Genomic DNA, 42018 nt, shown 5'->3' with positions numbered 1-42018 from the left:
CCAGGCGTAAATCCCTTTCTATATATAGCTTTCAACTAGCTTGTCACCCCGTGAGAGTTCAAACTCTAAAATTATCAAATCATACCTAGAGTTAGCAACGCGCAAAAAGTAAGGCTACTCACCTTACCTCATGACTCCTGACTCCTGACTCCTGGCTATATATCTCTCTTCAATACAAAAAAGAAAGGTTGTGGTACACCTTTAAAATCCATTAAACCCAATACTGTATTATTATCTATTTTTCTAAAGATGTCGTTAATTGGCAAATTATCATAAATCATCGTTGCACTAACCTTTTGACGATACTCCATCATACGAATCCTTGCCTGACTTTTCTCAGTTTTTAACATCAAGTTCATCAGGGTAAAAATAGGTTTCATGGCCTTACTTTTCAGAACTGGCAAACGAAGTCCCAAATTCATTGCAGTTGGATTTGGCTCGACCTTAAATATATTATTATTCCCATCTGAAAACAACAAAGGATGAACTTGGTCAACATCAACAAATTCTTTTCCGTACCAACCACTAGCTTCTAGTAAGCCATCCATGGGGTGATTTGTAGGAAATTCAGATCCTTGCCACCTACCTATCATAAACTCTAAGTTCACAGACTCTAACTCATCAAAAAATTTTAAGGCTTCCTCCGTACTAGCTTCTCCATTTTCCACAGTTGTATTGAACTTTTCTAAAGTGTTCATCTTAGCTTTTTGGTTACTTACTATAGAACATAGTATATTTGTATTTAGACTGATAGATTAATTTTCTTTAGAATTCAAGATTATCTTTATTGGTCAGCAGAAAATTATTTATTTGTGTGGGGCGAATTCTATGCACCGAATATTAAAAATAAAACAAATCCTCACTGGCACTTTAACAACAATGGCCAGTCTTACCCTCTTTTCAATTGGGAATATACAGAGTTCCTTGGCAGCAGAATCTTATACTCAATCTTTGCAAGAACTCTATGAGACGCGGGATAGCATAGTTAATAAATTAGAATCTCTGCCTACTCCTAGAAAAAGATTATTCTTTTCTGAGGAAAATCAAGCAACATTAGAAAAACAAGAAAACCTAGTTCAAAAATTACAAGAAATTGAAGTTCAAATATTAATTGAACAGCGAGCTAATGATAATTGGAGACAAGCATTAACTCTAGGTGCCCAAGCTGCTGAGGTGGGAGTATCTGCAAATCCAACTGTCAAAACTAGAGAAACAGAAAAACATCTCTGGCAACAAGCTATTTATAACTTACAGGAAATTCCTGCCGACTCATTTATTGGAGGAAAAACTAATAAAAAACTTAAAGAATATAAGCGCAGTCTCAATCATTCTTCCGATCAATTAAACCTAACTAAATCTAACTTTTTAGATAAAATTCGTAAAGAAAGTGGTCTATCAAGCAGAGCTACAATTACTATCTGTAACTTACGCAGAGAATGTTTAAACTTAAATGGTAATAAAGCTCCGGCAAGTGCCGCAAGTTTAATCAAAGTTCCTATTGCTGTGGCATTGATGCAAAAAGTATCGAAAGAAAATATTAGTTTAGATACTCCTGTTTATGTTAGTCGAGGTAACTTTACTGAAGATGCTTCAGAAATTCGGGCGAGAAAACGTTATCCCTTAAAAACTTTGGTCGGACAAATGATTGACCATAGTAGTAATATTGCCACAAATCAACTAATTGATTATTTAGGGCAACCTTATATTAATAAAGTTCTCAAAAATGATGGTTACAAAGTTATTCGGGTCAACTATAAATTAATGGGCAACCGTATTAGGCCAAAAAATCCTGGTAAAGGTCGTAATAGTTTGACTAGCAATGAACTGACAGATATGATGGTCTCAATATATAACAATGAGTATCCAAATTCTGATGTATTGATAGAAGCATTAGCTCGTCAGAAGGATAGGTTATTGGGATATGCTGGTTTAGAAAAATTGCCAGAAGTTAAATGGTTAGGTGAAAAGACTGGACAAAATTCTCGCGCTCTAGGTACTACTTTGGGGCTAAGTATTGATGGTGAAGTCTATCTAATGACTGTAATTGATAGTCGTGGTGGACGAGACCCTCAAATTCGTAATTGTATTAATAAGTTGGCAAAATATCTGATTGATAATGATGGTCTGCTTTAATTAATGGATAATTAATAATGGATAACAGATAATTGATAATGATGGTTTGCTGTAGATAATGAGAAACCGGGTTTGTAGGAGGTAGGCATTTAAAATAAACCCGGTTTCTAGGCTTTTTTATACCAATAATAACAGTGAATTTTTAAAGGTAAACTCATAAATTTATAACTTATATCATGTGTGGATAATCAGTGATAAAAAAAGTTTTTGTTTGTAGTTAGGCTTTAGCCCTAAGTTATAGATGGGTCTAAAGCCCAACTACAAACTTTAATAAGAACTATTCAACCGAACATGATATTAAATCCCACATTCCGCACTTCATAATGTAGCATAAAAAGATACATGAATCATCATCAGAATTTCAGCCAACTTATTGTTCCCACATTCCGCACTTCAAAATGTAGCATAAAAAGATACATGAACCATCACCAGAATTTTAGCTAACAAATTAATTGTATGGAACATAAAAAAGTGAGGGTTAGAGTATTGTTGTTGAACCTGGGAGTTCTCTTGGCAGCAAAAAACACAGGAGCAACTATACTCGAGTCAAGAGCATCAATCAATTTTCGTGTAGCAGGTAGTGCGATCGCGTACCATCAAAATCACTAATAATATTTTTGACAAGCAGAGGGTAAAAACTGTAAAATCAAACTCCGTTCCTCTGTGAGATTAACTGGATATTCTCTTGACTATATAAAGCACTATCACAGACCATAATACTATCTAGTTTGATTTGTTTTTTGACACATTGTAAAATTTGGCCAAATACTGATTTATCTGATTCATTTCCGCTACTCTGCCCTGATCAACAATGGTATTCCACTATCACTACTAACAATTAAATCTAATATACATGTAAGCATTCAGCTATTAGCAGTCAGCTTGAGCGCAATAAAAATGAACGATGTAGCTCCATAGACTTTTAAGGTTAACTGATAGACTTTTACAGTAACTTTTAATTAGCATGAAATCTCGCTTATTACTTTTTCCTCTTTTAAAGGTAATGAAGCTGATAGCTGAGAGCTGACCGCTGAATGCTTACTTTCTAACATCATCTAGTTTGTATCTTTAGTAATTAATAGTGCTAAAAACTTGAGAACTACTTTCTTGTGCAAGAATGCCTCAAAACTGAAATTTATCACCCAAATAATATTGACGTACTAAAGGGTTGTTATAAAGTTCTTCTGCTGTTCCAGATGCTAAGATTTGTCCATCTCGCATAATATAGGCTCTGTCAGTAATTTCTAAAGTTTCCCTCACATTATGATCCGTAATTAGGATGCCCATCTTTTGTTCTCCTAATTTGGCTACTATCTTTTGAATCTCAGAAACAGCTATTGGGTCTACTCCCGCAAATGGTTCATCTAAAAATAAAAATTTTAGTCCATCTTGGTTAGATGCTAAAGCTCTAGCTAATTCTGTTCGCCGACGTTCCCCCCCAGAAACTTGAGAACCTAAAGTAGAAGCTATTTTTTCTAAACGAAACTCATGTAATAGAAACTCTAAACGCCTTTTCCACTCACGACGAGGCACTTTTGTTTGTTCTAAGACTAGGAGAATATTATCTTTCACACTAAGGTTACGAAAAATACTGGGTTCCTGAGCTAGATAACCAATACCAAGTTTTGCTCTTTTATGCATTGGTAAAGTTGTTATATCTAACTCATTTAAAATGACAGTGCCAAGTGAAGGTTTTTCTAGACCTGTAGCAATATAAAATGTAGTAGTTTTACCTGCACCATTGGGACCTAGTAAGCCAACAATTTCTCCCTGAGCAATAAATATATTAACTCGACTCACCACAGCACGCTTACCATAATATTTGTGAATATTCTCAAGAACAATTTTCATATTTGAGTTAGAAGCCAGCTTTTAAAAATTGAATTAGACAGTAGAGTTCAATAATTGGATCTAATGTCTAAATTTTTCACCAAGCTATAGAAACAATAAATATCCCATCAATTCCAGGCTAGTTCAAAATACATATAATATCAAATTTGTCAATAAAAATCGTTAATTATAGCAATTCTCATACTGGTAAGGTATAGTGCTACGTGCAAGTCAGAAGTCATAAGGCGCGAAGTCAGAAGTCATCTCCCTCGTGAGTTTGAGCATTGATAAATGTCCGCGCCCTATTTGCGTAGTGCTATACAAAATTCTAATTTTTAGGCAACAGATAATAAGAAATAGAGAATAAGGAATAGCAATAAAAAAGATGAGTAAGGTTGAGAAAGGTTATATTTAGATTATGGACTTATTGGAGTTTTAAAGGCTGGCTTTGGATTAAATGGGGCAGAAACAGCACTTTCTACATCTGTTCCTTGACCTGCGGGAACTACATATATAGATTCTACTTGCCCTTGGGATTGAGGTAGAGCAATAAAGCGTCCTTCATCTATCAGATAGGTGACAGTTTCTCCCCGAATTGTATTACCATCCTGTAGTATAAATACATCTCCACTAAGAACAATTCTACGTTCTCGGCTGAAATATTGAGCTTGAGCTGCTGTTGCTTGAATTTTGCGAGCAGGGTAGTTAATTTGGACATTACCACGAGCTGTAACAACTCCTGTTCTGGCATCAGCTTCTTGAATATCCGAGCGAACAGTAAGACTACGACCTGAAGAATTTTGATTTCTTGGGGGTTGACTAGGGTTAATTTGAGCAGTCGTAGGATATGTAATAGAATTTATTATCGCCAGAGGTAATATCAAGAGCAGTCCTTTGAATATCAGTGATTTTGATATTTTCTTGTTGAGTATCATTTTTAATTAAGTACAAAATTGTCAAGAGGTCCACCATCTCGACCCTTGGGTATAAATTAAGTATTTAGTTATTTTACCCAATCCTGGGATTTAGTCGCCAGTGTTTTTGATTTACCATTTATAAAGATAGGGTTTTGTCAAGTATCTAGTTATTGTATATTCTCATTATCTTGAGGTTTATTCATTAGTTATAAATTTTACATAAGCTTGACTAAGATTATCAATTTCATGTGATTAATTATTGAGAGTTTATATAACAATTTTAGTAGGGTAAAATAGAGACAATCTCTAATATCTAATTCGACTAATTACTTATTTGATAATTTAGCATTCAAGATTCATAAATTAGGATAAATTAAGGCTGTGATACTGTTGATAATCAGAAAAATTATATGGGAGTTATATACTATTTAAGAGGAATTTTTGGAATAACTTACAACTGGATTTAATATAGAGTGTCTCAGGCTAATTATAGCAATCCGCCCATTGGTTGTGAGAATTTTTATAATAGTTAATTTGAACTGAAAACCTTTAAAATTATGACTCCTGACTCCTGACACCTAATTGCCACCAAAATATTACAACTTAAATAGGATTGCTATAGGTACAGCAAGTACACAAAATTAATTACACATTTTGTTAGACTGAACCCTTATATTGTATGCCTCACATCAAATTAGGGTAGGTAAACAATTTTGTTTAGGTGCTTATCTTTTTTTCTCTTCACTGTTGCCTAAAACCTAGAATTTTATACTTCACTACCATGGGAATTGCTATATCATACCAAGCTTGGTTTTTTCAAAATATTTATAATACCAAGCATGAAAAAAGAATATTACGAATAGTAAGTGTGATTAAAAGACTTTACAGGAGATTTCCCTTTGACAGAAAAGATAATTTCCGACCTAAAAAATGGCATTGAAGCAATTCATTCTGACTCCTGACTTCTGACTTCCCCTCCTAGGAGGGGTTAGGGGTGGGTTGACTCCTAATAAACAGCCTAGTTATTTGTAGCAAACATTTATAAAATTGGTATAACTCAATACGATTCAGATAAGACAAAAATTAATCTGAATAAAAACATAAATAAGAAGCTCTCTGGCAAATCACATATTTGCAAAAAAAATCCTTAACTAAATGGTATTGATTTATAATTCCTCCCTGTTCTCTACTTTCATAAGTCACAACATAACCAAACCTGATTTAATATAACAACTCCCAAAAACAAAAAAACTCTGTCTTTAATATCTGTTGAGAAATCAGCTCTTAGATCAATAAGAACTTTGGTGGTGGTGCATAGTAATGGTAGAGTAGAGTGTGGGGAGTGTGGGGAGTGTGGGTAAAAATTAAAAAAATATATATCCTCACCATTACTATGCAGGACTACCAGAACTTTTTAAATATCTCCTAAAAATTCAGATTTTTATGACAAGCTAAAACCTAAAACCTAACACCTAACATCTACTTCAACTTAACTTCTATACTTTGAAGTGATTGTAGCATTAACAGTTATATTCTCTCTCTCAAAATTTTGTTTCAATCTGTAACAAAACTCACGGGCTACATTCCACTGTTTTCTTGGTATTGTTTTCACTCTAATCGTAATTTCTACTTCCGTTTGAGAAACATTATTTACAGCTAAAATACTAGCATGATCGAGGATTTTATCTCCCCAACTTAAATCATTTATCAACTCATTAGTAACTTGCTTAATTAACTTTAATGCTAGACTTAAATTAGTATCTAAATTAACTTTTATTCTTAAATCAATACTTGCCCAATCTTTAGTCAAATTATGTACTGTAGAAATATTGCCATGAGGAATAATACTTAAGCGTCCTCCAGAATCACGCAATTGTGTCACCCGAAAATTCATGTCTTCTACATAGCCAATAGTATAATCTAAATCAATAATATCGCCAATTGCATATTGATCTTCTAGCAATATTAAAATTCCACTGATTATATCTTTAACTAAATTATGACCACCTAAAGAAACTGTCAAACTAATAATACCTAAACCTACTAATATGATAATTAGAGAAATATTTAAGTTTTGAAATACCAAAAGTATACCTAGACAAGCTAATGTAAACATTACAATTCCTTGCAATGTATGGGAAAAAGTAATTGCTCGTGATACTGTTCTTTGAACAGAAGTTTCTGTTTCTAGTCTCTGAAAACTATTAATGGCAAACCAGTTGATTATAACCGGACTGGCTTGAATTATTAAGTAAGTACCGATGATTGTAGTTAACACCATGGCATAAGAAAGTAAGAAAATTTGTAGCCAACGACTATAAGGAAAATTTCCTAAAATCCAGCCAATACCACACAGCCATAAAATTATGTGAATTACTTGCAATAAACTTCTGAAAAAAGAATTTTTATCTTGCTGTTGTTCCCATATTAACTGTTGTTTTTGTCCGAGGTTTAATTCTGGTTTTACTGTGGTTAATTGTTGATTATTTCTCAATTCATCTATTTGGGGATAAGACAATTTTAAACTTTCTATGAGTTTTTGAAGTTTTTGATATTTCTTGAAGCAGTATTTTTGCAAAATTGATATGAGAAAGCTCAACAGTATCAAAGCTAATATTATCCCTGTAGAAATTAAAATTTGTCTGAATAAATAGTCTGGTTGTCGCTCTGTCTGTGCCCTGATTAAGGCATCTCTCATAAAACCAATAATCTGATTAGCTAAATCTTCTCTAGATATGCCATGAATTTGAGCATCTAAATCTGTAATAGCAATCAATTCTTGATTTTTCAGTTCTTCTGCATCGGAAGCAAATACTAAAGTCTGGTTTTCCAGGATTTCAAGAGTTAATTTTAAAGTATCCGTATCAAAGCAATTTTTAATCGTTTGTCTGAGATTATTTTCATACAGTTTGACTCGAATATTGAGAGGAGATGTTTTGCTGTTTCCTTGAATTTCTTGCCCGGCTATTGCTGCGACTTTGAAAATTTCTCTGCCGTCTATTTTGATTGGTTTATAAACTATGTTGCTAATAGGTGTTAATGAGTTAACTTGACTGAGATTTTCAATATTACTATTTTGTGATTTTTCTAAAGTCTGACTTAATGCTAAATCAGCGTTGTTAATTGTAATAATGAAGGTTAACAGACTCAAGAATATTACAGTTATAATTTTTGATATTTTATAACAATTGTAGAACAAATTTTTCTTGATTGGTATGAGTTTTAATGAAAGAAATTTAAAAATTTCCATAAGCCATTACATATACAATTAGTCTACTGATTGCTTTCTCTTCAGAATAAGAAGTATCCGGACATAAATCTTAGTATTTGAATAATTAGTTAATCAGATAAGTAGGCAGGCAAAATTTAAGGTAAAATAGGAAATATTGTAAATTTAAGCATTCAGTTGTCAGCTAGCCTCTTACAGAAGAACTGCGTTAGCCTCCTGGGGAGGAACTGCGTTAACAGCTATCAGCTTCCGAACCACATATACAATTTCCCGCCACATAATTGTATGGTTTGACAATTAAAGTTTGTCGTTCTTGTACTTCAATTCTCTGGTTGAAAATGTAGTAGAAATTAAACTAATTGTTGCTTCATTGATTAAAAAGCTGAATGCTTACTTGTAAATTTTTTCAAACTATTCTGACTTTTTTTAGGATAAATTTATGAATTGCGCCTACCTGTAAATCGCCAAACTTCCGGCTCCAGTATCTGATTAGTATGAATTTGTAGCAAAATTTTTGCCAATTCAAAATAGATAATATTTCTTTGTTATTGCTGCACAAAAAAGAGTTTTTCTTAAAAAAAATTAATCTTAGTTTTGGACGTTAAGTGCAACGATTAATGTTGAAAATATAATTAATAATAATTAGAAAAAAATGATATAATAGGAAAATAATTAGTGAGATTTTGCCTAAAGTAAAATGATTACAGAAGTTTCTTTGATTGAAATAGCAAAAACCACCCGCCAAGCAGCACAAAAATCAGCAGTTTTATCTACAGAAGCCAAAAATCAAGCTATTGAAGCAGTTGCCCAAGCATTAGAAAAAGCAGCACCAAAAATTCTTACAGCAAACCAACTTGACTGCAAGATAGCTGAAACTGATGGAATTGCCAAACCGCTCTATAATAGATTGAAAATGAATGAAGCTAAACTAAAAAGCGCGATCGCTGGTTTACGCAATGTCGCAACTCTTCCCGAACCTGTAGGTATGGTGCAAATACATCGGGAACTAGATACAGGATTAACTCTCAAGCGTATCACTTGTCCCCTGGGAGTTGTTGGTGTCGTCTTTGAAGCTCGTCCAGATGCTGTTATTCAAATTTCAGCTTTAGCAATTAAATCAGGAAATGGCGTCATTCTTAAAGGGGGTAAAGAAGCAATTAATTCATGTCAAGAGTTAGTTACAGCAATTCGCCAAGGTTTATCCACAACTTCTGTTAACCCTGATGCAGTGCAGTTATTAACTACCAGGGAAGAAACTCTGGAGTTACTGAAGTTAGATGAATATGTTGATTTAATTATTCCTAGGGGTTCTAATTCTTTTGTCAGATTTGTTCAAGAAAATACTCAAATTCCGGTTTTAGGTCATGCGGAAGGAATTTGTCATGTCTATGTCGATAAATTTGCAGATATTCAAAAAGCAGTAGCAATTACTGTGGATGCCAAAACTCAGTATCCTGCAGCTTGTAATGCTGCTGAAACTTTGTTAGTTCACACTGATGTTGCTGCTAAGTTTCTCCCAGAAGTTTTCCCCGAACTCAAAAAACGTCAGGTTGAGTTACGCGGTGACGCAGCTACTCAGCAAATTTTGTCATCGGTTAAGGTAGCGACAGATGTAGACTGGGCAACAGAATATAGCGATCTAGTCTTGTCCGTTAAAGTAGTTGATACTTTAGAAGAAGCGATCGCTCACATCAATACTTATGGTTCCGGACACACAGATGCTATTGTCACTGAGGATGGAAAAGCTGCGGAGACATTCCTAGCACAAATAGATGCTGCTGGTGTATTCCATAACTGCTCAACTCGATTTTCTGATGGTTTCCGTTATGGTTTTGGTGCTGAAGTAGGAATTAGTACCCAGAAAATGCCACCAAGAGGTCCCGTAGGTTTAGAAGGATTAGTGACTTATAAATATCAAATTGTTGGGGACGGTCATATTGCTGCCACTTATGCTGGTGATAACGCTAAAGCATTTACCCACCGAAATTTGCAATTTTGATTTTGGCTGCATTGAATTTTTGTCAGATATCGCCCTAATTCTCATCACTGTTGTTCTCTTGACCTGAAACTGGAGGAAAATTTGGTGAACCCTCTGGTGGAAAATCCAGAGTATCACGAAGTCGATCGCGCTGTTCAGTAGATAATTCAGGAAAAGGAAGTAGACCCTTTGACCGCCAAAGCTGAACTTCAGCCTCAGCAGCGCGACTTCTCTCAAGATCGAGTCCGCTATCTTTAGAGATATAATTCGTCTGGGAGGGAAAAGCAAAACCTGTTCCTGATAATTCAACTATATCATTAACTCTTAGCAGCACATCCTCTTGAATTGAATGTCGATTTCTGTATTAGGAATAGTCCATTTAGAAAATTTCTGATGGTCAGTAACAAATTTTAAATCAGGAATCTCATCATAAGTTGGTATCTCAATTCGGTCAAAAATTCCCTTCAGCATCAGAGTTGCTTCCAACCCCTTATCCTGTTTCAGACGAGAAGGTATCTCGCTAAGATTCAGATTTTTGAACTTCTACCATCAACAATTTTACACCAAAACCTTATTGACTTGTGTCTATAGCAACCAAAACTTTTTCACCAGACTCTACTTAATAGAATAAATCTAATTTCTCAGAACAAATCCAACACTTCTAACTGCAATATTTCCTCTCTATTTTTCAAAGCATTAGAGGTTTAAATCCATGCTTAACAGATAACTTTCCAATTAATTCCATTTTTTCCACAGTAATTAAATTCCGTCCCCAAGAAAAATTAGTATATAACTTCTCAAATTCGAGTAGCATTGACTCAGCAAAACAAGCAAATAATTGACGACCTGGTACCTCCATATTGACAATGTTCATAATTTTCCAGTCAATCTCAAGAGAGTGTTCTACAATTCCACCATTGAGAACATAGATTCCTTCTTGCTGAACTTTAGTAGCCATATTTTTGGGATAACCACCATCAATCAATAAACAGGGCTTCTTTAACAGACTTGAATTGATTTCTACACCTTTGGGCATACTAGCAACCCAAACGATAATATCAGCTAGAGGCAAAGCTGCATCTAATTCTAGAATTTTGCCCCTACCTAATTCCCCTTGCAGATTTTTTAGTGGCTCTTGCTTACGAGCTATCAATAATAATTCTTCTACTTCTGTCTTAGTACTCAACCAACGACATACTGCGCTACCAATATCACCAGTTGCCCCACATACAGCTACTGTTGCTTTTGACAAATCAATTCCTAACTTTTGCGCCCCTTGTTCTACTTGCTGACAGATAATATAAGCTGTGTGAGTATTGCCAGTAGTAAAACGTTTAAATTCCAATGTAATATTGCGAATTTGCTTAAACTTCTGCAAATTAAAATTCTCAAAAATAATTGATGAAAACCCACCCAAAGCAGTTATATCGATACCATTCTTTTGAGCATGGGCCATGGCATTGATTATTTTACGGGTAGCTGCTTTGATTCGGCTAGAAGCTAGCATTTCTGGTAGAAAACAAGATTCTACATATTTGCCTTCAATTTTCTGACCTGTGATACTTGTTACTTTGATTGTATCTACTATTTGAGGTGGAGCGCTGCACCAGAATTCAAGACCTTGATCTGCGTATTCTGGATATCCTAAATCTCTTGCTACGGATTGGGCGTGTTCTAAGCTAGTTAGATGACCAATTAGACCAAACATTAAAATTTTAAGTTTTGATTATTATTAGGTTAGTTATTGCTGATGGTATGTGGAAATAAGGGTAGAATTGTAAATTGGCAAGTATCATTTTCACGCTTGAACAATCTTTTGTTAAATGTTATGCCATTACTCATTCCCAATCCTAATTTCCACATTGATTAAAATTAACTATGCGGCAACCAGACCATAAGCTGACATCCGCATAATTTCTCCAGTAGTAAAACCAATATTGTTCAGAGCTTCACCATAAGCAATCATAAAATCCTCAATTAATGCTTCTTTTTCCATTTCTAAAGTCTTAGCGTCTTTTTCTACCTGGTTCAGCATTTTCCATACTAGAGGTAAGTTTTGGCGATTTGCTTGTTGTAGTTCTGCTTTGGAGTCTTCAAAATGCTCTTTTAGCCATACTTCACCAAAGTTGAGGTGACTGTACTCATCTTTGACCACACCTTCAGTAATTTTTCGAGCAAAGGGATCGGCAACAGGAATATAAATATTGTATGCTGCGATCGCGAAACATTCAATAATTAGAGATTGAATTAACAGACAAGTTACGACATTGCCTGTAGATGCTGCGGTTTGAAAGTTCTGATGCAGTGGGTCAAAAAACTTTTTGGCAAACTCCATATCAGGTTTCACTTTCAGATTATTTCCACAAGCTTGAAAGCCTTTTTTGTGACGATTTTCCATTTTTGATAGCTTAATCAGCTCATCCTTTTGATCGGAAAGCATTTCGGCCAGTTTAATATAGTTTTCATAAGCCTCTTGCTCTCCTTCAATTACGATTGCATTGATTCGGCTATAGGCATCTTTGTACGTTTCAGTTTCAAATTTTGTTTGATCGGTTTCAATTTGAGACTTCACTTGATCTAGTTTAGTTTCACTTTGAGAATCCATGGTAGGAATTGCTTCAAGCTTTGGCATATGTTAGTTATCTCCTCATCACAAAATAGTTTTAGAAGTGGAAAGAAAAATATTTTATCAATCTTAACTTAGCTTATAGTTTACTGTACCTACTTTCTGGAATAATTGGTTAGTATAGCTATAATTTATCTTTTAATTAAGGCCCAACTTTTGTACAAACCTCCATTTCTACAAATTTTAGTTTAGATTCTGGTAATTCTACCTAAAAAATTATATATCAATTTATTGACCTTTTTCAGAGCATCAATCAAATAGTTAAGCTTTAGTTTCGTTAGTTATTAGGCTTTTGATTATCGCATTTTTTTGGCCATGTATTGTGGAGATTCACAATGGCCAATAATTATCGATCTTGACTCTAGTTATTATTGATAAATTTTGGTGTAGATACCAAAGGTTTACCTCTCTCATCTGTAAGATTAGTTGAGTTTTCTTCTCTCAACTGCTGAGATTGATCTGAAGGTAGAGTCTGATACTCTACAGGATCTGAAGGTAGAGTATCAGACTCTACAGATGGAGTAGGGATGAGCCAACTTTGCCAAAGACTAATTTGACTCTGGGCTGAATTATAAGCAAGACTATTTCTCGGAATTTTCCTAGCAATTGAGATTGCTCTTGGCACATCTCGGTTAACTACATCCATAGCGATCGACAATATTTGTTGACTCCATTGATTAATCAATTGGGAAGCCTCCAATTGCCTGGAACTAGAAGTTGGTACTTGCTGTGCTAAAGTAATTGCTGTAGCATAAGCATCTGCTGTTGCTGCTACTGCCGCTTGACGAGCATTCTCTAAACTTCTTTTGGCCTCTTGTTGAGATTGCCACTCTTGAATTTTACCTCTAGCTTGATTATAGAGGATTCTACCTGGTTGAATTTTTTTTGCTGTGGCAATTGCCTGTTCTGTATTACCCGACAATGCTAGTAGTTGTGCATTATCAAGAATTGGTTGGTCTTGAGAACGTTGAACTTTTTCTGTCCACCTATTAATTTTCTTTTGAGCTTCCTGATAAAGAGTTCTGTCCTGACCAATTTGACTTGCTTCATCAATTGCTGCTTGTAAGGAAGTTATATCGCCAAAGCTTGCTAATTTTTCGGCTTTCTCCAAAAAAGGCCGATCTTCTTGTTGTTGTAGTTGTCTACTCCAAGCTTCTATCAAAGTAGTTGCTTCTTGTCCCCGAGGGTTATAGGGAGGAATACTCTGCAATTTGGCGATCGCTGCTTTTAAATCACTAATTCCTTTGGGTTGGGCTAGTTTTTTTCCTTCTTCAATAATGGCGACATCTGCGATTTCTTGCTGCCACAGACCAATCAACTGTTGAGCTTTGCTGTAAAAAGGTCGTTCAGCTTTGAGTTTTTGAACTTGAGCTATAGCATCTTCTAGTCCTGCTATTGTACCTAAACTAGCTGGGGAATGGGCACGAGCTAATAATTCTATATCTTCTACCTTTTCCTGTAGGGCATCATTTTTTGGAACTTTATTGACTATATCAAGTGCCTCTTGCCAATTTCCTGCGTTTAATTTTACTGAAGCTATCTCTATTATTTGTTTTCCCAAATTAACCATTAACTTTTGAGCCGTTTGATAAATATAGCTCTTTTGTTCAATTTCTTGAACTTGTTTAATAGCATTTGTCAGATTATCTAGTCCACCTTGTTCCCCAATATCTCGTGCTTCGTTTAATTTGGCGCCTTCTTTCCGAGTTCTTTTAATATCGTTAATTAGTTCCTGGTATTTTTGTGTTCCCCAGTGAACATTTGGCACTGATAGTAAACGAGAGGCTTCTATGGAAGCTTGATTCCATTGTTCTTTACGCAAATATTCTTGAGTCTGCTTGTAATTTGCTTCAGCTTGATTCCAAGTTTTTTGCCAGTCTTGAATCTGTTTTTCTACGAGTGGGTAAGCTGGCACTTTCTGGGGAACTTTTTGGGCAATAGTAATAGCTTCTTCTAATTTTCCATCTTGAAAAGCTAAGTCCCCCAAGGACAATATTTTTTTCGACCACCTTTCAATATAACCATCTATTTGTGGACGCATTGGATGGTCATTTGATAAAACATCTACCAGATTAATTGCTTGAAGTAAACTGTCCACAGTTGAGGAAGTAGCTAACAACTGGGCACAATAAAGGCGTTTACTAGCAGATGCAGTACGCCAGTAAGTTGACTCACAATCTTCCTGAGAGGGTAACTTAAACAAAGCCGACATAGCTGTTATACCTGCTCCAGCGGGAACTATTACCAGTAGTCCTATCCACAACAACCCATAAATAGAACCTAGATTGTTTGGAGGTTTTGGTTTTTTGGGATCAGTTTTTTTTATTGGGGAAACTGAATGTTTTTCCTGATTAGAGTATTTTGCCGGAGATTTGTAGGTCTTGATCTGACTGCCATTTGATCTAAGTTCTTGCAGTCTTTGTTCGCGATTTTTCCGACGTTCAGGTAATTGCCTCTGACGGATTATCCGGCCATGGCCTATTGTTTTGTGCTTTTCATTCATATATGCTTTATCCTGAGCAGCAAGCAACGAAGATATTAAACTCTCATTACTTTCGGATTGATTCAGCCTACAAACAAGCTTTTATCTAAATTAAAGTTAATTTAATTATATGCGGTTTCTAGGTATACACTATTTTTTACATATTTGCAACCAATTATCTCAATGTTAGTTGAAGATTGGCGCTCTCCATCTCCCCTTTGAAAGCTATCCCTGATAAGGAACTCCTAAAATCCTTTTCCGATAGGGAGATGGGGGGGTGGGGTTAGGGGGAGGTGGGGGGAGTTTAGCCTCTAATTAAATACATTTACTCTCCTATCATATCCATTGAATGGTAAGAAACATAACCTTTTTCTAATGTCTAAGTTTTATGTTAAGAAAGATGTTTATAAAGCATAGCTAAAAAAGGGGCGATGGGAAAACAAATCAATATTCAGGTTTTCACGAGCTGCGTGTTAAGCTACATGGTAGTCCTGCATGCTAATAGTGAGGATATATATTTTTTGATTTCTCCCACACTCCTCATCCCCCCATCTCCCCACTCCTGGTGCTTCCTTTACCATTACTAACCACCACCAGCTACATTAGCCTGGTAGGCTAGAAGTGTCTAGGGGAGCCGTAGGATTGGCAAAGTACTGTGGAGCGAGTCTTGAGAGAAAAAAGAGGTTCCCCCGATTAGGCAGGTGATATGTTTCGCTGGGCGACATGAAAAGTGTTTTGGCTGTTGCCGACATGGATGGGTACCATGACAAACGGAAAGCTTCTCTGTAAGAGGCAATAGAAACCGCACGTCGTGATGTGACCAAATCCTTTGTTGTCGCCCTATGGGCAATGTTGGGAAGATTTGATTAATGGATAATGGATAATTACCTCTCCCTAAAACGGATTGGATTGACGCGGAGCGTGAAAATTTTTTCTGATCAAGGGGAGATTGGATCTGACGAGGAGACCTTGCCATCCCATCCTACTCCATGCTCCGCTTTCCGACCGCTCTCTTGGTCGATTGGAGGCTAGCGTTTCGCTGCGCGACATGAAACGCGTTTGCGGAGCATGACCTAGGATAGCGTCCCGGAGGGAACGGAAACCTCGCCATCCCTCGACCGCTTGTTTCTCCTAATTAGGAGAGGCTTTTTACCTTAATTATTCGGTAAAGTAGTTTAGATTGAATTATTAAAATTTATCGATCAAAACGTTGGTCTAAGAGTGGCGCTCTCTCAAAAGAGGAGTATCGCGAAGGCGGGAATAAATCTGCGGAAGTAATTCTGTACGCGGAAGTAATTCTGTACACAGTACCTCATAAAGACCAATCAATGTTGGTTGTACTTTTGACAGTAATCTAAAATCAATATACTACTAGCTAGTCTAGACTAAAGATTGTGGGTAAATACAGGCCGATAATATTGAATTTACTGCCTTCTTAGCAATTGCTTTACCCACATTCTAAAGCTAGACACCTTACTACTATAGGTAGGGCTACTGGGCTACCAGTGACAGCTTGTGGATCTACTGTAAGACTATCAAGAGGGAATAGGGCCGAAGGCCGATGCTATATTTCGCTGCACGACACAAAAAGCGTTTCGTCTGTCGCCGACATGAATGGAGAGCATGACAAATGGAAAGCTACTCTGTTAGGGTATCTCCCACCCAGTAGGCAAGAGGCCGCATCAACGTAAATCCCGTTTCCCTACGCGACATGAAAAGTTCAGGAGTGGGTAATACGGTTTAGGAATCCTGGGTTTTGGCCCAAGGGCAAGGTCTGGAGAATTTCAATGAGATGACCTCCGTAATTGTCCAATAGGCACTTCTGCGAAAGGTTGTTGTAAGTCTTGAATGAGTTGTGTGAGATCTTTTTGACTGGCTTGATATACTTCTGCACAAAATTCGCAGGTTACTTCGGCACCGTTGTCTTTTTCAATCATATCTTTTAGTTCGTCTATACCAAACATTTTTAAAGCTCCTAATACCCTCTCAAAAGAACAGTCACAGTTAAAACGGACTATTTGACGTTCGGGTAATATATTTAAACCCATATCTCCCAAAAGTTGTTGGAAAATTTCTGGTAATGTTTTGCCCGAACGTAGCAATGGAGTAAATCCTGATAGAGAGGCGATACGAGATTCTAGGGTTTGAACTAATTCTTCGTCTATGGCTGCTTTGGGCATGACTTGTAACAAAAGTCCTCCTGCTGCTTGTATGCCTTCTGTATCTACGAATACTCCTAGCACTACAGCTGATGGTGTTTGTTCTGATGTGACTAAATAATGGGTAATGTCATCTCCAATTTCTCCAGAGACTAATTCTACTGTACTGGAGTATGGGTAGCCGTGGCCTACATCTCTTACTATATATAAGTAACCTTGATTGCCTATTGCCTTTCCTACATCTAGTTTGCCGATTTGATTTGGTGATAGCTCAATTGTAGGATTTTCTACATAGCCTCGCACTGTTCCATCTAGGCCAGCATCAACTAGCACTCCTCCTAAAGGACCATTGCCCTGGACACTAATGTTAACTCTTGATTGTGGAGTTTTCATACTAGAAGCTAATAATAGTCCTGCGGCCATTGTTCGGCCTAGAGCAGCAGAGGCTACCCAAGAAAGTTTGTGTCGTTGTCTTGCTTCTTCGGTTAAGCGAGTGGTAATTGCACCAACAGCACGAATGCCTCCTTCTGCTGCCGTAGCTCTAATTAGTTGATCTGCCATTGGAGTCCTTACATTTCTTAATAATTCTGAGTTTCTTTATCATAACTCTCTTGGAATACTACAGGTGAAATTTGTCCAAGATAACCGGACTGTAGTAAAAAATAGATTAAAAATAGCATTATGTATATACTTGCGATGTTCTAATTTTGTTTGACAAAAAAACCAAAATATAAATAAATTTAAAAATTATATCTATTGTTATTAAAATTATATCTATTGTTATTAGTGATTAGATTGTTATGTTAGGTACTTTTCAAAAAAGCCATATAAGGATTGAGATTGAAGCTCCCGAAGCTACGATAAGAGATAGTTTGCTATGTCCATCTCAGTTACAAATATGGTTATGGCCTCAGCGTTTTTCTCCTGGACTACCAGAACAATTATCTGAGGGTGTAAAGTTTGAAACTTGGGTTGGACTGATAGAAATTAAGCATTATGTTGATATAGTGAGACCAAATTGTTTGAGACTTATACTTAGTCAAGGCATTGATGGGTTTCATGAGTGGTATTGGGGAGATGGTTGGGTACAATCTCGTCTGGAAGGAATATCTATGTTTCCTATAAATTTGGGTCAAACTTTTAGTTTGCTTCGCTTACGAGATTTTGTATCTGGTAAAGAATTAAGTGGTTAGGTTTTAGGTTATCTAATATTCAAGATATAGGATTATTAAAAACCTACAAAGAATTGATTACCTACTCTAATTCTCTGTAAATCTTGCAGTAAAATGATTTCAATCAAAGAAAAATATGTAATTATTTTTGTGTACCTGCTTATATCTTGTTGCAATAATCAGCATTGTTTTATGTATTGTACTAATTTTATCTACAATAAATGCTGATAGTGTACCGGTGAACATAGCAAAGATAGTGACATTTATAAACATGACAAATACTGCAATTATTTTTACTCTTAGTGAGGATGGTTGACTTGCAATTGGTTTGTCAGCAATACAGAGAGTAAATACTAAACCAAAATCCTTCTTCTAAGGAAGTGAAATTTGGATTATTATTACTTTCAAATATTGGGATAGCAACACTAGCAAAGATAATAATTAGCAATAGTAGTCCAAAAACAATTGAATATTGAAGAATAGCTCTTTGCAAGATATAGGGAAATGTGCTGGTATAATGGTTGAATCAACCAGATAATCTAAGTATTTGTACTAGGCGTAATAGTCGTAAAGCTCTAGTTATTCTGAACACTCTTAGTCAGGGTAATATGGCGAGTATATCTAACCAGTATTCTTGAAAATAAAGTTTTTTGTCAGGTGTGACTATAAACTTGGGAGTTAATTCTATTGCAAATAATATAGTCAAGCTCTCAGTTATGATCTTGTAAATCACATAGATAGGGTTAATTTTCGGATATATAGCAATCCGTGCATGGGTTGCGGGTAATCAAAAAGTAGATAAAAAACTGAAACTCTCACCATTTAAGTGTTCCCTGTTCCCTGTTCCCTAAAAGTGGCAAGATTTTTATACAGAAATAAAATAGGATTGCTATAGATAATTCTATTAAGGTTAATATAACTGAAAAATCATGAGAATTACAATATTTTTATTAAAAAAAAATTAAGTAGACATGATATTAAGACGCACTTCAACTACAAATTTAAAAATAAACAAACTAACCAAAATATTAGTTCTGTTTCAGATATTAGTAAGTTAGTTAAATATTCAAAATTTTAGAGGAAGCGAGGGCTTATTTATATGAATTAATCCTTAGCATTTCCAAATGTATAGTGAAATCAACTCCGTATTTATCATAAGACAAAAAAATTACCTTTTCTCTTTTCTACTGTTTCCTATTCCCCATTAATATTTTCCTTTTTTCATCAATCCTAGTTTCAGATATCAAATTGAAACACTACAATTTATTCAGTTTTTTTGTAGAAAATTACTGTAAATGAAAAAAGCAAATTTTTGGTTATATTTTAGTCTCCTAATTTTTCTTGGAAATTTGGATAGGTACTACGATCATTTATATTGACTATGCGATTCTCATCACCTGTTGCTGTTACATTTTCATATACTCCTTGATCCCGTTTTACCAATTTACTAAATCCGTGACTTTTTAGATCGCTAACTCCAGTTTCTACTATTATTCTAGGGGCACTAATCATACGTTTAACAGGAGTGTCTTCTGGAGTGTCGCCTGTATCACATTTAGCTAATTTACATAGCTCACCCCAAGTTGTGATATTTTCATTTATACTGTGCCAAACTTCTAGTTTTTGCTTATTAGTTGGACAAAAATAATCGTATATAGGCATAGTTATAGCTTCTACAGTAATAGTTTGTCTTTAATTATAGATGATGCTATATTATACTAGCAAGTCTTTAGACAAGTTGGAAAACTAAAGGAATCTAAATAAATTACTTTTTTTTTACAATTTGCTGGGAAATTTGGTTATAGGATGATAATTATTCTACAAATTATCATACAGCAATAGATTATGAAATTGTATACTTTTGATTTTAGATTATTCGGGTATATTTATTAAATTTAGCTATTATTTTCAGTCTCTGTTTTAGAGTTCTATAAAACTGATAACATTTTCTTCTACTGGAATCTGGAAGTTGATAATTTAAAGCCTTTTTTGAGGGGAATCTAAATATAATATACATTGTCTTAAATTATTTTGAGGAGCATTGATTAATGAGCGATTTCAAAGTAACACCACAAAGCGATCTGGCTACCAGTCAAATGTTAGAAAGATATAACTTAGAGGATGAAACAATTCTAAAACGTTGGGCGCAATTACATGGTATTGATAGTAGTCGAGGTTACTATAATCCAGATGAAGTTGATCTAATAGATCATGTACATCATCATATTTATAATCTTGGCATGAGCATTATTGACTATCAAAGTTTTATAGAACATCGTCAAATTAGGCCACAAAAGTCTGCCCAGGAAGAGGAAAAAAATATAAGGCAAAATATTATATATAACAACTCTATTAATGATGAAGTAAATGATACTTCAGAACAAGTTAATAATGAAGGTTATACAGCTATAGAGATGTTGAAAAACCAGTATTCAGAAGCAATTGATGTAATGGGAGAAAGAATTGCTGACCATTTTATAGATGAACTAGATTTATCTGTAATGCGACATCTAGTTAAGAAGGTAAAAGCACGTCAAAAACTTAATGGTAAAGTTTCATCAAATCGTTTTCTTAAAACAATTAAAGCGGTTTTACAGCCTCAAAATGGTAATTATCTTGTTCCTAAAGATAATCAAGATAATGAGGATGAATCTAGTATTGAACTAGAACAAAATCATCGACTTGGTTAATTAACTGATTTAGGATTAATTTTCTGTGATGGGAGGAAGATAGATTTTACTAAAAAATCAGGTCTAAAGCCTCCTCTTTTAAGGGAATGAAAAAAATATTTGGTTCATTATTTCAAGCCTCTTGCTTCAGCCATAGGTACTGATAACTGATAACTGATAACTGAAATTACCCAAGGTTTTTTTGGGAAGGTATTGAACATTTTTTTCTAATCTAATTCTGCTTACTAATATCTGGTCATAAATCAAGTTAACTTTGACTATTTAGAAGCTGGCTAGGGGTTTGGTTAGCAAACCCCTACAGAATTAACCCGGAGTTTGGGAAAGTTTACTTGGTGGTGCAATTATTTTAGGTTTAGTTTTGCCTACTTACTTAGCTTGATTTTATTAGAAATAAGTGGCATATAGATGTTAAGTGGAAGAGTTAAAGAAGTTAGAAGTCAGAAATGATAAGTCAGAAGTTGTTTTTGTAACGGGAATTTTCAGCAAGTCTCCAAAAATACTTCGCCTTAAAAGACAGGTTTTTCAAACCAATTATTTTGATAAAATTCAATCATCCTTTCCCACGCAAAAAATTCTTGATTAATAGAGGGAATAAGAATTGGAGATTAAGATCAATAATTTGATTTATGTTTGATTTTATAGAATTCCTATATGAATCGTGAAAAAAATATAGCTGGATTAGTTTTTACAGGGTTAAGTTGTTCTGAAAAATGATTTGGTATTTCTATAGAATGGGGTTATTCTAGTAGTCACAAATAAATTTGGTAGCCTTTTATCAGTATTCAAGAATTGATAATGGATAATTACCTCTGGTGGAAACTGAGATTATTTAACCCTGGTAGAAATCTCCTAGCACTTTTCTTGGTCGATTGGATATGGGGTTTAGCGTTCCGCACAACTTCGTTAACGCTGCGCGACATCAAAAGCGGAGCGGCTGCATTCAGAGGGAAACCTCGCCATCCCATCCTTCGGAATGCTCCGGAAACGACCGCTCTCTTGGTCGATTAGATATGGTTAGGTAACCCATCCATCCCATCCTACGGACTGCTCCGCAAACGACCGCTTTTTCTCCTATTAGAAGAGACTTTAAACCTAGATTCGATTAATTATCAATTGTCAATTATCCATTATCCATTGGTAAGATTTATTAGTATATCCCTTTAATTCTCAGGAGATAAACTGCAAAATTAACTACTTGTTTATTACTATTAAAAATTCTAATATTGCTTGTTTAAATGAATTGTAAAAAATCCCAAAATAGATTCAAAAGTATGATAATTTTACCCCATTAATTGCTGTTTCCTGATGCGGGGGATATTTTCTACATAACTCAAATATAACTGCTATAGCAATCCTATTTTATTCGTGTCAAAAATCTTACTGCTTTTTAGGGAACAGGGAACAGGCAACAGGCAACAGGTAGGAGTTTCGGTTTTTTTATTTACTTTTTGATTTGTTACGACCTATTTAGGATTGCTATATAAGTAAGTAGGCAAAATTATTTCTAGATTGACTACTCAGATATATTTCCTTTTCCCTACCTTAACCATAAGTTAAATTGATTTTGCACAGGTACTTAAATTCGAAACTTTTCAATTACGACTAGGTGACTTATAAATTTGATTAGCTACATACTTAATTTTTTTTGAATTTGCTGTAAAACTATAAACTATAGAAAAAATGATTAAATCTTGGATGATAATTGGCAGTGTGACTTTTTTAATACCATTTAGTAGTAACTTCTTAATTAGTTCTAGAGATGCTCAATGGTTTAGACGTTTACAAAGACCTCATTGGTTAACTTTTGAAAGATTAATTCCACTAATTTGGACGACGATTTTTATTTGTGGTGCTTGGTCTGCATATATTATCTGGGAACAAGAACCAGGAACTCAAATAACTTGGTTGTTAATGGCACTATATTTATTGTTAGAAATAGTGACAATAGCTTATACACCTGTCATGTTTCGTACACAAAGTTTGAAAGTGGGAACAATTATTGGCGGAACTGGTTTTGTATTAAGTATAATGCTAATTTTGACTGTCTGGAAAATTAATATTTGGGCTGGAATTTTATTATTACCCTATACATTTTGGAGTCCAATTGGTACTTATACTACTTGGGAAATGAGTCGTATTAATTCGGAAAATTAGTAATATTGACTAATTTGAATAAAAGCCGTAATACTATTTATTTATAATAATGTGCGTAATAATTTATTATCCTTAGTACCTGATTATGCTAAGGATTTTTATCTGTTATTAAGAGTAGCTTCATAGAGAAATAGTCTAATACCAATCACCATAAATTTTGCTATACTTGAATTTTATATTTCTAAATATTATTTGTGGGAGTAAATACTTGATATTTAGTAACTACGGCTATGAAGTAAAGTGATTTTTACCAGCTTCCAAGTATAGCAATAATTCATGAGAATTGGTATAAGTAGAAAATTATAATTAATACTTCAATTTGTTTGGCTAAAATTGAAGTAAAAGAAAAAATTATTCAGCTACAAACAGAGTTTGTGAGAAGTCGATCTTCTAAATTACGATAAAACTTCACAAATAGAGTCTTTAGTAAGGAAAAAAACTTTATTAGGATTCAAAGAAGAAATAGTATTTATAACAACTTATGCCACAAAAATAGTCGTTTTAGCTCTCTTTAATATTGATAATCCAGAAATTTATAGTCTCTTTGTTTATCCAAAATTTAAACGGCAAAGTATTGGTACTAGATTACTGCAAACTCTAGCCAAAATTGCCATTCATAAAAAACATAAGTTTATCTATGTTAATTCTTCATTGACAGCTAAAAATTTTTATAGCAACAGAGGGTCTAATAAAATTAGAGAATCAAGTTTTTATTCAAAAGTCAAAAAAAACGTTCAATAATTAATAATTACCTCTCCTTAAAACGGATAGGATTGAGCAAAATAATTTTCTTTCTTTTTTCTCCTTTAAAGGAGAGGCTTTAGACCTTAATTATTCGGTAAATTCTGTATTGATGAAAAAAAAGTTTATCAATAGCAATAATAGAGTAGTATATAGCAATATTTTTCATGATTGGTATTATTTTAATTGTATATAATCTTATCGGATAATTAGTTAGGATATTTATAAATTATCAAACTCAGTCAGAGATTACTTCTGACTTGTGCATAGCGCTATACTAGCTTATATTAGATTATGAATGATAATTAATTTAGCGATGGTTTGATGGAAATAATTGATTATATAATTGTCACAATTTATCTGTTGTTTATCGTGAGTTTGGGATTTTTTCTACAAAGAAAAGCATCGACAGGAATCGAGTCTTACTTTCTGGGAAATCGCAATCTTCCTTGGTGGGTTTTGGGTGCTTCTGGTATGGCTTCTAATACTGACTTAGCTGGTACTATGATATTAACTGCTTTGGTTTATGCTTTAGGAACTAAAGGATTTTTTATTGAAATTCGAGGTGGAATAGTATTATATTTAGCCTGCCTAATGACATTTATGGGAAAGTGGAATTGTCGCGCTCAAGTAATGACTGTTGCTGAATGGATGAAGTTACGTTTTGGTAATGGTAGAGAAGGAAATATTGCCAGAATTATTAGCGCAGTTGCTAATATTATTTTTGCTATTGGTACAATTAGTTATTTTGCTGTTGGAGGAGGAAAATTTTTAGGAGAATTTCTGGGAATTGATGATGGAATTGCTGGAATTTTACTGATTTTATTAGCTTTGATTTATACTACTATTAGTGGTTTTTATGGGGTGGTTTTAACGGATATTTTTCAAGGTTTTTTTATTTTTCTGGCGATTTTATATATATGCTTTATGACTTTTCAAACAGTAAATTTGCCAGATACTTTTTTGATTTCAATTCCGGGTACAGAACAATTACAAGAATGGAGTTTAGCAGAATGGAGTAGTATTACACCACCGATAAAAATTGACTTACCAGGGCATTATAGTATTTTTAATTTATTTGGTGGAGTGATGTTATTTTATACTTTTAAAGTATTTCTAGAAGGTGCTGCTGGTAGTGGTGGTTATGTTGCTCAACGTTACTTTGCTGCTAAGAGCGATCGGGAAGCTGGTTTACTTTCTTTATTCTGGATTTTTTTATTATCTTTTCGCTGGCCGTTAGTTACATCTTTAGCAATATTAGGAATAGATTACGGCCTAAAAAATCAGGTAATTTCTGACCCGGAATTAGTCTTGCCTACTGTAATTGCTGAATATATTCCAGTCGGAGTTAAGGGTTTATTGGTTGCTTGTTTTATTGCTGCTGCAATGTCAACTTTTGATTCGATTATCAATTCTACTGCTGCCTATTGGGTTAAGGATATTTATCAAGCTTATATTAAACCTGAAGCTTCCAATCAACAATTGGTTTATCAAGGTCGTTTAGCTTCTATTTTTATTGTTGGTTTGGGATTGATTTTTAGTTTTAATATCACGAATATTAATGATATTTGGGGATGGTTGACTTTAGGGTTAGGAACTGGGTTATTTATTCCTTTAGTTTTGAGATGGTATTGGTGGCGATTTAATGGTTATGGATTTGCTATTGGTACTGGTGCGGGTTTAGTTGCAGCTATTTTGACAAAGGCAGTGATTTTACCTTTTTTGAATATGCCTCAACTTCAAGAATATATTCTGTTTTTAGTGCCGAGCATTTGTTCTTTTTTAGGATGTATTCTCGGAACATTCTTAACTCCAGCAACTAACTTGGAAGTGATTGATAATTTTTATCGGGTGACTCGACCTTTTGGTTTTTGGGGAGTGGTTAGTCAGAATTTGCCAACTAATCTTCAGGCAAAAATTGAAAGGGAAAATCGACGAGATATTATGGCAACTTTGATTGCTATTCCTTGGCAGTTGGTTTTATTTTTAATGGGAATGATGTTGATGATGAAGCAGTGGGAGAATTTTGGTGTCTTGTTGTTGATGTTTATTTTATTATCGATTGGATTGTATTTTACTTGGTTTAACCATCTGGATAAAATACAGAAGTAAAAAATTGCTTTTTTAAACTAATTAACTATTCTTTATCTCTTTATTTAATCCTTAGCAGAGAAGATAGTTAGGAAATATTTTTTGAGATTTTAACAATGCTAAAAATAGGCGATCGCTGACGGAAAGTTCCGCTTTTTCCTTTCCTTTCCTTTCTTTCGGAATGCTACGCAAACAGAATGCTACGCAAAGATGTCGCGAAGCGTTTCATGTCGGCGACATTCAAAAACACTTAAATTAGTAAACACTATATATATAGAATTTCTCAAGTTACTGAGGTACAGTTGTTTTTGTTCTTTTCTATCCCCTGCAACCCAAATTACGATTCCCTATTCCCTATTCCTTTTTTTTTAGTAATTTTTACATTTCTTATGAAAAGCAAATTGTAAAAATACTTAACACTACTTAATGCTAATTGAGTCGAATTTTCGTTAAGCTATAGATTAAGTCACTAAATATATATAAAGTAATGGCAATTATTTCTCCAAATCTGGAGTCCAATCAACAACGTTGGCAAACAATAGTTTGTTTAACTTTAGGTTTCTGGTTAAGCGCTTGCATAATTTTAGACCTAGTAATTATGCCAAGTATGTATGCTTCTGGGATGATGAATACATCAGATTTTACAGTAGCAGGTTCAGTAATGTTTTCTGTATTTAACCGAGTAGAGTTACTTTGTGCAAGTTTGGGTTTAACAGGTTTATTAGTTTTGAGTGTTACGCCAAATAATTTCATTAAAAATACTAAAACAGCAATTATTTTTTCTATAGTATTATTGGCGATCGCTCTAATTGATACTTATGGTTTAACTCCTCAAATGACTGCTTTGGGTATTAATCTAAATTTGTTTGAGTCAGTTAAAGAAGTTCCTGTGGCAATGAATCAAATGCACGGCGGTTACTGGTTATTAGAAATAATTAAATTGGTTGTTGGTGCTACTTTATTTAGTTGGTGTTACCGACAACAAAACTGAATTAATAATTATTTCTTACGGTACTACGAAGATAGTCAAAAAAGTAGGGTGGGTAAATTTTACTTGAGATAGAATGGGTCTCAATTAGTAAATATTTGCTCACCCTAAAAAGTGGAGTGTGGGGAGGATGGAGAGTGTGGGAAGTGTGGGGAGAATGAAAATATTTGGGAGTAAGAATCTTGTCTGCTTGGTTGAAATTTTGCGTATTTAACCAATTACTAAAAGCTTTTCCGAGTAAATTTATTCAAGAAGCTTGATAATTATCTGTTGAGTGAAGTACAACAATCTATTTAAGCAAAAATCTAATAGACATAGAAATACTTACCGAAAAATTAAGGTATAAAGCCTGCCCATTCATGGAGAAAAAAGCGGTTGTTTGCGGAGCAGTCCGAAGGATGGGATGGCGAGGTCTCCGTTCCCTCCGGGACGCTACGCGTTTCATGTCGCGCAGCGTTTCATGTCGGCTTTTAGCCGAAAACGCCATATCCAATCAACCAAGAGAAGAAAAGAAATTCCTTTTAGCCAATCCTCTTTTTTATAAGAACGAGGTAATTATTAATTATTGAAAGTTACCTCTAGAAATATTTATGCCTTACAGTAAATTTACTTTAGAGGAAGTTCTGACAAATTTTAATCTCAACGTGGTGGAAAACTTTGGTGAATTTAATCAATTACCAGAAGTTTCTCCCAGTAAATTTATTCAAGAAGCTTTAGAATATTATCTACCATTAGCAGTGGCGATCGCTTCGGAAAAAGCTCGTTCGGAATTTATTATTGCACCGATATTAGCAGAAGTAAAAAAAATATCTAATAACCAGATAAGTTTATTTTCTGGCATTGAGTTTAATGTTAATCCGGAGTTAGGATTAAATGGTTTTTGTGACTTTATTATTAGTTTGTCAACCCAGCAAATAGTTCTCAAAGCACCAGTAATAACTTTGGTAGAAGCTAAAAACGATAATCTGAGAAATGGTTTGGCTCAATGTATGGCAGAAATGGTTGCTGCTCAAATTTTTAATCAAGACAAAGGCAAGGAAATTCCCAAGATTTATGGAGTTGTTACTACTGGTACTGCTTGGCAATTTCTAGAGTTAGAAGCTCAAACAATAATTATAGATTTAGAGGAATATTCTGTCTATAACTTACCGAAGATTTTGGGAATATTAACCAGTTTTGTTAGTTAGGAATGAGAATTAAATAAAGTACAGAACTTTTTTTCATAACTCATACGGTATGGAACTTAGGCAATTTAACTTATGTAGATAATAAAATTCTCATTCCTTAGTATTTAAGCTTTCAGCTTTTGGCATTCAGCTTTTGAAATTACTTGAATAAAAAGTCATGTATATGGGCAAGTAAACTCATCTAAACTTTATGATATCAGAATTTTTGTGAGGATGCAACCGAAAATCCTTCGACGCGCGATTTTTTTCAGGAGCTTCAGAGAATGAAAATGTTTATGGTTTTCCACTTCAAGAGGGATAGATGAAAAGATTTGATGGGGAAAAAGTAAGCATTTGTAAGAGCTTCACAAGATAAAAATATTTCTGGTATTGTTCTTGGAAAAATTCCTGAATATGAGCGATTATCTCTGAGTCAGTAAATTTAGCTTCAGAATTAATTACAGCGCTTTTCATTTGAGTAGACCACAAAGTAGAGATGTTGGATGGAACGTCTCTACAGGGTTATCGTTTTTTTATGTAGTTCATTGATCTGAAAATTGTTGTAATTCAATTAAATATATAGCAATCATAAATGATTTGTGAAAAAGAAATTGTAGGGGGTTTTGTCTCCAAATCCCATTTTTCTTTAGGTTTAGAAATTAAACCTCTACGATAAAATATTAAAACCTATTTAGGATTACTATAGTAGTCACTATTACTGTTAGAAAATTATGGTTCCTCTCAAACTTAGTCACTGCAAGAATTTACAGGCGAATTGCCATTCGCCCCTACTTCATTGGATATAACATATTGCTTCAGCAAAAGTAAAAGAGTAAAGTTATTTTCTTGTTTTTCTATGAGGGAACGTCGCTGCAAGGATTTAAGAATATTCAATAAGTCTGAGGGTGGTATTTGTAAATTATCTAATAAAGTTGAAATAGCTACTGCTTCGGTTTTGGTTGCTAAGTCAGAGATTACTTGTTTTTCTAGTTCTGATAAACGGGAAAATTGCTGATGTAATAATTCTTTGATATCTGCATCTAAAAATAGAGGGTCATATTGAAATAATTCTGAGATACTTCCACTGAATAGATCGTTAATGGTAGTGGCAATTATATTTAACCAAGTCGGGTTGCCGTTATAAAAATCAATCAATTTTTGCCATTGCTCGTCTATTTGTAAATCTTGGTCTCTGAGAATTTTTGTAGCTGCTTCTTTATCTAAACCTTTGAGGTGTAATGAACGAACGGATGTATTTTTAGCTGTACTAATTTCTCTAAGTTTTTCTCGACTAATGATTAGGCAACAACTCTGATGGGAGAGTTCGCTGATAAGTTGTAAAAATTGGCTGTAGTTTTCATGTTCTGGAGTGTAATGACTTGCTAGTTTGCCACTACTAAATATTGTTTGGATGTCATCTAGTATTATGAGGCAGCGGTGCTTTCTCAAATTTTCTAAAAGATGGGAGTTTTTTGAGGTTTCGAGAGTGGAGTTTTGGTTAGAGATAAATTGAATGAGGTGGGTTTGAATTGTTTTGAGTGGTGGGGAGTCTCGCAGACTTTGCCAAATTATATAGTCGAATTTATTTTGAATATTTTTGACGAGTTGGAGAGCTAATGTTGTTTTTCCAATGCCATTTATTCCGTGGAGGATTACTAATTTTTTTTGTTCTTGAAGAATCCATTTTTTGAGAGTTTTGATTTCCTGAGTTCGACCATAGATTTTTTTATAGTCTGGTGCATCTGATACCAATTACCAAAAGTAATGCTATACTTGAGCTATACTTCAATAGTCAAATATTTACCAAGATTCAAAGTCTGTTTTTGACAATTATTAGTCGGTTAGTGTAGATTATTCCTACTTTTACCTCTCTCCTCACCTCCCACACTCCCCACACTTTCCCACCCAATCAGGTATAGCAAGATTTTTGAGAAATGGTATGAGAGGTCGATTTTTGGTTTGGGAATAGTCTGGGGTTTGTTGATATTTGGTTGAGTCAAATTTTCTGGATTTATAGTTTCTGAAGAGGGGGAAGTTTCAGGGCAAAAATTTATATTGTTAATTTCTACAAAATCATTTGGTGATCAAACTATGGAAAACTGCCATCTATCAAATGCAGTGCGTAGATTAGATTTATTTACTTGTTCGCCGAAAGTCTCTGAAAAGGTTTTCCATAATTCTGAAGCGACATCTCTGACATGACCGTTTGTGCATTGACATTCTTGAGCAATTTCTGAATATTTTTTACCTTGAAAAACGCCTCGTAATACGACTTGTTGTAGGTCGTCTAAATGTTTTCCTGTTTGATTAAAAATGAGGCGATCGGCTAAATTTAAAATTTCTTGGATATCCATAAATTTAGGTCAGTAGGGAAGTTTTGTATATTTTAGTCCGACATTACCCTACACCATAATTTTTTTAATCAAATTTAATCACCAAAGGTAGATTTTTCGATTATAAAACTTCCTACTTCTACCGACTATTCCCTACTGACAAGAGAAAAAATTTGTGATGGAATTGAAGAATGGCAAACATTAAGTCAGTAGATTTATGACTCAACAATCAGAGCTAGTTCAATTAATCATAGATAATTTTCAGGAGATTCTGAGATACTGGAGAGTACAAAGTTCTGATGAAAAACGATTTCCTTTCAAGACTGAAAGTATTACTGGAAAAGGCTTAGAGCACCTACAGTTTTAAATGGCGAGTTTCTAACCTTGAGATCCCTGAAAGCCTTAGCTAGCAATAGTTATTCCAAGAACTTTGCACTGTATAGTGAGATATTTACGGCAAAAATATGATGAGTTACCCCCGGAACTGAAAAAGGTCGTTGAAAGTATACCCGATTTTTTAAGTGATATTGAAACAGATACTGAACTTATTAACAAACGGGAAGTTTATGAAATTATTGCCGAATTTATCCAAAAAAACTTAAATGAAGAACTACCTTTATGTCTGGATGCTACCCATATTATTTGTGGAGAAAATGACGAAAGGTTATTAAAAGAAAGAACTGAAGATGCAGAAAAAATTGCTGAGGATGCCAAAGAATTAATTTTGACTATTAAAGTGCATTATGAACTATTAAAGGGTCTCAAATATAATCGGAGGACTGAAATTTTTTATCGGAAAAAAAATCAACCAGCAGTAAGAAAAGTAGAAGAGGAATTGGATTGGGATAGAGCACCTAGTGATGTGCGTTCAGGGGTTCTAAATGAAGAGAAAAAAATATCAACTTTTAAACTTTATCCAATTGAGTAGAAAATTATGCCAGAACCATTTTTAGTAGCTATAACAGTAGTATTAGGACTTACAGCAGCAGCAGTAGTAATATTTTGGAAACAAATTTTAATTTGGGCACAGGATAGTCTTTTTCCCTGGATTAACAAAAATATTCCGTCAATTGAAAGTGAAGTAAGAGAAGCATTTGCTACTGCAGATAGGTTTTTTGGTAATATCCGTAATATTATTCGTCAAGCGTGGAAAAAATTGCGCAAATATTTGCTAAAGCAAGTAGTAAAATTCGCACGACAATCATCAGATAAATGGATAGTTCAAGTCACATCTTGGGTAATTAAAAATCCTGAAAATCTTGAATCAAAGGAATCAAAGAAGGCGACAAAAATAGTTACAGAGGAAGAAGTAGATTGGGATGAACTACCTCCAGATGTCCGTGCCGATTTTTTACGACGTGATAAAAGTGATGTTGAAATTGATGTAACTGAGTATCGCGATCGGCAAATTATGGAAATGTCTGCTTAGTCAAGTAGAATTTTTCAGAGGAAAAACTCAGACTATTTGGAGGTGAAAAATATGGATAATACGAAAATTGCAAAGCGAGTCAAATCTTGGATAATTAAGGTTTTAAAATCAGGAAATAAAGTTCCAAAAAAAGTAGTTGTAGAAGAAGAAGAAGTAGTCTCGTGGGATGAACTACCTCCAGATATTCGTGCAGAGTTTTTACGCCATGAGAAAAGTCAGATTGAAACTAATGTAACTAAATCTCACGATTCAGGAAAGAAAGTTCTAACAGAAGAAGTAGTAGAAGAAGTAGACTGGGATGAAATACCTCCAGATCTCCGTGCAGAGTTTTTACGTCGCGAGAAAAGTCGGATTGAAATTGATGTAACTAAATCTCGCGATGAAGAAAATTGATCCAATGGAAATGTCTACCTAGTCAAGTAGAAATTTTTCGGGGAAAAACTATGACTATTTGGAGGTAAAAAAAATGGATAATATAAAAATTGCTTTGCTTTCTATTTCTGGAATTATCGTTTTAGGTTCTGGAGCATTTTATTTTTTAAGCAAACAGAATGAAACAGAAACTCGCACCAATATTGATAGATGGTTTGAGGAAAGATTGGCAATTTCATTAGCAGAGAAGTTAAATGAATCGACTGAAGAAGTCGTAGCAACACTTCGAGGCGCATCAAATCCAATAATCGCTGATAAAATTCGTGAAATAATTGATTCTGCTAGGTTAACTTTTACGAGAGGAAAATCTATTGATGATATAAAAATTAGCCTAAATGTAGATTACGTTAATGGTAAATCTTTATCGGTAGCTACTAACTGGAACTGGGATGAATTACCACAAACAATTAGGTCTGAATTTCTGAGAAGTGATAGTAAGACTGTGAGTCGTCCGTGGTATTTTCCTTGGGATAATCAATAAATATTATCTCATTAATCCTATTTATCAATTCTCATAAAGAGTCAGGTATTAATTTCTAGGTTTGAGGTAGCAGAAAACGGGGAAGAGAAAAGTTGGCAGGGGAGATTTAAAGTAATGAGGATTGGTTCGTCGTTCCTCCTCGCAATGACATTTTACACTTAATTAAACCCACCTAATTATATTTTTGATAAGCATTCAGCCGCCAGCTTTCAGCTTTCAGCTTCATTAACTTGAATTGTATGGTTTGAAAATTCAAACTCTTCGTTATTGTGCTTCAATTTATGGGTTAAAAATTTTGTATAAGGGAATAGCAGAAAATAAATTATCCCAATTTTTGTACTCTATTTTTGGCGTTGCTGAAATATCATGGTCAGTGGGAGAAGGCAAAATCGAAAAACATACTTATTTTCATTGATACTAAATCTCAAAATTATTACTACTTAGCAACCCCTTATTTTTATAATATATCCTGACTGGTTTCTCCCTACTCCCTTAGTTTTTAAATTTCTTCCCTACTCTTGACAAATAAGTAATTCAAGAATTAATAATTAAATAATTCACGCCTTGAAGCCTCCCCTTGGATAGGGGAAAAGAAAAAAAATCTTCCTTATATTCAATTCCCGTACGGTTAAAACCCGAGGTAATTATCAATTATCCATTAATGAATCCCTACTCTCTTATTTTCATAGCTAATGGGATAATTTTTTATTTGGAAGTCCCTAAGAGCAACGAATTCTTGCTTCATTCATTAAAAAGCTGAGAGCTGACTGCTAATAGCTGAATTCTTACTATTTTTGATTAACTGAGGAGAATTAATTTATGCCTACAGGATGGGAAAAAGTAATAAATACAGAAGAAACAAAAACTACAAATCCAAACAAACCCCCCGAACAAACTCCCACTAATAACTCCTCTGACAAAACAACTGAAATAAACAGAATGGAAATGTTTGTTCCAGAAGAACCTCAGAAAAGTTTAGACAATCTAATCATCCCCTCAACCGTCAAAAATAGAATTGATACAGCACTGAATAGAATTAAATATCACGATATTTTATATGACCAATGGAACTTAAAAAGTATTGACCCCCGTGGTAAACGTACCGCAATTAACTTATTTGGATTACCCGGAACAGGTAAAACCTTTTGTGCAGAAGCGATCGCTCACTTTTTAGACAAAAAAATTATCAAAGTTAACTATGCAGAAATTGAGTCTAAATATGTAGGTGAAACCCCAAAAAATATTACGGCAGCTTTTGCCAAAGCTAAAGAAACTGACTCAGTTTTATTCTTTGATGAAGCTGACTCTATCCTGGGAAAACGATTAACTAATGTCACTCAAAGTTCCGACCATGGAGTTAATATTAGTCGTTCTGTAATGTTACTTCAGTTAGATAAATTTGATGGAGTTGTAATTTTTGCCACGAACCTCGCCAAAAATTATGATGGTGCATTTGTGCGCCGAATTTTGGCACATATTGAATTTGAATTACCAGACAAAGAATGTCGAATTAAACTATGGGAATATCTACTGCCAAAAGAAGTACCAACCACAGAAGATCTAAATCTAGAATGGTTAGCAAATGAATCAGAAGAACTTGCCGGAGGTGATATTTTAAATGTTGTAATTGCAGCAGCAAGTCGAGCAGTTATGAGAGAAGGAGAAGCTCAAAAAGTTTCCCCTTTTGACTTAGCTGAAGAAATCAAATTTGTGCGAGAAGCAAAGACAAAAATTGGTTCTCCTCACTATGACACTAATCGACAAAAAGCCAAAATTAAAGAGACAATAATAGAATCAGATAATTTACCTCAAGAAGTTCGCGGTCGCGACAGCGGAACGGAGTTCTATCCCTACGATAAAGCTATTTCAGAAATAGATAAATTTGAGGAAAATTCATCAGAAGTAAATAATATATAGCAATCCTCAATTAGGTTGTAACATTTTATCGTAGGGGTTTGGTTTCCCAAGCGAAAATAAAAGGGATTTGGATACTAAATCCCTACAGTTTTTTTTCACCAATCATTTAGGATTACTATATTGAAACTTAACTATTTTCAGACCCTTCTGCTTCCTCTTCAGCAGGCAATAAAAAAAGACAAAAATTGGTTTTCCTCACATATAATATAGCAATTATTATATTAATATGATACGTTTTTTCCTTCTTCTCTGTTCCCTGTTCCCTGTTCCCTGTTCTCTGTTCCCTAAAAGTTTTCAATATCTCACAACTCAAATCATATTGCTATATATTGAAACTTAACTATTTTCAGACTCTTCTGCTTCCTCTTCACCAGACAATAAAAGGCGAAAACCCATAAAAGCAAATCCAGTTGCAGCAATAATTTTTACTATATTTGTTGGTAAAATTTCTGCTATTCCTTGCCCTAATAAAACTCCTAGAAAACTTGTTAATAATAGAGCAGATGCAGTACCCAAAAATACCATCTGGGGAAATTTTGAAGATCCACCCAAAGCGATGGCTGCCAATTGACTTTTATCTCCTAATTCAGATAGGAAAACTGCGATAAAACTTAAACCTAAAAGTTGCCAATCCATAGTTAATTAATAAGTAATGAGTAATGAGGAAGAAGAAAATTTTTAATCAAATATTTAGGTAATAGTGCATTGCAATGGTTGGAAGTTGTCTGCTAATTTTTGTTGGGAGACATCCCAGTGGGAGCATCTTGCTCCCATGCCAAGTATTCAAGAAGTAATAAGTAAGAAAAAAAAATTTAATCAAATACAACTCTTTTCTTTTGTTTAAAATGTAGTAGAAGTTAAACAAATTATTGCTTCATTCATTAAAAACCACACCTAGCTGACTGCTAATAGCTGAATACTTAAGCAAAATTTTCATAAAAAACTTCTGCTATTAAAGTCAAAGATATTAGTAATAAAATAATTCCTGCTGACCTTTCTATAGTTTTTGGAGAGAGATGACTAGCTAACCACTGCCCTAACAATACTCCCAATAAACTTGTAGTTACCAATGCACTACCTGCTCCTGCAAATACTATCCAAGGAGATTGAGATTCAGCAGTCATTAATAAAGTAGTTAGTTGAGTTTTATCTCCTATTTCTGCTAAAAGAATTGTCACAAAAGTTGAAGCAAATACTGCCCATGCTCCTGTTTTTTTCGCTTTTGTTTCTTCTTGTTCTGATTGAGAATTAGTAGGGGCTAAAATTTCACCTTTTTCTGAGCTAACTTGCAAAGGTAAGCTCTGAGAAACTTTTTTTTGTTCTAAATCTATTTGGGTTTGAGCTGTATTTTCGCTCGTCGGGAAAGGTTTCACTGGCAACTATAATAAATTACTAAATATAGCACTACGCATTTTTAGGATGCCCATATTGGTAAATCCCATTTGCGGAGCATTTCCATCGGAAATACTCACTTATAGATTATTTTTGACTTGCGCGTAGCATTATATATGTAGATTTTTTAAATCTTATTTATTATTTCAGATAATTGTGCTATGTGTCAACTGACTTTATTACCTCTGGAAGCCTGAGTTAATGCCCACTGCATGATTAAAGCGAAGCATTTCTAGACTATGCTCGCCGTACATATCCTCTATGTGCTCCTGACAACAGTCAATGGCAAATTCATTCACTTCTTCTGGTTCAATACCGTACATTTCTTTAAAAGTATCTGGTTGGACTCGACAAAATCTTGGTCTATCAGAGTAAATACGACATTCTTTACTCAAATGGTTGTAATTAATACACCATCCATCTGCTCCTACTAAACTCATATAATGCTGTATTTCTTCTGGGGATAAATATTCTTCTAGTTCTGGACGTTCTGTTGGTTTTAGGTAACAACAAGCACCACAATTTTTCACACAACACCAAGTAGCCATTCTTTATATTTAAGTCAAAAGTTTTACTAACGGCCTTCTGATTGTAGCAGAGCCAAATATTGAGTTTTGTGAAATTTATTAAATTAGATAGGCGATCGCTTGATAGAATAAAGAACGGTTTTTCAGTTCAGTATCTATTTTATTAATATCTAGAGGAAATATGGGGTTTTTAACTGATTTTTTCAGCAATATTAACTTTGAAACTATTGCCCAGTTAACAATGCTGGCCATGGTTGTGATTGCTGGCCCGGTAGTAATTGTGCTATTAGCACTTCGGGGTGGCGATCTTTAATACTTTCCGTGTAGAGCGTTAGGTAGTAGTTCATTATTGTAGGGTGCGTTAGACGGCTAAAATTTAAGCTGTGAAAGGTATTTAGGAATCCGTCGTAACGCACTACTTAGGACATTCTCATTCGTCTCCAATTTATTCCCTGCTGCGAATTTCACTTCTAAATTCTAAATTCTAAATTCTGAATTCTATAGTTCTCCAAACCGATAACCTTTGCGATAAACAGTATGAATTAATGGAGACTCCCCAGTTGCTTCTATTTTTCTTCGTAATAGACGTACTTGTGCTGCTAAGACGTTACTACTTGGTTGCTCCCCTTCTCCCCACAAATATTCATAAATTTGTTGGTGGGTTAAAAGTTGACCGGGATAATTCATAAAATATGCTAGTAGCTTACATTCTTTTTCTGATAAGTTAATTATTTGCCCACTACGATAAGCAACTTGATTTTCTGTATCTAATTCTAAATCTCCTACCTGTAAATTTTGCTGAGTTGTAGCTGCTTCAATAGTATGAGGGCGACGCAATAAAGCTCGAACTCTTGCTAATAATTCTCGTAACTCAAAAGGTTTAACTAAGTAATCATCTGCACCACCATCTAATCCCGCAACTCGATCATCTACAGTATCTTTAGCAGTAAGAAATAAAACTGGAGTATAGTCATGTCGCGACCGTAACTTTTGACAAATCTCCAATCCTGTTTTTTGGGGTAACATCCAATCTAAAATTAGCAAATCATAGTTACCCTGAATTGCCATCTGACAACCCATTTCTCCATTATCAGCAACATCAACATTGTACCCCTCTCTATTTAAAGCACGACTCAGAGGAGAAGTTAATTCTGGTTCATCATCCACTAAAAGAATCTGCATTCGACGAATTTAATGATTCTGAATAGATGTTTACTATCATTGATTATCCGAATATAATATTCTATTCAGTTTGGACAAGCACCTAATAATACTGTAGGTTGGGTTGAGGAACGAAACCCAACCTACGCTAACTACATCAACCAATTTTTTTATGACTTATGCAAAGAAACCCTGTTTCTAGGATAAATTCTTAATTTGAACAATAAACATCTACATTCATAATTTGATTCACCAACGCCTACTTTTGAAGAAGGTTTTAGATTAATGCTTGCATCTTCCCCCAATTGCACAGCAAGTATATTCTACACCTACAACCTACCACTTACCACCTTTGCAGGGTAGCAACGATTATTTTCTCAACATTCATACGCTTTATCTCTCTAGAAGGTATAACGAACTATCAGGATAATATTCTTTTCTGAAAATTGTATAATATACCACATTAGTTTGATAATAATTAGCATCTTTTTCGTATTTCATTCCTAGTTTTTCCATTACTCGTTGAGAGGCAATATTTTCAGGTTGAACGACCGCTACAATTTCCTTGAATTTCAACTCTTCAAATCCATATCTTAAACTTGCCTTTGCTGCCTCTGTTGCTAATCCTCGAGACCAATATGTAGGATTTAATAAATAACCAAGCTCAATTTCCAGAGTATTATCTAGGAAACAAAGTCCGCAACGACCAATCGTTTTATTATCTATTTTATGAACTACTGCCCACATGCCAAAATTATTTTTCTCCCAACTCTTGATTATCTTCAATATTCTAGTTTATGTTTGTGCTTTTGTTAGAATACCTTTACCCACATATTTCATTAATTTTGGATTACTATACAACCCATATAATTCATCTAAATTTTGCCTATTAAATTGTCTCATTTTCAAACATCATAATTCTATTTTTATTTTCATTTTTAATTGTGAAAAATGTAAGCATTTATATATAAGTATTTAGCTCTTTAGTAAGCATTTGGCTATCATATTTCAGTATTTAGCAATAATATTTAGGCTATAAAAATTAAGGGATAAAAAATACTAAATTCTCATAGGTTTACAGTCAAATTATTTTTGGTCAATCTGTTAATAATAATACTTCTAACAAAGGCAGTTATACCGTTTAACGGAATTCAGAATTAAGAATTAAGAAGTTAGATTGGATTTGAAAATAAAACAATTTAAGGCAATTATTTTACATTTAAAGTTTGAAACTATTTGTGACATCTTTAAAGTGAAATGGTATTAGGTGATAGCTGACACCTGAATGTTTACGCTCCTCACCAATCAGATAGAATTCGAGTAATTAGTTATCTTATAACAAAGGAAAGTCAAAAGTAAGAAAAATAAGATTATATCGAGTCAGGTCTGTAGTCAGCGGTCAGTAGCAAATGCGATAACTGTATAATCGGATTTCATATCATACTCTTCCCTGAAAAGGCTAGGTTTAAATGAATATTTATCGCGGTTAAAGGAGCGTAATTTGGAAGTAACTTTTAATTCTCTCTCTATTTTTCAATACCTATTACCTCCGACCTTCGGCAATAGTTGACAGCTAATATCTAACAGCTGAATGCTTACTGAAAAATTAACTAATATGCTACCTTATAAAACATCCTATTACCCAGAGTGTAACAAAAAAATCTATGAGCAGTGTCTCTCCTAAAACTGATAGTAATAAATACCGAAGTAAGAATCGCGAAACAGACTGGCAATTAATTCAACGGTTACTAAACTACGGTCTCCGTCATAAAACTTTAGTAGTTACCTCACTAATATTATTATTACCATTATCAATTTCAGGGGCAATTCAGCCACTGTTAATCGGACAAGGAATTTCTCTAATTTTAGGAGAAAAAACTTGGTTATTTCTCCAACAAATTTCTCTATCTCAAGGATTGAATATTTTAGCAATTGTATTAATGCTAACTATTATTATAAGACTCATATTTCAATCCCTACAAGGCTTTTTAGTACAAAAACTCGGACAACAAATTACTGCTGATATTAGAAATGATTTATTTAAGCACGTTCTTTCTTTAGGAGTCAGATTTTTTGACAGTACCCCTGTAGGAAAATTAATTACTCGTCTTACCAGGGATGTTGAAGCTTTAGGAGATGTATTTTCTACAGGTGCTATTGGGATAGTAAGCGATTTATTTTCGATTTTAATCATTGCTATTACTATGTTTAGTTTACAATGGCAACTAGCTTTAATGCTAATATTAATGATTGTGCCAGTAACAGCAATTATTATCTATTTCCAACAACAATATCGGCAAGCTAATTACAAAGCTAGAGATGAACTTTCGGGTTTAAATGCTCAACTACAAGAAAACTTAATTGGCATTGGAGTAGTGCAATTATTTCGGCGAGAAAGGTTCAACTCCGAGTTATATAGAGTAAATAATCTAAATTATGTCAAAGCACTAGATAAAACTATTTTGTATGACTCGGCTATTTCTGGTATTTTAGAATGGATTTCTTTAATCGCGATCGCCTCAGTTTTATTTATTGGAGGGCGATTTGTTTTAGCAGGAAATATAGACTTTGGTACTCTATCTTCCTTCATTTTATATGCTCAACGTTTATTCGACCCGTTACGACAATTTGCCGAAAAATTTACGGCTATTCAAGCAGGTTTAACTGCCGTTGAACGTATTACGAATCTCCTCAATGAAGAAATTGAAATTCTTGACCCAGAAGGAGAAATTAAAAAGTTACCAACCCTTCAAGTTAATAATTCCACAATAGGTGAAATTAGATTTGAAAATGTCTGGTTTGGCTATAAACCAAACCAATATGTTCTGAAAAATCTCAACTTCACTATTAAACCAGGAGAAAAAATTGCTTTAATTGGTCCGACTGGAGCCGGAAAAAGTTCTATAATCCGCTTACTTTGTCGTTTATATGATGTGAATCAAGGTAGAATTTTAGTTGATGGAATTAATATTAAAGACTTACCTCAAGCCGAATTACGAAAACATATTGGCGTGATTCTCCAAGATGGATTTTTATTTGCTGGAGATGTAAAAAGTAATATTACTTTGGGAGAAAAATATTCATTTGAGGAAATTAAAGCCTCCGCAAAAAACACAAATATAGATAAATTTATTGCCGAATTACCCCAAGGATATAATACTCAATTGCGAGAACGAGGAGCCAATCTTTCTGGTGGTCAAAAACAATTATTAGCATTTGCCCGTGCTACTATTCGTAACCCTAGAATTTTGGTACTTGACGAAGCAACTGCTAGTTTAGATGTCGGAACAGAAGCGTTAATTCAATCAGCATTAGAAGGACTTTTAGCAGAACGAACGGCTATTATTATTGCTCATCGACTTTCGACCATTAGAAATGTTAATCAGATATTTGTGTTGAAAAGAGGAGAGTTAATTGAGTCAGGTACTCATCAGGAATTATTACAAAAAAATGGTCTTTATGCCAGTTTATATAAATTACAAATGCTAGGAACTTGATGAATATTTAAGCATTCAGCAGTCAGCGGTCAGCGGTTAGCTTATTACCTTTGTCAGAAGAATTAATATTAAGAGATTTCCGATAAAACAAGCGATCGCCTTAATTATGGGTTTACTAAAAATTAGTAAGAATAATTCTTTTGTTTGTAGTAGGGCTTTAGCCCCTTAAATATTGATTTTATTGCTCAAGTCCTGCTACGAAATAGATACTGATAAGTGAAAAAAGGGGGGTTGACATAAAAATTTGACATGGTACTATAAGCATAATGGGAAAGATGCGCTCAGATATACTCAAATCAATTCGGCCAAAAAAAGCAATATTTCCCTAACTGGAGAGTACAAAGTTCTTCTAAAAAATGATTTGCTTTCAAGACCTGAAAGTCTTACTGGAAAAAACTTACAGCACCTACAGGTCTCAATCGAGAGTTTCTAATCTTGAGAACTACAAAAGTTAGCTAAGAAGATGAGAGCCAGGCGGTTTTAACCCCTGGAT

Annotated in this window: 34 protein-coding genes and 1 pseudogene; 17 read left to right on the top strand and 18 right to left on the bottom strand. The window is 34.3% G+C overall.

The window, feature by feature from the left end; all coding sequences use genetic code 11:
- Positions 1-155: 155 nt before the first annotated feature.
- Complete coding sequence (locus tag ACP6PM_RS30180; RefSeq protein ID WP_426590569.1) at positions 156-698, bottom strand: DUF4334 domain-containing protein; 543 nt, start codon at positions 696-698, stop codon at positions 156-158.
- A gap of 130 nt (positions 699-828) precedes the next feature.
- On the opposite strand from ACP6PM_RS30180, the gene ACP6PM_RS30175 reads away from it, so the two are divergent.
- Together ACP6PM_RS30175 and ACP6PM_RS30170 are read left to right on the top strand one after the other, a co-directional pair.
- Positions 829-2133 (top strand): serine hydrolase, encoded by a 1305-nt coding sequence (locus ACP6PM_RS30175; RefSeq protein ID WP_426590568.1) that lies wholly within the window; start codon positions 829-831, stop codon positions 2131-2133.
- A 456-nt stretch (positions 2134-2589) separates the two neighbouring features.
- Positions 2590-2742, top strand: a complete 153-nt coding sequence (locus tag ACP6PM_RS30170) for a hypothetical protein (RefSeq protein ID WP_426590567.1) — start codon at positions 2590-2592, stop codon at positions 2740-2742.
- Between the two features lie 58 nt (positions 2743-2800).
- On the opposite strand, the pseudogene ACP6PM_RS30165 reads toward ACP6PM_RS30170, so the two are convergent.
- From ACP6PM_RS30165 to ACP6PM_RS30150, 4 genes and pseudogenes are all read right to left on the bottom strand, one after another.
- A pseudogene (locus ACP6PM_RS30165) lies at positions 2801-2987 on the bottom strand (IS1634 family transposase); the annotation flags it as partial.
- 268 nt (positions 2988-3255) lie between these two features.
- Positions 3256-3984, bottom strand: coding sequence for an LPS export ABC transporter ATP-binding protein (gene lptB / locus ACP6PM_RS30160; protein ID WP_426590566.1), 729 nt, complete (start codon positions 3982-3984; stop codon positions 3256-3258).
- Between the two features lie 395 nt (positions 3985-4379).
- Positions 4380-4898: an LptA/OstA family protein gene (locus tag ACP6PM_RS30155; protein WP_426590565.1), complete on the bottom strand. Its 519-nt coding sequence runs from the start codon at positions 4896-4898 to the stop codon at positions 4380-4382.
- Between the two features lie 1471 nt (positions 4899-6369).
- Complete coding sequence (locus ACP6PM_RS30150; protein WP_426590564.1) at positions 6370-8031, bottom strand: mechanosensitive ion channel family protein; 1662 nt, start codon at positions 8029-8031, stop codon at positions 6370-6372.
- 775 nt (positions 8032-8806) lie between these two features.
- On the opposite strand from ACP6PM_RS30150, the gene ACP6PM_RS30145 reads away from it, so the two are divergent.
- Complete coding sequence (locus tag ACP6PM_RS30145) at positions 8807-10108, top strand: glutamate-5-semialdehyde dehydrogenase (RefSeq protein WP_426590563.1); 1302 nt, start codon at positions 8807-8809, stop codon at positions 10106-10108.
- Between the two features lie 34 nt (positions 10109-10142).
- Here ACP6PM_RS30145 and ACP6PM_RS30140 read toward each other — a convergent pair whose 3' ends face one another.
- From ACP6PM_RS30140 to hslO, 5 genes are all read right to left on the bottom strand, one after another.
- Entirely contained in the window at positions 10143-10421 is a 279-nt protein-coding gene (locus tag ACP6PM_RS30140; protein ID WP_426590562.1) for a hypothetical protein, read from the bottom strand.
- Positions 10422-10775: 354 nt separating this feature from the next.
- Positions 10776-11795: a long-chain acyl-[acyl-carrier-protein] reductase gene (locus ACP6PM_RS30135; protein ID WP_426590561.1), complete on the bottom strand. Its 1020-nt coding sequence runs from the start codon at positions 11793-11795 to the stop codon at positions 10776-10778.
- 168 nt (positions 11796-11963) lie between these two features.
- On the bottom strand, positions 11964-12719 hold the full coding sequence (locus ACP6PM_RS30130; RefSeq protein ID WP_426590560.1) for an aldehyde oxygenase (deformylating): 756 nt from the start codon (positions 12717-12719) through the stop codon (positions 11964-11966).
- Positions 12720-13074: 355 nt separating this feature from the next.
- Positions 13075-15216, bottom strand: a complete 2142-nt coding sequence (locus tag ACP6PM_RS30125; RefSeq protein WP_426590559.1) for a hypothetical protein — start codon at positions 15214-15216, stop codon at positions 13075-13077.
- Between the two features lie 1763 nt (positions 15217-16979).
- Positions 16980-17915 (bottom strand): Hsp33 family molecular chaperone HslO, encoded by a 936-nt coding sequence (gene hslO / locus ACP6PM_RS30120; RefSeq protein WP_426590558.1) that lies wholly within the window; start codon positions 17913-17915, stop codon positions 16980-16982.
- A gap of 239 nt (positions 17916-18154) precedes the next feature.
- Here hslO and ACP6PM_RS30115 point away from each other — a divergent pair, with 239 nt between their 5' ends.
- Positions 18155-18547 (top strand): hypothetical protein, encoded by a 393-nt coding sequence (locus tag ACP6PM_RS30115; protein WP_426590557.1) that lies wholly within the window; start codon positions 18155-18157, stop codon positions 18545-18547.
- Positions 18548-19849: 1302 nt separating this feature from the next.
- On the opposite strand, the gene ACP6PM_RS30110 is transcribed toward ACP6PM_RS30115, so the two are convergent.
- Entirely contained in the window at positions 19850-20188 is a 339-nt protein-coding gene (locus ACP6PM_RS30110) for an FmdB family zinc ribbon protein (protein ID WP_426590556.1), read from the bottom strand.
- A 386-nt stretch (positions 20189-20574) separates the two neighbouring features.
- Here ACP6PM_RS30110 and ACP6PM_RS30105 point away from each other — a divergent pair, with 386 nt between their 5' ends.
- The 6 genes from ACP6PM_RS30105 (at position 20575) to ACP6PM_RS30080 (ending at position 28377) form a co-directional block, all read left to right on the top strand.
- Entirely contained in the window at positions 20575-21216 is a 642-nt protein-coding gene (locus tag ACP6PM_RS30105) for a hypothetical protein (RefSeq protein ID WP_426590555.1), read from the top strand.
- A 1680-nt stretch (positions 21217-22896) separates the two neighbouring features.
- Positions 22897-23370, top strand: coding sequence for a TspO/MBR family protein (locus ACP6PM_RS30100; protein ID WP_426590554.1), 474 nt, complete (start codon positions 22897-22899; stop codon positions 23368-23370).
- 414 nt (positions 23371-23784) lie between these two features.
- Positions 23785-24111 carry a GNAT family N-acetyltransferase gene (locus ACP6PM_RS30095; protein WP_426590571.1) on the top strand — a complete coding sequence of 109 codons (327 nt, stop codon included), beginning with the start codon at positions 23785-23787 and terminating at the stop codon, positions 24109-24111.
- Positions 24112-24435: 324 nt separating this feature from the next.
- Positions 24436-26223, top strand: coding sequence for a sodium:solute symporter family transporter (locus tag ACP6PM_RS30090; protein WP_426590553.1), 1788 nt, complete (start codon positions 24436-24438; stop codon positions 26221-26223).
- Positions 26224-26689: 466 nt separating this feature from the next.
- Complete coding sequence (locus ACP6PM_RS30085; RefSeq protein ID WP_426590552.1) at positions 26690-27193, top strand: hypothetical protein; 504 nt, start codon at positions 26690-26692, stop codon at positions 27191-27193.
- A gap of 587 nt (positions 27194-27780) precedes the next feature.
- Complete coding sequence (locus ACP6PM_RS30080) at positions 27781-28377, top strand: hypothetical protein (RefSeq protein WP_426590551.1); 597 nt, start codon at positions 27781-27783, stop codon at positions 28375-28377.
- A 726-nt stretch (positions 28378-29103) separates the two neighbouring features.
- Here the strand turns inward: ACP6PM_RS30080 and ACP6PM_RS30075 are convergent.
- Both ACP6PM_RS30075 and ACP6PM_RS30070 read right to left on the bottom strand, forming a co-directional pair.
- Positions 29104-30108, bottom strand: a complete 1005-nt coding sequence (locus tag ACP6PM_RS30075; protein ID WP_426590550.1) for an NB-ARC domain-containing protein — start codon at positions 30106-30108, stop codon at positions 29104-29106.
- Positions 30109-30440: 332 nt separating this feature from the next.
- Positions 30441-30710 carry a helix-turn-helix domain-containing protein gene (locus ACP6PM_RS30070; protein WP_426590549.1) on the bottom strand — a complete coding sequence of 90 codons (270 nt, stop codon included), beginning with the start codon at positions 30708-30710 and terminating at the stop codon, positions 30441-30443.
- A 409-nt stretch (positions 30711-31119) separates the two neighbouring features.
- Between ACP6PM_RS30070 and ACP6PM_RS30065 the strand changes: the two genes are divergently transcribed.
- The 5 genes from ACP6PM_RS30065 (at position 31120) to ACP6PM_RS30045 (ending at position 34948) form a co-directional block, all read left to right on the top strand.
- The gene (locus ACP6PM_RS30065; RefSeq protein ID WP_426590548.1) at positions 31120-31617 is read left to right on the top strand and encodes a hypothetical protein; all 498 of its coding nucleotides are present in this window, start codon (positions 31120-31122) and stop codon (positions 31615-31617) included.
- Between the two features lie 6 nt (positions 31618-31623).
- Entirely contained in the window at positions 31624-32118 is a 495-nt protein-coding gene (locus ACP6PM_RS30060; protein WP_426590547.1) for a hypothetical protein, read from the top strand.
- 51 nt (positions 32119-32169) lie between these two features.
- Entirely contained in the window at positions 32170-32511 is a 342-nt protein-coding gene (locus ACP6PM_RS30055; RefSeq protein WP_426590546.1) for a hypothetical protein, read from the top strand.
- A gap of 73 nt (positions 32512-32584) precedes the next feature.
- Complete coding sequence (locus tag ACP6PM_RS30050) at positions 32585-33031, top strand: hypothetical protein (protein WP_426590545.1); 447 nt, start codon at positions 32585-32587, stop codon at positions 33029-33031.
- Positions 33032-33850: 819 nt separating this feature from the next.
- Positions 33851-34948: an ATP-binding protein gene (locus tag ACP6PM_RS30045; protein ID WP_426590544.1), complete on the top strand. Its 1098-nt coding sequence runs from the start codon at positions 33851-33853 to the stop codon at positions 34946-34948.
- A gap of 336 nt (positions 34949-35284) precedes the next feature.
- Here the strand turns inward: ACP6PM_RS30045 and ACP6PM_RS30040 are convergent, their stop codons facing one another.
- From ACP6PM_RS30040 to ACP6PM_RS30030, 3 genes are all read right to left on the bottom strand, one after another.
- Positions 35285-35584, bottom strand: coding sequence for a TMEM165/GDT1 family protein (locus tag ACP6PM_RS30040; protein WP_426590543.1), 300 nt, complete (start codon positions 35582-35584; stop codon positions 35285-35287).
- A gap of 284 nt (positions 35585-35868) precedes the next feature.
- Positions 35869-36321, bottom strand: a complete 453-nt coding sequence (locus ACP6PM_RS30035) for a TMEM165/GDT1 family protein (RefSeq protein ID WP_426590570.1) — start codon at positions 36319-36321, stop codon at positions 35869-35871.
- A gap of 198 nt (positions 36322-36519) precedes the next feature.
- The gene (locus ACP6PM_RS30030) at positions 36520-36888 is read right to left on the bottom strand and encodes a YkgJ family cysteine cluster protein (RefSeq protein WP_426590542.1); all 369 of its coding nucleotides are present in this window, start codon (positions 36886-36888) and stop codon (positions 36520-36522) included.
- Positions 36889-37048: 160 nt separating this feature from the next.
- Here ACP6PM_RS30030 and psb30 point away from each other — a divergent pair, with 160 nt between their 5' ends.
- Positions 37049-37180 (top strand): photosystem II reaction center protein Ycf12/Psb30, encoded by a 132-nt coding sequence (psb30, locus tag ACP6PM_RS30025; protein ID WP_293139813.1) that lies wholly within the window; start codon positions 37049-37051, stop codon positions 37178-37180.
- Positions 37181-37365: 185 nt separating this feature from the next.
- Here psb30 and rppA read toward each other — a convergent pair whose 3' ends face one another.
- On the bottom strand, positions 37366-38049 hold the full coding sequence (rppA, locus tag ACP6PM_RS30020) for a two-component system response regulator RppA (RefSeq protein ID WP_426590541.1): 684 nt from the start codon (positions 38047-38049) through the stop codon (positions 37366-37368).
- A gap of 372 nt (positions 38050-38421) precedes the next feature.
- Positions 38422-38814: a GNAT family N-acetyltransferase gene (locus ACP6PM_RS30015; protein ID WP_426590540.1), complete on the bottom strand. Its 393-nt coding sequence runs from the start codon at positions 38812-38814 to the stop codon at positions 38422-38424.
- Between the two features lie 878 nt (positions 38815-39692).
- Between ACP6PM_RS30015 and ACP6PM_RS30010 the strand changes: the two genes are divergently transcribed.
- Entirely contained in the window at positions 39693-41525 is a 1833-nt protein-coding gene (locus tag ACP6PM_RS30010) for an ABC transporter ATP-binding protein (protein ID WP_426590539.1), read from the top strand.
- Positions 41526-42018: the final 493 nt, after the last annotated feature.

Source organism: Dapis brunnea BLCC-M229, from assembly GCF_050015995.1.
GTDB lineage: Bacteria > Cyanobacteriota > Cyanobacteriia > Cyanobacteriales > Microcoleaceae > Trichodesmium.
The sequence above is the reverse complement of the archived record's forward strand: the minus strand, read 5'-3'. Positions and strand labels throughout refer to the sequence as shown.

Excerpts from the sequence above, each read along its gene's own strand:
- ACP6PM_RS30180 (WP_426590569.1), bottom strand. The coding sequence starts at position 698 with ATGAACACTTTAGAAAAGTTCAATACAACTGTGGAAAATGGAGAAGCT.
- ACP6PM_RS30175 (WP_426590568.1), top strand. The coding sequence starts at position 829 with ATGCACCGAATATTAAAAATAAAACAAATCCTCACTGGCACTTTAACA.
- ACP6PM_RS30170 (WP_426590567.1), top strand. The coding sequence starts at position 2,590 with ATGGAACATAAAAAAGTGAGGGTTAGAGTATTGTTGTTGAACCTGGGA.
- lptB (WP_426590566.1), bottom strand. The coding sequence starts at position 3,984 with ATGAAAATTGTTCTTGAGAATATTCACAAATATTATGGTAAGCGTGCT.
- ACP6PM_RS30155 (WP_426590565.1), bottom strand. The coding sequence starts at position 4,898 with ATGATACTCAACAAGAAAATATCAAAATCACTGATATTCAAAGGACTG.
- ACP6PM_RS30145 (WP_426590563.1), top strand. The coding sequence starts at position 8,807 with ATGATTACAGAAGTTTCTTTGATTGAAATAGCAAAAACCACCCGCCAA.
- ACP6PM_RS30135 (WP_426590561.1), bottom strand. The coding sequence starts at position 11,795 with ATGTTTGGTCTAATTGGTCATCTAACTAGCTTAGAACACGCCCAATCC.
- ACP6PM_RS30130 (WP_426590560.1), bottom strand. The coding sequence starts at position 12,719 with ATGCCAAAGCTTGAAGCAATTCCTACCATGGATTCTCAAAGTGAAACT.
- ACP6PM_RS30125 (WP_426590559.1), bottom strand. The coding sequence starts at position 15,216 with ATGAATGAAAAGCACAAAACAATAGGCCATGGCCGGATAATCCGTCAG.
- hslO (WP_426590558.1), bottom strand. The coding sequence starts at position 17,915 with ATGGCAGATCAACTAATTAGAGCTACGGCAGCAGAAGGAGGCATTCGT.
- ACP6PM_RS30115 (WP_426590557.1), top strand. The coding sequence starts at position 18,155 with ATGTTAGGTACTTTTCAAAAAAGCCATATAAGGATTGAGATTGAAGCT.
- ACP6PM_RS30110 (WP_426590556.1), bottom strand. The coding sequence starts at position 20,188 with ATGCCTATATACGATTATTTTTGTCCAACTAATAAGCAAAAACTAGAA.
- ACP6PM_RS30105 (WP_426590555.1), top strand. The coding sequence starts at position 20,575 with ATGAGCGATTTCAAAGTAACACCACAAAGCGATCTGGCTACCAGTCAA.
- ACP6PM_RS30100 (WP_426590554.1), top strand. The coding sequence starts at position 22,897 with ATGATTAAATCTTGGATGATAATTGGCAGTGTGACTTTTTTAATACCA.
- ACP6PM_RS30090 (WP_426590553.1), top strand. The coding sequence starts at position 24,436 with ATGGAAATAATTGATTATATAATTGTCACAATTTATCTGTTGTTTATC.
- ACP6PM_RS30085 (WP_426590552.1), top strand. The coding sequence starts at position 26,690 with ATGGCAATTATTTCTCCAAATCTGGAGTCCAATCAACAACGTTGGCAA.
- ACP6PM_RS30080 (WP_426590551.1), top strand. The coding sequence starts at position 27,781 with ATGCCTTACAGTAAATTTACTTTAGAGGAAGTTCTGACAAATTTTAAT.
- ACP6PM_RS30070 (WP_426590549.1), bottom strand. The coding sequence starts at position 30,710 with ATGGATATCCAAGAAATTTTAAATTTAGCCGATCGCCTCATTTTTAAT.
- ACP6PM_RS30060 (WP_426590547.1), top strand. The coding sequence starts at position 31,624 with ATGCCAGAACCATTTTTAGTAGCTATAACAGTAGTATTAGGACTTACA.
- ACP6PM_RS30055 (WP_426590546.1), top strand. The coding sequence starts at position 32,170 with ATGGATAATACGAAAATTGCAAAGCGAGTCAAATCTTGGATAATTAAG.
- ACP6PM_RS30050 (WP_426590545.1), top strand. The coding sequence starts at position 32,585 with ATGGATAATATAAAAATTGCTTTGCTTTCTATTTCTGGAATTATCGTT.
- ACP6PM_RS30045 (WP_426590544.1), top strand. The coding sequence starts at position 33,851 with ATGCCTACAGGATGGGAAAAAGTAATAAATACAGAAGAAACAAAAACT.
- ACP6PM_RS30040 (WP_426590543.1), bottom strand. The coding sequence starts at position 35,584 with ATGGATTGGCAACTTTTAGGTTTAAGTTTTATCGCAGTTTTCCTATCT.
- ACP6PM_RS30030 (WP_426590542.1), bottom strand. The coding sequence starts at position 36,888 with ATGGCTACTTGGTGTTGTGTGAAAAATTGTGGTGCTTGTTGTTACCTA.
- psb30 (WP_293139813.1), top strand. The coding sequence starts at position 37,049 with ATGGGGTTTTTAACTGATTTTTTCAGCAATATTAACTTTGAAACTATT.
- rppA (WP_426590541.1), bottom strand. The coding sequence starts at position 38,049 with ATGCAGATTCTTTTAGTGGATGATGAACCAGAATTAACTTCTCCTCTG.
- ACP6PM_RS30010 (WP_426590539.1), top strand. The coding sequence starts at position 39,693 with ATGAGCAGTGTCTCTCCTAAAACTGATAGTAATAAATACCGAAGTAAG.